Origin of the sequence: Nitrospira sp., assembly GCA_029194675.1 — a bacterium.
GTDB lineage: Bacteria > Nitrospirota > Nitrospiria > Nitrospirales > Nitrospiraceae > Nitrospira_D.
Genome location: JARFXP010000002.1, coordinates 115,343 through 172,675 on the forward strand (window position 1 = coordinate 115,343; position 57,333 = coordinate 172,675).

Here is a 57,333-nt window from a genome sequence, read left to right on the forward strand (position 1 = left end):
ACAATCGGCTCTTGCCGGCGGCGCGCGACCGAGATAGCCCAAGGTGGAAGGCGAAAAAGGAAGCTGGATGAGGGACCGGACCTCACGATGGGAGTGACAGCTTCAACGCTTCGAGGTTCTTTGTGACCATGGCGTCGCCGTTTTTTGTTGATACGTCGATGCCCGTGACACAAATGGTTCGGCATTCATCCAGGCGTCCCAGTTTTTGGAGTGACTGAGCGAGTGCGAGATAGGCGGCCGAATAGGTCGGTTTCACGGTCACGCACTGACGTAGGGATTTGGCGGCTTCCTCGAAAATGCCATCATCCATATAGGCTTTTCCCAAGCCGAACCAGGCCACATCATCATTCGGGTCCATGGCAAGAAGTTTCTTGAGCGGTTCAATTCGAGGGTTAGGCATTAGCACCTATCCGGATCACAGCATTGGAGTGACCGTAGCATGGGCTCGCCGACGTTGTCTATGGCGTTTTCTGCATGATAGTCTGACACGTCACAGGTGGTTGTGATGGGGAAAACTGGTCTCGTCTATCATTCAGCCTATCTTGAGCACGATATGGGACCCGGGCATCCGGAGTCTCCTCATCGACTGCGTGCGATCATGCAACGGTTGGAGCAGAGCGGGACTGTGGCTCGTCTGGTGAGAATTGAACCTCGAAGAGCCGAGGAGGAATGGATTACACAGGTCCATGCCCCCAACTATGTTGCGGCGCTCAATCGAGAAGCGCCGGCTACCGGCCGAGTGTCTCTTGATCCTGATACGTCGATGTCGCCCGGCACGCTGAACGCCGCTTACCTGGCGGCTGGGGGAACCTTGGCAGCGGTCGATGCCATCATGGGTCACCAAGTTGACCATGTGTTCTGTGCCGTTCGGCCTCCCGGCCACCATGCCGAAGCCGGGCGGGCGATGGGGTTTTGTTTCTTCAACAACGTGGCCATCGCCGCGCGCTATGTCCAAAAGAAATACGGGCTCAGCAGGGTATTGATCGTAGATTGGGACGTCCATCATGGGAATGGAACGCAGCACAGTTTCGAGGATGATCCCTCCGTGTGCTTTTTTAGCACACATCAGTATCCGCACTATCCCGGCACGGGCCGAGGAACCGAGCGAGGCAAGGGGGCGGGGGTAGGATTGACAGTCAACGTCCCGATGGAAGCAGGGGAGGGCGATGAGGAGTACCACGCGATCTTCCTCAAATCGCTTGTTCCAGTGGCCGACGCGTTTAAGCCCGAGTTCGTCATCATCTCAGCGGGATTCGATGCACACAAGGATGACCCGTTGGCCGGCATGGGTTTGACGGAGGCAGGATATGCCGATCTGACGGAAATCGTTGTCGGTATCGCCAAACGACATGCGAAAGGCCGCATCCTGTCTTCTCTCGAAGGCGGGTACAATCTGACTGCGTTGGCTCACTCAGTGGATGCGCACATCACCGCGTTATTAAATGCTTGAATCACGCTACGGTGAACTGTATAGAAAGAAGACATCATGCAGCATCCGTTATTGATCGATACCGAAACGCTTCAGCAGCAATTAGGCCGGCCCGACCTCGTCATCATCGACGTGCGCGGTAAGGCGGCGTACGAGTTCGGCGGACATATCCCCGGAGCCGTGCATTCGACATGGCATGAGTACAGTGATCCTAGCGCCGTGCCGAAGGGATTGCTCAACCCGGATCTCGGCCGGATCGAGCAAATCCTCCGTCGGTTGGGCATCAATGAAGAGAGCGACGTGGTCATCTACTCCAATCCATTCGACAATTGGGGCGATGAAGGGCGGATGTTTTGGATGTTGGAATATCTGGGCCACAAGCGTCTGCGCATTCTGGACGGGGGGTGGGTGAAGTGGACCGCCGAGAAGCGGCCGTTCGAACATGGACATGTGTCTCCTCCGATGGGAAATTTCAAGGCTCAACCGGTGCGGGCTCTGATAGCGTTGAAGGACGATTTGAAAGGCCTCGTCAAGGAGCCGCATCCTCAGACGGCCATTCTCGATGCACGCAGTGTTGAGGAATATCTTGGGAAAGAGGTGTCCGGTCTCCCACGGTCCGGTCACATTCCCTCAGCCATACATGTGGCGTGGAATGGCTTTCTGAACAAGGATGCGACCGTCAAGGATCTCTCCGTGATCAAGGAGATGTTGGAAGCAAAGGGGGTAGGGAGCGAGCAGGAAGTCATTTGCTACTGTACCGGCGGTGTGCGATCGGCTTGGCTCTATTTCATCCTCAAGCTTGTCGAGTACCCGAAGATCAGCAACTATCCGGGATCGTGGTGGGAGTGGAGTCGGGACTTCGCCTGCCCTGCCGAAACAGATCTTCATGCGCTCCAGAAAATCCTCGGGTTTAATCCGGCCTCCAAACCTGCTTGACAGCTTGATGAGCGCTGTGTAAATGTAAATTCACAAAATTTCTTCATGTGACCCTGCGAATCTTCAACCATCAAGGAGGCAGCCATGATGAGAAGAATTGTTCGTAGTGCGAGGTTGGTGCTCGGGCTTGGCGTGGCGTTGGTTGGCACTCCAATGCTGAACGGCATGGCTCTCGCCGGACATGTCACAGATTCGGTTGATCATGCAAAGGCCGCCGTGTCGCACGGCAAGGAAGGACACGCGGATGTCTGTGCCGAACATGCAGAAGCAGCGCTCAAGCATGCGCGGGGTGAGAAAGTGAAGAACCCGCATGTGGATGAAGGTATCAAGCACCTAACGGAAGCCGTACAGCATGGCAAGGCCGGACATGCCGATGCCTGTACCGAACATGCCGATGCGGCGGTCAAGCATCTGGCTGAAGTGAAGCAAACAGGTGGCCCTTGAGGATATCATGGCCTTATGCCGATGGGACGGCCAAGCATCTGGCTGAAGTGAAGTAGTCGACGAGAAGCAGCCACGGCTGCTGTAAGATGCCTTTGTTGAAGCGGGCAGGGACACAATCCCTGCCCGCTTTTGTATGAAACGGAGTCTACGGTGCGAGTCGGGTTTTACCAATTCGATCCACAGTTCGGGGAGGTGGCCAAGAATCTGGAGATGGTCACGGCCAAGCTGGACCAGGTGGACGCGGATCTTATCGTGCTGCCGGAGCTGTTCGCCTCCGGCTATCAGTTCCTCTCACAGGAGGAAGCGCAACAGCTCGCTGAGCCGGTTCCCGACGGCCCGACGGTACGTCGTCTGATCGACATCGCAAAACGCCGCAAGATGCATCTCGTGGCGGGACTCCCTGAACAGTCCAGGGGCCGCTGTTACAATTCCGCCGTGATGGTGGGCCCGTCTGGTTTTCTTGGGTGTTATCGGAAGACCCATCTCTTTGACGAAGAGACGCAGTGGTTCACTCCGGGTGACTCAGGATTTCTCGTGTGGGATATCGGGCCGGCGACGGTCGGTATCATGATTTGTTTCGATTGGTACTACCCGGAGGCCGCGCGCACCCTAGCGATGCAAGGGGCCGATATTATTTGCCATCCATCCAACCTGGTCTTGCCGAACTGTCCGGATTCCATGCCGGTCCGGTGCCTCGAAAATCGGGTATTCGCCGTGACGTGCAATCGCATCGGCAGCGAAGCGCGGGGCGGCAAGGAGCGCCTGACCTATATCGGCCAGAGCGAAGTGGTCACACCCAAAGGCGTCATTCAACATCGGGCGTCTCCTGACCGAGAAGAGCTGACCATCGTTGAGATCGATCCGGCGCAAGCCCGCAACAAAAGTTTGAATCGCTACAACGATCTGCTTCGCGACCGCCGCGCGTCGCTATACAAGATGTAATCCCGGGCACACATCCTGGTAACGCCCAGTGCTTGCGCAAGTTGCATGAGCAGAGTAGGATTTTGTTCATGAACGTCGAACTCCGTAAAGGCATTTTTCTGATCGCTGCCCCGAGCCTGCGTGATCCGAACTTTCGCCAGACCGTCGTCTTGCTGTGTGAGCACGGGTCTGAAGGAGCGCTCGGCGTCATCGTGAATCGTCCCACTGCTATGTCCATCTCCGAAGCTCTCCCACAGGTTCCGGTGATCGAGGGATCAGGCCATGTGCTCTATGCCGGTGGCCCTGTGCAGACGAATCAAGTGATGCTGCTCTACCGGGGCGATCAGTTTCCGGACAATGCGCACCACGTGTTCGACGGCGTCTGTCTTGGCGGGGACGTCGGCATGGTCGAGCGCATTCTCACCGGTGCCGGGACGACAGAATTCTTTCGCGCCTATCTTGGGTATTCGGGATGGGGACCAGGCCAGCTGGAAAATGAGATGCAGACCGGATCGTGGATCACCTTGCCTGCGGACCCGCAGGCGGTGTTTGAAAAAGATCCGACGCGTGTCTGGGGGGATATCCTCCTCACGCTGGGCGACGCGTATCAGCCATATGCCGACATGCCTTTCGATCCCTCCTGCAACTGAATGTTTCGGGGAGTTTCTGCGGCAGAATCCACCACATCATCGTTGAAGCTTGCCGTGCCGAATGGTAGGGTTCACGGCTGATGCAATCCTTCCTCCCCCCCTGTTCTGTCCGGCTCCGGGAAGTTGCATTGGTCATCGCAGCCATGGCGCCGGCACTATTATTATCCGGCTGTGGCGTCGGTTATACGATCGTCAAATCAGAGGCGAAACTGGATCGATTGTCGGTTCCCATGACCAAAGCGCAGGTCCTGCAAGAAATCGGAAAACCGGATCGAATTATTCGTGACGATGGACGGTTGCTGGTCTGGGAATATTCGTTGACGACGAGGAAACAATGGCTGTACGAGATGGCTTATTGCCCGATTTCGGTATGGTTCGGCGGGTGCATCCTGTATCCCTTTACGAATTTCGCGTCGGATCAGCACGAGTCTCCGCACCATGTGGTCTTGGTGGATGATGAACTCTGTGCCTGGGGACCCCCGGCGGCTATCCTTCAGCGGCGGCGCGTCTGCGTCACCGCCGGCGGAATGACATCGACACGATATGGACGTGGGGTTCGGCCGGAACCGGTGGTGACCGGCAACGGGCCGATCAACCGCGACACGATCGACCAGTATCGTACGATGGCTGTCATGCTGTTCAAAGACGCCGACGGCGCTCCGGGAACCGGCTCACGCGTGGCGGGTATCGTGACAAATCTCATGCTGGATCTGGATGTGCATATAGTTGAACGGTCCAAACTGGACGACGTGTTGAAGGAACAGGTGATCCAACTGACCCATGCCGACGATGCGGATGCCCTTGAGGTGGGTAAATTGATCGGTGCTCAAGCCATTATTGTCGGAGAAGTGCAGCAGTGGGAACGGCGTGAGCAGGAACGGGCCCATAGTGTCTCGCTGACCTTGCGGATGATCGACGTCGAGACGGGCTTGTTGTTGTTCAGCGGTCAAGGACATCTGACCGATCCGACCACCGACAATCCTGAAGGCTCTGCTCGGCTGATTGTCCATAGGATGCTTGCCCGATTCGGTGCGCAGACCGGTTTGTTGGGATCCGGTCAGATCGGCGTGAGTTGGGAGCTGCAGGGGGACGATGTGAGTCGATTCTATGTCGTCAAAGAATTAGGGAGTGGGACGCCGGCGGACAAGGCCGGACTCAAGGTCGGTGATCGTGTCACCGCATGCAATGGAATTCGGCTGGTCGACGCCGAGACTGAGCGGGAAGCCAAACGATTCTGCCAGGTTGAGGCTGGACAGGTATTACAACTCAATGTGCGACGTGCCGATCAGTTGCTCGTGATTGCTGTCACGGCTGAGAAGCGGCCCGGCTTATAATAAACGCATCCCCACAACGTGTCATAAAGGAGGAACCGTGCATCAGTCGGATATCTCTGGGTCCGGGACTCAGACTTTCTTGAGAAAGTTGCATGAACGTCCGCATCAGCCGGTTGGGAGATGGTTGCGTGCGCCGGCCCATATGCACTACGAAGCGTTTCGGATGTCCGACCCGCCGACGCAACGTCCAGCCAGCCGGTCGGAATTCCAATCGCTATTGGAACATTTTAAGGTTCCCGCCGAGACGACTGATCTCCGGGAAAATTTCGGCTACGGTATCAAGGAATCCGAGGACGGCGATCGGCTCATTCTCATCTGGCAGGCGCATACGGAATACTATAACTACCAACTCTGGCATGTCCCGTCGCAAGCGAACGGAACAGTGACCTTCGGACCATTGAGGTTTCCGGATTACACGTTTCCTCTGGAGCCGCTTGGGTCGATGGTCTGCCGATTGGACATTCTTCTGACGACGGGCATGCTGCCACCGCGGAGCGAATTGCGTGGGCTGATGCCTGGCCCCGTCTTGTACGGAAGTCGAATCTTCAATGAAGAGACATGCGTCGCGACGAGCTTTACACCGGACGACCAAGGGCGAGAGCGGTACTGGGTCGGCGTCGGATCGTCGCAAGGCGATCCTTCACGTCTGAAAGACATCGTCGATGCCATTGTGCGGATCGAGACCTACTATCATTTGTTGTTGATGCAAAAGCCGCTGTCCTCCGCCGCCATCGACCAGGTCTATAAATTTGAGCAGGTTCACTTGAAGCAACGAGAAATCATTACGTCACACATCGCGCGCGCAAACTCGGAAATCTTGCAGCGCTGGCTGAATACCCTCACCCAGGATCTGTTGAAGACGAACCGTATGGCGGGAAAGCTGCACTTCGAGTTGTCCGCTTCGCTACCCTACGACAAGATCGTGCATACGACGCTGACGTCCATTGCCGAGCATCCAATGGACTCCTACCGTCCGATCTCCGATTATGTGTTGGGAGGCATTACGGGAGTTGCGGAAGGCTATCAGCAGCTCTTGCGTCGCATCGACACGCTCCGCGGCGGCTTCGAGGGCATCATCGCGATCATTCGGACCCGCATCGACTTGATCGTGGAATCGCAAAACCTCGCACTGCTCCAAAGCGTCGACAAAACGACCAAGAGTCAAGTGATCCTGCAACACACGGTTGAAGGCTTGTCCGTGATCGTGATTGCCTATTATCTGGCGGGGCTTGGCGGATATGTGTTCAAAGGGTTACAGGAAATGGGTTGGCTGAGGAGCGCCAACCTCGCCTTGGCGATTTTTGTTCCCATCGCCATCGGCCTGGCCTTTCTCGTCACGACGGTGAGCAAGAAATATCTGCAGAAGAAGCTGGCAGACGAGCAGCCGGCAATGAAACAGGACAGGTCCGACGAATAGCTCCCAGCCAGTGGTGACTCATTGTTGTACAATTGTCCGATCCCACATAATGGAGTCTACTTGTTGGAATAACGATCACCCGGACATCATGCTTCCAGGAGTGCCTCCTTTTCGAAGCCTCCCACGGAAGTATCGACCACTCGTATATTTTCTCATCCGAACTACGAAATGTACTGGACCTAAACCTGTCGTCTCCGCTGGGTGTACAGGGAGAACCATCATCTCCGGTTCGATCTGCCCGTTATCCGAGAGCACGAAGGCGTGATGAACCGTTCGCGTGGGGTATCAGATTTGATACACCCCCTGAATCTCATTCGATACATGTCCGAGTCATTTTGGGACGTGCACATCATGGCAGGAGAAAACTTCTCACAAATCCTACGGTGCTCAAAGTAAAGAGATACGACTGATCGCATCAAGCACGTCATCTTTTATTATCTCACTGGCACCCTACTTGCTGTAGGCAAAATGACGTCACACAAGAGAGCCTAGCAGTGATCGACTTCTGTCGGACTCAGTTAGAGCCCATGCAAGGTGGGTCACCCAAGAAAAGGAGGTAATGGTCTGCTGATCTGCAGGCGTATGAATCGTATGACTTGTTAAGGGGCTCACCATTCTCGCGGTAAGGATCGATATCCGCATCGATTGTTGCAAGGTTAATAATTACATGAATAGGAGTTATGACGATGGCGAAGGATCTTTGACCATTAACACAACTTGTCAGAACGTGGAAGAACGAACCGACCCTACCGGGTCATGGATTGCCTCCGGCTGTTGCCCGGGCCTTATCCAGTGGCCGGACGTCAGCATCAATCTGATGGAGAAGGTCGTCGAATAGATTGATCTTATCAACGGATTGCGGCGGAGGAGGACGTTCAATTCGCCGTGCCTCATGCTCTGAGAGATCTTAACCTCAGAGCGAATACCACTAGCTAATGGTACGGGTAATATGAATTCACCATGAAAGGATTTCACTATGGCATTGATTGACGATATGAAAGCCCTGTGCGATCGTCTGGCTCCCTTGGGCTGGCGTGACGTGCTGTTGAACGTGACTGGGGGGCAGCTCGATATTCTGAAGCCCACGAGTGCTGCACTGAAGACGGAACTCACGAAAACGCTCACGACTATTGATCGGACTGTAACGGGATTTACCGACTTCGCTCTTTCCGGAACCAGAGCAGTTACAGCAGGATCGCCCGCGAATAGTCTGTTGTATCACGCATTGGCGTCGCCGAACGTGACTACAGGTCTCAGTGGGTTTCCGACGCTCAAGGAACTCGAGACGGTAGAAAATCATGTTTTTGGCGTTCAACCACCGACGCTTGGGAGTTTGAAAGCCAGGGCTGGGCTGACCGGATCACAGCGCCTTTCGGTGGTGCTGTTTGCATACGAGTATCGGCCGGCGCGTGATACCTGTGCTCGCCGCCAAGCCGACATGGTGTTCTCGCGAACAGGCATTTCACGGGTGGGCACAAGGCCGGCTAGGTACGATGCGAAGAATCGTGGGTTTCAGGCGCAAGTTGCCGATGATCCGTTCGCATTCCATGTGTGTCCGACGAGGTTCGCGGCCTTTCTCGCTGTACAGAAGAAAGGGAGCGACATCACACTCATGCGTGCCGGGCCCGGCGACAATACCCGTGATTTCTGGGTGCCGATCCATAAACTCTTCAACGGAACGGAATGTATTGCTGGTCTCGATCTGCAGGTTGAACTGTCTGCTTTCCATTATAACGATAAGATCAGACGGACCCGTACCGTTACCTTACGAATGACGAGAGTTCCCACCACTGCGCCGTTTCAATTTTCAACGGGAATTGCGGAACTGTCTACCGACGCCTCGTTTGGCACTGGAATCGTCATACCGGTACCCCATCCACGGCTAGTGGAACCGGCTATGGTGAATGGCCGGTTATTGACCTATAGGGTTCCGCCGGGGCAGAAAGCGTTTGCCGCACTGGAGCCTGGAGCTGCTCAGGGCGCCGATGGATCAGAAATACGTCCCGCACCAGCCTATGTGCATGCCCGAACGCAGGTGCGTAACGGTGCGTTGATCGATCTGAATAATGATCCCAACAGGCCCGATGTGAACGCCACTGTTTCCACCGGAAATTATCGAGCGCTCCACTACGTGGATTTCACCGGGGACGGTCAGGTCAGTGCGAGTGTGCCTGCGCTGACAGGAAAGCCTGAGGTGGCTGCGACTGTGGTACCATGCTATTCGTTGGTTGCGGCGCCTGATTTTTTCACATCAGCTGGCCAGCGGGAATTATTTGAGAGCGTACCTGATGACTTCTGGGGGGTGCCGCCGGTGCCATTATGCGATACACGCCTTCCAGCCAATCTCCAGATGCCCGGGAACCGGTTTAGCGCTGCGGAGAAGACCATCTCTGCGGTGGTACCACTCTTAGCTCCAGCACCGACCGGGGTCACGATTCCCCAGTCTTTGGATGCCGATCGCTATTCGTGTTTGCCGGATGATTGTGCCGGGGTCTTCGCGCCGGGGTGGGATGTCAGCACCGATCGCACTCGTGTCTCCGGTGCCCAAGTGCAGCACCTGGCAGCCTACGGCCTTGGCAGCCCGTTCCCGGAGGATGCCAAGCTATGCGCGGCGCTCAGTACATTCTGGCCGGCGGTGGCGCCGGATGCATCCAGAGCGATGTCGCCGAACACGGGGAATCCGGGTCTACGTGCAACAGTGGCACCGCTTACCGACGAGGAGATCGGGCAAGTGGGCGCACTTCCTTGGGATGGTGTCGTCGGCCCGAAGATCAGCACGTTCGGCGGCGTTGAGTTTCTCGATTGCGAGAAGTTTTTACATGTGGACTACGTGAAAAACGCCTTGGAAGGACGCTTCACGCCGCGACTTACGACCCAAGTCTCGAGTGAAGAATATCGTCTGCGGATGCAGGCGATCGCGAGATGCTACAGCATTGTGGGCGACGATCGGAACCTGCGCTTTGTGGTCTCCTTCCGTAAGGTCAGTGCCGGTGATCCAGAATTGCAGCGCGCGCAATTGGATACGTCGACGGTTTTGATCGGAGATGTCTATCGAATCGACATGATCTTAGGCGGGGAGGATACGGAACAGCCGCATCCGAGCGACTTCCGCCGTAGCCTGCTCCCGATCCAAGATCGGCAAATATTTCTGGTCGGTCCACGGACCGATACGGCGCTTCGCAAGCGGGCTGATCAAGCTGTGTGGTCGCGCGTGTGATGCGTGTCGTGATTATAGGCGGCGGCCCCTCAGGAGCCGCCGCCGCGCTCACGCTCCTGGATGCGCAGATTCCTGTCACCATCGTTGAGCAGAAATCATTTCCGCGATATCGTCCGGGCGAGACGTTGCATCCGGGTATTGAGCCGCTGCTCGACCGGTTAGGGGTTGCCGACCATCTGCATGAGGCTGGATATGTCAGGCATACAGGGATATGGTCTGGATGGGGCGGCGTGACGCAATTCGTGCCATATGGCGGAGATACGAGCGGGCCGTGGAGAGGCTATCAGGCGATTCGTGCGGACTTTGATCAGCGATTGCTTGAATGCGCCGGTGCGCGTGGTGCGACATTACTGACAGGCAAAGTGTCAGGGGTGTTGTTCAATACGTCCGAGGAGGTTGCCGGCGCGATAACTTCCGAGGGGCCGGTGCAGGCAACGTACGTGATCGATTGCAGCGGCGGCGCTCATACACTTGCACGGCAGCTTCGCATTCCCATCGTGCGGTATACACCCCAATTGATCGCACGCTTCGGCTATGTCAATGGGTGTTTCGATCACCCATTGCCGTCGATTCGTTCAGATCAAGAGGGGTGGACATGGATCGCCGAAGTCGAGCCGCATCGGTTTCAGTGGACTCGCGTGACTGAAATGCATAATCGACCTGATCGAACGTGGATTCCACATTGCCTTCGAGATCTTGAAGCCGAACCGTCTCGCAGTGCGGACGTCACATGGCGTATGGCGAAAACTGTGGCCGGCCCGGGCTATTTCCTCGCCGGCGATTCGGCCGCGGTGCTTGACCCATCATCATCACACGGTGTTCTACGCGCCATCATGTCGGGAATGATGGCGGCGCATTTGGTGGTTCGACATTTGTGCAATGGGACCGGTGCGCAGATATGCGCTTCGACGTATCAAGCGTGGCTGACCAGATGGTTTCAGCATGATGTGGAAGAAATGAGTCGCGCCTACCGCACGGCGAACTTGTTCGGCTTTAACGGCTGAAGTAATACAATCCGATTCGATTGAAGTTGGTCGGTGACCTTAAGCTTAGCGAAACAAGTCAGGAACCATTGTTGGAGGAAATTGGTCTGAGGGTCTTTGCGAGGAACCTGCCCGTATGTGACGAGGCCACTTTGGCCACCTGTTCCGGCCTTCCTTCGGCGACGATCTGTCCACCCGCTGCCCCGCCTTCGGGGCCGAGGTCAATGATCCAGTCGGCCGCCTTGATGATGTCCAGATTGTGTTCGACGACCACCAGCGTGTTGCCGGCGTTGACGAGTTTGTGAAGGACCGAGAGGAGCTTCTTGATGTCCTCAAAATGGAGCCCGGTGGTCGGTTCGTCCATGATATAGAGCATGTCTTTGGTGGAGGAGGCCTTTAACTCGGCGGCGATTTTCAATCGTTGGGCTTCTCCGCCGGACAGTGTGGTGGCGGATTGGCCGAGTCGCAAATAGCCGAGGCCGATGGAAGTAAGGAGATGCAGACGTTCTTGCAGTTTCGGTGTCCCGGTGAAAAACGATAGCGCCTCCTCCATTGTCATGTTGAGCACCTCAGCAATAGTTTTGCTGCGGTAACGAATCTTTAAAATCTCTGGTTTGAAGCGTCTGCCTTCGCAGATTTCACAGGGCGCGTAAATATCCTCGAAAAAGTACATTTCTAACTTTTCCACTCCGCTGCCTTCGCAGCGTTCACAGCGGCCACCGACGGCATTGAACGAAAAGTGGCCGGGAGTGAGTCCCTGATGAAGCGCCGCTCGTTCGGACGCAAACAGCCGCCGAATCTCGTCGAACGCTTTCAGGTACGTGATCGGATTGGATCGAGGGGTGCGTCCAATCGGTTGTTGGTCGATCAAGCGGATACCTTTGAGGTGCTCGATGCCTTTGATCGCTTTGAAACGCCCCATAGGAAGGGACGCAACGCGGAAGGCCCGGGCGACGGATCGGTAGAGGGTATCTTCAACCAGCGTACTCTTTCCTGATCCTGACACGCCGGTCACGCAGATGAGCATGCCGAGGGGGATACGAACGAACAGATCTTTCAGATTGTGTTCGGTCGCGCCGGCGATCACCAACATCTTGCCGTTTCCGGAGCGCCGTTTGGTGGGCAGGGGAATCTGTTCTTCGCCACGCAAGTACCTGGCGGTGGTCGACAGACGGTCCTGGATGAATTCCTGCGTGGATGCCGCACAGACGATCTCGCCCCCTTTTTCGCCGGAGTGAGGGCCGAGTTCGACAAGGTAGTCGGCCGATTCAATCATGCGGCGGTCATGTTCGACGACGACCACCGTATTTCCGGTGTCGGCCAGATCGTGGAGGATGCCGGCCAAGAGGTCCGTATCCCTTGCATGAAGGCCGATGGTCGGTTCATCGAGGACGTACAAGGTGCCGACCAACTGAGATCCCAGCTGGTTGGCAAGCGCGACCCGCTGTGCCTCGCCGCCGGAGAGGGTCTTGGTTCGCCGATTGAGCGTCAGATACCCAAGGCCGACACGCCGGAGAAATCCCAGTTTTGCCCGGAGCTGTCGGAGAATATCAGTCGCGATCTCCTGCTCGGACTGACGCAGAGGCAGGGTGTCCACCCATCCTGCAAGACTCTCTACCGTTCGCTCTGTTGTCTGATGGATATCGTGCCCGGCGATCTTGACGAACAGCGCATCCGGCTTCAGTCGGCTGCCATGGCAACCGGGACAATCGAAGGGGGTGCGGTAGCGGCTGAGGAAGACGCGGACATGGAGTTTGTAGCGCTTTCTTTCGAGATATTCGAAGAAGTCGTTAATGCCGTCGAACGACTTGTCGCCTTCCCACAACAACCGTTGCGTCTCTTTGGGTAGAGACTTGAACGGAGCCTCGATATCAACTCCGTGCCGTTTCATCGCGAGCAACATCTGTTTCTGCCACCAGGCGCAGCTGGGTTTGCTCCAGGGCTCGACGACCCCTTGGGCAAGCGACTTGGTTGGGTCGGGAATGACCAGTTCCGGGTCATACCGGAGCACGTTGCCGAATCCTTTACATTCAGGACAGGCGCCGAGCGGATGGTTGAACGAAAAGAGAATCGGCTTCAGGGGTTCGAAGGTCCGTCCGCAACTCTGGCAGAGAAATTTCGTGCTGTAGGATTGGCGTCCATGGTCAATGAGGTCGATCGAACAGCGCCCCTCTCCTTCACGAAAGGCCGTTTCGATTGCTTCCACGAGCCGAGTCCGGTTGTCCTCCCGGATCACCAGACGATCAAGAACGATGAAGAGCGAAGGGAATGTATGGAGTGAGGGTGGTTCGACGTCGTGCAAATCGAGCACATCATCATTGGTCTTAATCCTGGTGAATCCGCGAGTGAGCAGCGATTGGACAAACGCCGTCTCTTCTTTGGCCGAGGGAGTGGCGATGGGAACCAGCACCATCGCGCGTGCATCGGGCCATCGTTTGAGGAGGTCATCGGCCACGGTGTCAGGTTGAAACGAACGGGCTTCTTGCCGACAGTCCGGACAGGTGGGTTTACCGATCTTGGCGAAGAGCAGGCGGAGGAGATCGGCGATTTCGGTCGCCGTCCCGACCGTTGAGCGGGCCGTCCGCACCTGATTCTTCTGTTCGATGGCGATGGCGGGCCGCACGTTGAGGAGACGATCCACATCCGGACGGGCCACTTTGTCAAGAAACATGCGGGCGTAGGTCGACAAGGATTCAACATATCGCCATTGGCCTTCGGCGAAAATTGTGTCAAAGGCGAGTGAAGACTTTCCGGACCCAGACACACCGGTAATGGCCGTCACCTGGTTGTGGGGAATCTGCAGCGAGACGTTCTTGAGATTGTTCTGTCGCGCACCTTCAATGATGAGGTGATTGGTCGAGAGACTATGGTTTAGAGGGTTGGGCACAGCAGTCGCACCTGCATCGGGATGACCGGCCATGGTAGCAACTGGCGGTGGCTGGTTCAATGAAGGAACAGGTGGTGATGCGGGGCTAGTGTAATTCCTCAGAAATTCTTGTCAGGATCCGTTCGCCCTGAGCTCGTCGAAGGGCGTCTGGGTTCAGGCAGTTCCGTTCATGGTTCGACAGGCTCACCACGAACGTATGTGGAGATGCAGCACGAGCAATTTGGGTTCTTGCCTTTATCTGACGAAGCGGTAGAATGCGTCCCTACGTAGCCACCCTGGCTTAGCGTGGTATTTCCATGGCCACGATCTATTTATCCTCCACATACAACGACCTTAAAGCCTATCGGGAAGAGGCCTACAGGGCTCTGCGGCAAAGTCGCCAGGAGGTTATCGCAATGGAGGACTATGTGGCCTCCGATCTGCGACCTGTCGATCTCTGTCTTCGGGACGTAGAAAAGGCTGATATTTATGTGGGGCTGTTTGCCTTCCGCTACGGCTATGTCCCACTTCCTGAACATAACAATCCTCATCGGCTATCCATTACCGAAATAGAATTCCGGCATGCGAGGGCCAACAACAAGCCATGCCTCATTTTTTTGTTGGTGGAGGAAAAGAAGAAGAACTGGCCTGCTGAATTCATTGATGCTCATACTGGAGACGACAAGGGGAAGCGAATTGACGCTCTGCGGGCTAATCTTTCTACCCAACAAGTAGTCAGTTTTTTCTCCACACCTGAGAAGTTGGCCACACAAGTCCTCGCGGCCCTGATGAGCAATGAAGTCACTAAGGGGTTGATTGCTTCACGCGCTTTAGACCACGACCTACCCCCGATCGTAACTTGGGACATTGCCACACAAGGTCCTCCATATCCCGGGTTGCTCTCTTTTTCCAGGAAGTACGCTCCCGTATTTTTTGGCCGGGAGCTGGAAGTGCGTGCCCTCCTCGATCGACTACATGACCCGGAAGGCCGGTTTCTCATTGTGAGTGGAGATTCGGGAGTGGGCAAATCGTCACTGGTTGAGGCCGGCGTGATCCCCAAGCTCGAAGCCGGAAGGCTGCCCGGCTGGCAAACCGGCCTGTGCGTTCGCATGCCAGCCAGTCAAGGCGACCGGCCGTTTCCTGCCCTGATGAAGTTGGTACAGCCCATTGCGCAACAAAGTGGGTTGATGCCCCAAGAAATTGAAGAGATCACGAGAGAATTAGAAAGGTCACCGCAATCCCTCAGTGGCCATCTTCGGACCCTGACGAAAAGGGGCACTGACGGAAAAGCGCTCGTGCTCTTCCTTGATCAATTAGAGGAATGGTTTCCGAAAGACGAGCCCACCCAACCTTTTGCATTCCAGGATTTCTTATCGGCCGTGTATCAAGCAGCCCAAGAAGGGGTTCTCTGGGTTTTGGCCACGATCCGAAGCGATCACCTGCATCGGTGCCATCACCATTCCGCCATGCGAACTCTGCTAGGAGGAAGGAGTCACTATCTCCTTGGTCCCATTCAGCGGTATATGCTTCGGGACATGATCAGGAAACCGGCCAACTGTGCCGGCTTAACCATCACCGACCAGCTGGTGAGTATCCTCAGCGACGAGATGATGAATAATCCTGGGAGCTTACCGCTTCTGGCTTTTGTCCTCCAGGAGCTGTGTGAGCAACGGACACCGAAGGGGGAATTGAGTGAGGCCGTCTATGAGAAGTTTAACAGACTCACCGGCGCAATTGCCAAGCATGCCGCTAAGGTGGAAGCAAAGGTTCAGCAGCAACTCGGTAGAAACGCGACGGCCCTGTGGCCGACACTCTTTCGATCGTTAGTGGTCGTGGATGCGGATGGGCTGCCGACACGACGGAGACTCCCTCAAACTGACTTGAACCTAGAACAGGCAAAGCTGGTGAAGGTGCTGATCGACGAACGGCTGCTCTATAGCGAAAAGGAAGGAGGCACAGTTTCCCTCAGCCATGAAAAACTATTGGAAGCTTGGCCAGCGCTACAACGATACGTCACGACGAACAAGAAGCAGCTCTTGGATCATACCTTACTGAAGGTGCGGGCCCAACAGTGGGAGACTGCGGGCAAATCGCGGCTCAGAGGATTGGCATCGGCGCGGGAAGCCAAGGATTTTCAACGTGCGGAAGTGACGCGCACCCCAATGACGGACGAATATCTCCAAGTCAGTCACCAGTTCAGGACATGGAGGAATTGGATCGTAGGGCTTCTGGGTTTTATTTGCACTATCCTGGGTGGGTATGCGTCCCTTGATCAATGGGTGCAGGCTCAAGGGCATGAAGGATTGGAATCTGGGATGGTGGCCAAGTTCCTATTGACCCGTGTAGGCCATAGGGTAGGGATCGATCTACTCTCCCCCCCGATGGTTCGTATTGAGACTGGCAGTGCCTTTATCATGGGAAATGCTAGAAGGGAAGCTGATGAGCATGAGCAGCCAGCGCATCCGGTCAAGTTTTCAAGATTATTCGCAATTGGACAGTATGAGGTGACCTTTCGAGAGTACGACCTCTTTACCTGGGTCACGGGGAAAACCAAAGATAAAAAGTTCGCCAGTGATGAAGACGGGGGCCGAGGCCAACGTTCTGTGATCAATGTCAGTTGGGAAGATGCAACGGCTTATGCGCAGTGGTTATCACAACAAACTGGTAAGGGATACCGGCTTCCCACAGAATCGGAATGGGAATACGCGGCGCGAAGTGCAGGAAAAAATCCGAGCTGGGCAGGGGCCAAAGACGAAGGCCAATTGAAGTATTATGCGGTGTATGACAAGGAGCATACAGAGGTAGTTGGCAGCAAGAAACCCAACGGTCTCGATCTCTATGACATGGGCGGGAATGTCTTGGAATGGCTGGAAGATTGCTGGCACGAGAATTATGAGGGCGCTCCTGAGGATGGTTCGGCCTGGCTAGAGGCGAAGAGAGGTGACTGCGGCCGGCGCGTGGTCCGCGATGGTTACTGTTACGATAGACCGGAGTTCTTGCGTCCGTCGCACCGGTGCGGGGCCGACGCCGGCAACCGGAACTCCCTCACCGGCTTCCGTCTTGCCCAGGACATTGAGCCGTAACCCTGTGCCCTTTGTTCTTTTACCCTTTACGCGACAAGTGTCAACACATCGCTGACACATGAATTGGTCTTCATGCGCGACAAGACATCGCTGACTGTACCCAGTTGACCCTCCGGCACTCGTGCGGAAGTCACCGGACGACGCATGACTTCAGAGCAAAGGAGTGCTGGCCTTTTCACGGAGGCGATAGGCTCGATGCACAATCCGTTTGAGGCGCCCCTGTTGGGACGCAGTCCAGTACACCGAAAGAGTTTGCGGGCCGGTCCGAATGACCACGCGGACAAACTCATGGGCATAGCGCGGGGGGAGCCGAATCGTTTCGTTGAACACCTGGATGTGGCCGTTTTCATCGATTCTCCTGATCACCCAGATCTGTCCGCGACAGAGTGGCAACGGGTGGGGCATACGGAAGGGCACGGGCAACGGGCACCGAGGGCCGTTCAAGCGCGCGTACTGCCCCTGATGGATCAGCCTGCGTGTGAGATAGGTGTTGTAGGCCACCTGAAAGGCGTGCGACCGAGCCCGCAGGTGCCGCAGGGTGCGGAAGCGATACCGCTGCCAGACCTTCTCCTGCCAGAGGCCGTTGTAGCGTTCGACGCGGGCGTTGGCGGCGGGTTGCCGCTCGGGCGTAAAGACCGGGATGACTCGACAGGCCAAGCAGAATCGGATCAGTTGCCCCAGACTGCGAGGATAGAACCGGCCGCCCGTCAAGCTCATGTCGTTGTCCATTTGGACAAACCGAGGCCGGCCATGACGGTGCCAGTCCCGCGTCAGAAACGCCAGCACGCGCTGGACTCGTCGGTCGGGTTCCTCGGTCCCGCCGACCAGCCCCGTGGCTATGTCCTTGCGGTTCAAGATGACGACGGGCCGCCGAGCTCCCAGATAATGCCCGACAATGAAGTCGAGTTGGTGCACGTCGTTCTGGCGCCGGGCCGGAGGAGTGGGCAAGCTGGGACCGCGCCGAGATCGGTCCCGTCGCCTGCGCGTGACCAGCTGGTGCCGGGCCAAGATTCGGTGAATGGTGCGGATACTGTGCACGGGGGACACCCCCACATCGGCCAACTCGTGTGCGATCGCTTCCGCGCCGTAAAACCCAAGCGGATTGCGCGGACTGGTGAGCCGAGCATGCGTTCGGATGACCGCCTGCTCGAACGTGGCCGACACACGCCGGGCTATCTGGTGCGGTCGTCGGGATCGCTCCAAAAACCACGTCGGGCCTCCTTGGCGATACCGCCGGATCCATTTGTGCCCCCACTCCCGACTTCGTCGCAGTCGTCGGGCAATCCAACTGATCGACCGCTGTTGCAGCCACCAGCCGACACATCGCTTGCGTTCCTCGATCAGCTCCGCACTTTTTTTGACTCATATCCTTCCCCCCTGATGGACTGGAGGGTCCTTCTATCCGTTTTATCGGTGTCGGCCAAGTGTCATCGATGTCGTGTCAGTTTGGGTGTCAACGATGTGTTGTCATGTGACCTTTACGTCCGATTCCGAAGGGCGAATGGAGTCTTCGATAGGTTGAGGAGTTGAGTGATGCCTGCCACGGTTCCCCAGGCGGTGCAATCGTGTCATGAGCTGCTGCTGTGGCTGATTCCGCAGCTCGACAAGTTCCCGCGCGTGCGCCGCTTCACATTGGGCGAGCGCATCGAAGGCGGTCGAGTAGACTACGGAAACATTTTCGTTCACCCTTCGACCTGCTCAGGGCGAACGGAAATGATCCTGAAAGCATTAATTTTTGTCGTTCGTGCTGAGCTTGTCGAAGCATGAGCCGGTCGAAGTACGGGCATCCTCGTTCCTGGCAAGACAAGTTCCATGACTTTCTGGGTCTATATTCTTCGCTGTGCAGACGGGTCCTATTACACTGGGCACACCGATAACCTCGAAAAGCGTGTCGCGGAACACCAAGTGGGAGAGTTGCATGGCTATACCTTCTCAAGGCGTCCATTAACCGTGGTGTATACCGAAGCGTTTAGGACCCGGGAAGAGGCATTGGCCTGTGAGCGTCGGATAAAGGGTTGGAGCCGACAGAAGAAGGAAGCAATGATTCGCGGTGACTGGGCGGAAGTGGGAAGGTTGGCGAAAGGAGGGCGTCCAGTTCGATAAACTCACCGCAGGCTTCGACAGGCTCAGGACGAATGGACTCATGAGTCGGCATGATAATAATACAAGTTCGGACTCATGGATGCACCGCTCTTGCACTTGCTGGACCGCCTCATCGCAGCAGATCATGGTAAGCGTTACGCGGCGGGTTGTACCAAATGCCAAGTGCTTTAGCGTTTGGTGCGACTAAACGCAAGTCTTCTACTGATATTGTGAACCGTTGCCCAGCAGGGGCTATGAGAGGAAGTTCGTCAAGGGAAGATTTAGTACAGCGTGCCGGGTGGGATCATCACCCTGCTCGAGATCGTGGTATTCAGTTCGTACTGAATGAGCGGATGAGGATGCTTAGAGAGGAGGGCGCATGATTCTTACGACGACGAACAACATCGATGGCAAGAAAACGGTCAAGTATCTCGGCTTGGTGTCCGGGGATGCGATTCTCGGCGCGAACATCTTTCGGGATTTTTTTGCGTCGATCCGGGATATCGTCGGTGGTCGCTCGGCGGCCTATGAAAAGGAACTCCGAAAAGCGAAGAATATTGCGCTGGAAGAAATGGAGGAGCAAGCCAAGAACCTGGGCGCCAATGCGATCGTCGGCATCGATATCGATTATGAGACGATCGGCACCAACAGCAGTATGTTGATGGTCAGTGCGAACGGGACTGCCGTGGTGATTGAGTAAGAAGCTCGGTGGGGTTGGCGAATCTACCGGAACATCATCTTTACCAGCCCAATACATCCCAGATACAAGACGAGCGATCCGGCCATCGCGGGCCAGAAGCCGAGACGGGGGATGCCCATGATCATGGCAATGACATAGACGGTCCAGGGTGGGACGAACCACAACAAGTTCTTGGCGTAGTCAACCGTTGTTGTCCCACCACCGCTCGCATAGAGTAGGATGAATGTGACCCCGGTGATGGCGGGAAAGGTACTGGCCATGGCGGCGAGGAACGACTTGCCTTGCGAGCCAAGATAGGTGGAGAAGGTTACGATGCTGCCGCCTAAGAGAAAGTACACCGCGTATTTCACAAGATCAGTCACGAAAATCCCCCTCCTTATGCTCCCTGAAACGCCTCCATCGCTTCCCTCTCCAGCGCCTCGCCCTGGCCGGTATAACGCGGCGAAAAGTGAAACACGATGAGGTCGTGGACCTGCGCCTTGCGTGCCATGAGCCCGGCTTGCCTGGCCGTCAAATGATACCGGTCGTACGCTTTTTCTGCGTCACAATCCAGATAGGGCGATTCACAATAGAAGATGTCTGCTCCGCGTGCGAGCTGGATGATCTTGGCTTCATTTTCCTCGTCGTACCGCGCGTCGACGAGATAGGTGATCTTTTGCCCTCGTGAGATCGTAAGAAACCGTTCCTTCACTTCTCCCAGCATAAATTCCTGCACCTCGCGTCGATGCTCGTCGTAGAGCGCCAGGGTGAAGCGGAAATCGTCCGGCTTGCCTTGCCAGATATGCTGCTTCACGTCTTTGAGCCAAGCGCCGACCCTTAGCCCTGCCTCATGCAATTTCTGTTTATTGACGTTGATGTGAAATTGCTCTTCGAGCGAGTACGCGAATGAGGGGATGCGATGGTTCAATGCCACGGCTTTGGTCGTGAACATCGGATCTTCCAGCACAGTGAAGAGCGGACCGTCGCGGTGTGGCGTTGGAGAGGACCCTTGCTCGGACGGCTGAAATCCGTCACTCGCTCGAAACACAGTCCGTCGAATCTCCTGTTTGTGGAACTCCCGAACTTCGATCGTGAGCGGGTAGCCGTCCACAAGATTCCAGGTATAGCCGCGCAGTTTGCCATGGACATTGTCGATCAGGCCAGGAGGGCCGAACAGTTTAAGAGTCTTCCCCCGTCCAAGCGCGACTCGAAGAACAGCATCAAATCCGATGAAATGGTCCATGTGTGTATGAGAGATGAAGATTTCTCCTGCCCTGAGCAATCTGGTCGGCCCCAGGTTGCCGTTGTGCCCGAGATCAAAGAGCAACGCTCGCTTCGACCAGCGAACTTCTACGTAGACGCCCGGGTCGCCGAAGACATCGTTAACCAGATAACTGGAGAAGGAAGGGTTCATGAGCGAATCATTCAGCGATCTGTTGATCTGTCAAATTGGATTCCAATCAACAGATCGTCAAATTCTCATCCTATCGCCGCTTTGACTGCACTGTACATCACGATCACTTCGACCGCGTGAGCCATAATCGTAATCCAGAGGTTGCGCGTTCTGAGCCAGATGCTTCCCCAGATGAGCCCGTCCCAGAGGGCGATCCAGTGAAGGTATTGAAAAGTATTCACCATGAACGGGTCGAATGCAAATGTGAGCGTGCTGGCCGTGAGGGCTAGGGGAGACAGGCGTCGGCTGGAATTAGAATCCCGCCAGTGCGATTCGAGCTCGGCCAGGCGTCCTAAGAGAAATCCGCGAAAGTTAAGTTCCACGAACAGCGCGATGCCGCAGATGAGCCATGGTACCATGAGGAGGACGGGGAGACGACCGTGAGGCGTCTGCTTCAAGAACGTGATGTCGTAACCAAGGAATGGATAGGCGACCAGAATCACGAACGTATTGAGAACGCCGAGCAACAATCCCGTCAACACTCCCCACTGGAGCCCGCTCCGCACCTTTCCCCTTTCCAACCCGAGTTGAGCCGGTACCTGCGAGACGCGCACAGCCCAGAAACTGAGCCCCACATAGGCGAGAAACTGGGGTACGAATTGGAGGAGCAGTTGTTCTTTGAGAGAAGCGGGAAGCGCGTAGTAGCCGAATGTTGCTCCAATCGGGAGCAGCGACAGTGCTGCTCCCGCAGATGAAGCTTGGCTTGGAGCCGGACGATTGGGCTCGGACGCCATCGGAGCGCTACGAAAGTTCGAGATGATAGCGGTCCAATGTGGTCGCCTTATGGCGAGAAAGGTTGGACAGCGACTTGTTGTAATCGACGATGGCCCGCAGCTCGTTGCCCTGGGCAGTGGCCAGGTCGCGCTGGAAATCGAGCACGAAGCGAGTCGTGCTGAGCCCGACCTTCAACCGTTCCTGTTCGGCCTGTAGCTGTTTCTCTGCCATGATGCGAGCCGATCTGGTGGTTTCGATACGCTTAAAGTCGGTCTGTACCCGGCGCACTGCTTCCCGCACGCCGACGATGATTTGTTGCCGCACACTGGCGAGCGAATCCTCGGCATTTCGGGCCTCCAGCTTTCGTTTGTTGTACGTGTTGATGGCGGCCCGGTTGCCGAGCGGATAACTGAGCACCAGCCCCGCTCCATAGTTGTAAAAATCGCCGCTGAAGTTTCTCGCAGCGGATTCGACGTAGTCCCCCCCAAGCCCGGCAAGACCGACGGTGCCTTGAAATGAGAGAGTCGGCAACAACTGATTACGGGCGAATTGTTTATTCAGTTCACCCGATTCGACATTTTTCTTTGCCTGCACGATTTCCGGCCGCTGTTCGATCGCCGTATCGATGGCCTCCTGGAGGCTGAGGGGTTCAAGGACCGTGACGGGGATATCCGCGGGGGTGAGGCGGACGTCTTGGCGCAGGTCTTCTTCGCCCGGATTCAAGAGGCGTCGTAGCTGATCTTCCTGATCCCGAATGGCTTTCTCGGCAATCAACACCTGCTCCACTCTGGATGAGGCTGCTGCTTCGGCCTGAAGCACGTCGACGATCGACATGACGCCTGCTTTCGCCTTGGCGCGGTTGGTCGCTAAGAGTTCTTCGGCGGCCTTCATGGCGGCTTGCGCCACTTTCAAATTATCATTCGCAAACACCAGCTCCCAATAGGTTTGTTCCACCGTGGTGATGACGGTCAGCACTCGGTCTCGAAAGACATGCTGTTCGACCTCGGCATTATTCTGGGCGACCTTGATGAAGGTCTTATTGATCCCGATCCCCGCGTTCCTGAGCAACGGCTGAGTCAATGTGAAGGCCAGGCCGCCTGTCCAGGCAGGATTGAAGAGGAATCCTTGGGCGACGTTCGGGTTCACGCCGGTTCGGGCGGGGCTATAATTGACGTCGAAATTGCCGCCTGTAATGAGGTTGGTCTGCGCATCCAAGGTCACGGAACTGTTGCGCTGGTCGAAAATCGTAATCTGATTAAGGATCGGTGTCGTTCCGCCGAACACGGGTCGATTGAGCGGGTTCACTGTCCGATTAAATTGGCCGTTGACGCTGAGGTTGGGATCGAACTTGGATTGTTCGATGATGATGTCCGCCAACCGGCTTTCTTTGTTGTGACGGCTGATACTGATGTCGAGATTATTCTGCAGCGCGCGCAGCGCCGCATCCGCGAGCGACACGCTTTCACGTCGCTCCGCTGGAAGAGGTTGTGTCACATCCAAGCACCAACTGTCGAGTGGTGATATGATGGACCACAAACCGGCGATCACGATGGTTGCAAGACGGTGATGACTTGAGGATCTGCAATTCATAACTTTCTCCTTGATTCACGATCCGCGCGAGCTCATACTATAATCTGCCTTACAATCTCTGTCATGAACATTAAGATCGCGCACACTCCTGTTGCTGGAACAGCCACTCGCCCTCGATCGTGGAGTCTGCTCGTCGTTCTGATATATCTGCTCGCAGTCGCGGCATTCAGCACGAGCCAATCTGCCTTGGCACAGAATGTGTCGGCAGGGTCTACTGCCTCTGCTGTACGGTCGTTTGATGGAGGGCTCGGTACTCTGTTTCGATTCGCCGGTGGGAGCCTGTACATAGACCGCCAGGGTACACAGGGGTTTCTCTACTTTCCTGGACAATACTTCCAAACGTACAACTTTCGAAACCCCACCACGGGTCAGGCTTGGAGTGGGGCCGTCATGACCTTCGGCCCACAATTGTCCATTGGGCTTATCCAAGGCGCGAATCAAGCCGGATCCGGAATCGTCCTTCCTGGGCCGCCACCTCAAACGGCTCCCTTGCCTCCGATCGAGTCGGGCATCCTCGACGAGATTCCCTAATTCACCGAGTGGAACGGCTCGTCGCTTGCGTTCTTGTCTTCTGTAGAGCCTCGATGTCCTGAAACAGTCTATTCCGTTCACCCGCTCGCAATGTTTCATGGTTGGTAGGCGAGTTGCCACGTCACCGCCAGCACATACCGGGCCACGGTGTTTAGGATTTCTGGATCGATGGTGTCGGCGGTATCCGATGGTTGATGAAAGTGCGGATGCACACCGCCACTCACGACAGTGACCGTCGGTACACCGGCTTCTTTAAATGGCACGTGGTCGCCTCCGGGGAAAAAGCCATAAAGATCCAGTTTCTCGTGAACGCCGGCCGCTCTCCCGACCTCTCGAAGGATCTCCTTCTCTAATCCTGTCACGCCTACCGTGAGCCGTCCATTGCCAACGCCGGCGTGGTCGATGTTGATCATGGCTTTTGTAGAATTGAGTGGAGTGATGGGTCGTGACGTATACAGTCGTGAACCAAGCAGATCGCGCTCTTCGCCGCTGAAGGAGACGAAGAAGATGGTCCGGGAGGGACGCAGCTCGGCTTTTGTGAGGGCTCGCGCTACTTCCAAGATGACTGCTGTTCCGGAGGCATTGTCATCCGCGCCGGGGAACAGAACACCTCCTGGACGACCGAAGTGGTCTCGATGGGCTCCGATGATCACAGACTCTGTTCCGGTTCCAGGAATCATCCCTACCGCATTGACTAGAATTCCGTCCGCCATCGTCGTCTTCCACTCAAGCGATGCAAAATGGTTTGTCCGGATGGCTTGTGGTTGTGATGGGGGTGCTTGGTTCAGGTGTTCTTGAAGGACACGCAGACGATCGGGAATGTCCTCCTTCGATTCCGAGAGAATCTCTTGGGCCACCGCCGTACTGAGCCAGGCTCCAGGAATGGCGTGATCAGGAGGTACTTGACCGTAGAAGGCACTGGGACTCCCTGTAATGCCACGGCGGACCTCATAGGGGGAAAGCAGTGGCCCGGTCGCCATCAAGTAGCCGATCGCGCCTCGTTCCCGTGCAAATCGAACTTTGGCGGCGTGGCTGACTGGTCGTGGGTAGTGGTCCGGCTTGCCTCGCAGAAACAGAACGATGCAATTATTCACGTCGATGCCCGCATAGTCGTCGATGCCTTGCGCAGGATCGACAATACCGTATCCGACAAAGATGATGTGGGCGTGGAGGTCTGCGGAGGGCGAATCGAAAACGGGAAAATAGTCTGAGCCGAGAGTTTTGGTGGCTAAATGATCTACCGGACCGACTCGTACTATTGGATCCGGTGCTATCAGGGGAGTGGATAGCATGGAGGCCATGATCCCGGATGAAGTACCATCCTTTCCCGTCAAGAACGGTACAATCAGTGAGCCATTGGGAACGAGTGGTAAACGCAAACCTGCCGAAAGAAACTCTTGTGCGATCCACCGAGCTGATTCGAGATCTGCTTTCGTACCGCTTTGCCGTCCATTGAACGCAGGTCCGCTGAGTGTTCGAATGTCGGCCTTCATCCGTTCTGCGGAGAGCGAATCGATGGCTGTCTGAAGGTCTGTCTCGGGCGATTGAGCCAGGCTTGGCTTGGGTGAGAGAAGAAGGCAGACGGCCGCGAGGACCACGATGCAGCGGGCTCTGGAATCGGATGCCAAACAGGCAAGGTTCATCGTGATACCCTGATCATGTCAGGTTGCATGCAGATGTGGGATCATAGCATGAGGGAACGCAGGTTGCAGAGTCGCACTGAGCCCAGGTACTATTCGACGGGTAGCCGTAGGGGACCTGGAATATCGGACAAGGTTAGGAGCGGCTGAACCGTTTCTGAAGTTAAGGGGATGGGTATGGCAGGTGGTGAATCGGGAAAGGGATTGTACGATCATCTGTATCGGCGGTTTTTTGAGCAGCGCGATACTCATGACGGGTATTCGTTCCAACAGGCCCCTGGCGGCAGTGCCCCGATGCCTGCGGTGACGTTCAGCGAAAAACTGCGTTGGTGGACTTGGGATCGATGGCAACGACGGAGGAAGATCCTCGCCGAGAGGGACCGTCTGCAGCGAGAGATTCTTCAAATTCAGAAATCGGATAGCTCATCGTAGTGCGCGTATCGTCTTTGAAATCTCGAACCGGTCCCGTCATCAGGCGAGCATGGCAAGGGTACTTCGCTCTCTTAGTGGCTGGCCTGGGTCTCGTCATGGGGTATACCCCTAGTTACGGAGTTCAGAAGGAAACATCGGAAGAAAAGGCCGTTAATCTGAAGAAACAAGCGGCGGGTGGGCTTTTCCAAAGGTGGACCTTCGATCAAGATCAATCCAATACGCTGCCTGGCGGTTTCGTAAGGGGTAATTCCAGTGACGAGCCACTTGCAAATTGGATTGTCCAGGGGCATGCAACTGCACCTTCTCCACCCAACATTCTCGCTGGTTCATCGAATTGTACGCAGCCCTGTTATCAGGCGCTCCTGGCCGATGGATTGGAGTATGAGTATCCGGATCTCAGCGTTCGCTTTCATGCGCAGCAAGGAACGTCCGGGCTCGGAGGCATAGCGTTTGGTGTGCGCGACACGCGCAATTTTTACGTGGCGGTCGTCGATTCGATCGGTCAAAAGGTGCAGCTCGTTCGCTTGTCGAATGGACGCGAATTGCCCCTCGCGCAGGCGTCGATTAGTCTGAAAAACATTGACTGGCATTCACTCAGGGTTCAACGAAACACCATCATCAGCAAAGATTTTATGGAAGTGTTTGTAGACGGAGTGCTTGCCCTTTCCGTTGAAGACCAAGCCTTGGGCTTGGGGCAAATTGGCCTAGTCGTTCTTGGAACATCTACCGTGTTGTTCGACAGCTTCCATGCAGTTCCTCTCTTTTCCCACCGACCGCTTTCCCCGCCTCCGGCCTATTGACGTGGGTTCATCAGCGGGCCGATTTGGCCTCAAACTTGCCATTTTTTGTCGGTCTGGAGTATCATAACTCTGTCGGTTTGCGAAAGGCCTGGCAGGACCGACGCCGAAAGTGACAAGGCCTGAGATGGATGTTGTGTTGGGTCAGCCCGGGAATTTGATCGGAAGCCAGAGCTAAGCCGCCGCTGTGTTGACGCCTTCGGCCCATTCCTTCCCCGTTGTTTTCTCGAGTCCAAGACAACATCATTGTGTCAAAGGAGGAATCAGATGGGTGCGAAGATCTATGTTGGTGGATTGCCCTATTCAACGACTGAGCAGCAGCTAAGCGATCTGTTTGCGGCGCATGGTGCGGTGGCCTCGGCGCGGATTATTACGGACAAGTTCACCGGGCAGTCTCGAGGGTTTGGATTTGTCGAAATGTCCTCCGATGGCGAAGCGCAAGCGGCGATTACCGCCTTGAACGGCACACAACTTGGGGGGCGTACGTTGACGGTGAACGAAGCTCGTCCTCAAGAGCCCCGCTCCGGCGGCGGAGGTCGTGGAGGGTTCGGAGGCGGTCGCGGTTAACCTCGGGTCTGTTCCGCTGCGATAAGGGCTGCCGGAATTTCCGGCAGCCCTTTTTACGTTGTGGGTTGCGATATCAAAAGTCACCAATGTCCATCTGGATTTCCTTCACCCGCCTACGCAGGAAGCCATGCTTCGGAGAGGTGTCGCCGAAGAACCACTAGGAATCGCAGCTATCAACCCGTGAGGCTCCACATTGTTTCACCGGGAGGGAGACCGTGCCACCCTTTAAGTTAGAGGCTCCTTTTAAAGCTTGCGGAGACCAACCGGAAGCCATCGGGAGGTTGACCGCTGGGGTGCAGTCCGGGAAGAAACATCAAGTGTTGCTCGGAGTCACGGGGTCCGGCAAGACTTTCACGATGGCGAACCTTATCGAGCGCGTCCAGAAGCCGACGCTCGTCCTGGTCCACAACAAAACGTTGGCCGGTCAACTCTATCAGGAGTTCAAGCAGTTTTTCCCCCATAACGCCGTCGAGTATTTCGTGAGCTATTACGATTACTATCAACCGGAGGCCTATATCCCTCAGAGTGATACGTATATCGCGAAGGATGCCTCGATTAACGATACCATTGATCAGATGCGCCACTCCGCCACGACCGAGCTGTTGCAACGAAACGACGTGCTGATCGTATCCTCGGTGTCCTGCATCTATGGGCTGGGGTCACCAGAGGTCTACCATGACATGCTGATTTATTTGGAGGAAGGCGTCGAAACGAGGCGAGAAAAGATATTATCGAAACTGGTGGAGATTCAATACGAGCGCAATGATGTGGATTTTCATCGCGGGACGTTCCGGGCACGTGGGGACGTGATCGAGATTTTTCCTGCCTCGTCGGAAGCCAAGTCGGTGCGGATCGAGCTGTTCGGAGACGTTGTGGATGCCATTCATGAGATCGATCCACTCACCGGGAAATCATTGAACAAGCTTCCCAAGATCGCGATTTATCCGAACACCCATTATCTCATCGCTCCGGATCGCTATGAGAGGGCCATCACCGGTATCGAGGAAGAATTGGAAGACCGCTTGGTCTTGTTCAGGAAGACGGGTCGGTTGCTGGAGGCCCAACGGCTTGAGCAACGCACCAAGTTTGATCTGGAGATGATTCGAGCCATGGGGTATTGCCACGGGATTGAAAACTACTCGCGCCATCTCAGCGGGCGGGGGCCTGGTGAGCCGCCTCCCACATTGTTGGACTATTTCCCAAAGGATTTTCTATTGATCGTCGATGAGTCTCACGCGACGGTTCCCCAAGTCGGCGGGATGTATGAGGGAGATTACTCCAGAAAACGGACGTTGGTGGAATACGGATTTCGACTCCAGTCGGCGGTCGACAACCGTCCATTGAAGTTTTCTGAGTTCGAGAGTTGTCTCAATCAGGTGGTGTATGTGTCCGCGACACCCGGCAGCTACGAGCTGGAGCATGCCGGCCGCGATGTGGTTGAGCAGATCGTTCGCCCGACCGGTCTGATGGATCCACGCATCGATGTCGTGCCGGCCAAGGGGCAGGTGGACCATCTCCTCGGGCAGGTCCGCTCGGAGGTTGCCAAGGGTGGCAGGGTGCTCGTGACGACCTTAACGAAGCGGATGGCGGAGGATTTGACTGAGTATTACCACGACTTGGGAATCAAAGTGCGCTATCTGCATTCCGACATTAAAACCCTTGAGCGAGCCGAGATCATCCGCGACCTCCGGTGCGGGACGTTTGACGTGCTGGTCGGGATCAATTTACTGCGCGAAGGTCTCGATCTCCCCGAAGTGAGCCTGGTAGCGATTCTTGACGCCGATAAGGAAGGCTATCTGCGCTCGTACCGTGCGTTGATTCAAACGGCCGGCCGAGCCGCACGCAATCTCGAAGGCCGAGTCATTTTTTACGGAGATGTAGTGACGGATTCGATGAAACAGGCGATCGAGGAAACGAACCGACGTCGCTGGATTCAAGCCGAGTACAACCGGATTCATGGGATTACTCCGGTCGGTATTACGAAAGGTATTCCTTCCCTTGAGTATGCCGTGGCCGACATGGATTATATCCGGTTGGATCTTGCAGCTGAATCGATCGAGCCATACGAGAACTCAGAATCAACGGATCAACTCATCGAACGGCTGGAGTCGGAAATGAAAGCGGCCGCCAAAGAACTTGCCTTTGAGCGGGCCGCAGAGTTGCGCAATCAAATTCGATCGCTCCGGCTTCAAGCGCTGAACGCGAACTCTTAGACGTGCTTGTAAAGGTAGATACCGATGAACATCCCAAGGATGCTCAGAATGTTAACCTTAATGTTGAATCCTAGGACGAGTTTGATCAGGACAAGGTCGATGGTGAGCGGTGGATTGATCCCGGGATTATAGTGCGTCGCGAAAATGTTTTGAATGGTGCCTTGAGGTGCCATGACGTGGAGAATCTCCCCGAGTATCCCGCCAAGGAGCCCTCCGATCAGCACGAAAATGAGCAAAACCCAGGGCGATTTTCTCACGCGGCCGCTCTTCTTTCTTTATGAGTTTCCGTACAGTGGTTTTTGGGTGGCTGAAGGGCACCATATCCGAAGGGTTTCGGCATGTCAATAAAACTACTGGCTCGTGATGACCTTGACTTGCCCTGCTTGGTCCGATAGACTCCTCGATACTCTTTTCCCAAGATTTTCGAGGCGATCGGAGGTCTGGTGCAAGGCTTCGATGGCCTCTTTCTTTGTGGTGATACGGCGTCATGCTCGATGCGCTGAGCGATAAGTTCGAAAAAATTTTGAAGAAACTCCGAGGGCAGGGTGTGCTCACGGAGCAGAACATTACGGAAGCATTGAAAGATGTGCGGTTTGCGCTTCTTGAAGCAGACGTCAACTTTAAGATCGTCAAAGAGTTCATCGATCGCGTCCGTCAAAAGGCTGTCGGTCAGGAAGTCCTGCAGAGTCTGACTCCCGGACATCAGGTCGTCAAAGTCGTCTGGGATGAGCTCCGGGCGATGATGGGGAATGAGCGGGCGGGACTTGCCCTGAGCTCACAGCCCCCGACTATCTTGATGATGGTCGGATTACAAGGGGCGGGAAAGACCACGGCCAGCGGCAAACTTGCGCGTCTGTTTAAGAATCAAGGCAAGCGAGTGCTTTTGGTGGCTGCCGATCCGCGTCGTCCTGCGGCCGGTGAGCAACTGAGCGCCCTTGGTCAGGATCTCGGAGTTGAGGTTCACCGTGCGGATCACGTTCAGGCTTCTCAATCGGATGTGGTCCATATCTGCCGTGCTGGGGTCGAGCGAGGGCGCGATCAGGGTTTTGATCTCATCATCCTTGATACCGGAGGCCGATTGCATATCGACGACGAGTTAATGAACGAACTTGTCGCCGTGAAAACGGCCGTGTCTCCTCATGAGGTTTTGTTGGTTGCCGACGCGATGACCGGGCAGGATGCGGTCACCATGGCCGGCCAGTTCGATCAAAAGGTCGGGTTGACCGGTATTATTCTGACCAAGGTCGAAGGGGACGCACGCGGAGGCGCGGTCTTATCGATTCGGGCCGCAACCGGAAAGCCCATCAAGTTTCTTGGTGTCGGGGAAAAGCTGGATGCCTTAGAGCCGTTTCATCCGGACCGGATGGCTTCCCGTATTCTTGGGATGGGCGACGTGCTGTCGCTCATTGAGAAAGCCCAGGAAAGCATCACTCGTGAGCAGGCTGAGGAAGCTCAGAAGCGGCTCACCAGCAATACTTTCACCCTGGAAGATTTTCGGACTCAGCTCGGCCAGATGAACCGCATGGGGTCATTCGAGCAGATTCTCGGCATGCTCCCGGGTGGGCAAAAACTCAAGCAAGCGATCGAAGGCGACAAGCCGGAGCGAGAGATCGGCCGTGTGGTCGCAGTGATCGATTCGATGACCCCACGGGAACGCCGCGATCATACGATCATCAATGGAAGCCGAAAGAAGCGGATCGCCCGTGGCAGCGGCACGACGGTACAGGATGTGAATCGCCTCATCAAGCAGTTCTTATCGGCTAAGAAGTTGGCAAAGGCGATGACCGGTGCGGGGGGGCGTCGACAGCTCGCCCAACTCATGAGATCTCGATAAGCGATCATGACCGAAAGTGCGAATTCAGCGTAAAGGAGGACAGTTGTGGCTGTACATTTGAGACTGGCTCGAACGGGAAGACACAAACGACCGATGTATCGTGTGGTGGCCGCTGATTCACGAAAAGCGCGCGACGGACGGTTCCTGGAGATCCTTGGAATTTTTGATCCGTTGAAAGAAGCCGGTGTGCCGGAGTTGAAGCAGGAACGTGTGCTGAACTGGCTGAGGCACGGCGCTCAACCCACGGTGACCGTGCGGACGTTGTTGCGCAGGGCAGGGGTCTGGAAGCAGTTTGAGGCTGAAAAAGCTGCGCAGAAACAAGCGCCCGCAAAATCCTGATTCGTGTGATGGTGACTCCATCGGAAACCGTGACGGTGGGACGGATCGAGCGACCCTTTGGCGTCAAGGGGGAAGTGAAGGTTCTGCCACTATCCGATGTTCCAGGTCGATTTGAAGGGTTGGGGACCGTGAGTCTCCTGGCAAGGAACGGACAGACTCTTGAGACCAGCGTCACCCACGTGAGGCGCGTGGGAGCTGGGTTTGTTCTTGGATTGACCGGTTTGACCAACCCGGAGGACGCGAGTCTCTGGCGAGGCGGGTTCATTCAGACAATTCGCGGGTCCGTGCCCAGGCTGCCGGATGGGCAGTACTATGAGTGTGATCTGGTCGGTCTTGCTGTCTCCACCGAAGAGGGGCAGCCGATCGGTGTGCTGGAGGAGATTTGGGACCTGCCGGGAAATCCCCTGTTCGTTGTTCGCCGGGAGGCCAAAGAGATCTTGATCCCCGCAGCGAAAGAACTGGTTCGTACCGTCGATCTGACGGCTCGAAAAATGACTGTCCGGTTGATCGACGGATTGGGTGATTAGCATGTTGCGGTTCGAGGTTCTGACACTGTTCCCCGGGATGTTCGCCCCGGTCTTGGCTCACAGCATGCTCAAACGAGGCCAGGAAAAAGGGCTTCTCACCGTGAAGGTGCACAATTTGCGCGACTTCACGACGGATCGCCACAAAGTAGTCGATGATATGCCGTATGGAGGTGGAGCCGGCATGGTCATGAAGGCTGAGCCGATCCTTCTTGCGGTGGCTGCGCTTCGAAATGAAGCGCGGGCAAACGATGAAGACATTCGACTGATGTTTCCAACTCCTCACGGGCGGCCTTTTACGCAAGACCATGCAGAACAGTTGGCGAGCGAGCGTCGCCGAATCGTCATTCTGTGCGGGCACTATGAGGGAGTGGATGAGCGCGTCCGTATGACATTAGCTCCGGAGGAAGTCTCACTCGGAGATTATGTGTTGACCGGAGGTGAATTGCCGGCGCTTGTACTGATCGATGCAGCGGCCAGACTCGTTCCCGGCGTCTTGGGCGACCCAAGTTCCGTTTTGGAAGAGTCGTTTGCGGACTCATTGCTGGAGTACCCGCAGTACACGAGGCCGGCAGAAATCGGCGGAATCGGTGTGCCCGATGTCTTGCTTTCGGGCCATCATGAGGCCATTCGGTTGTGGCGTCGGAAGGAAGCGTTGCGCGGCACGTATGTGCGACGCCCCGATCTCTTGAAAGATCGGATGTTCACGAAGGAAGATCAACAGTTGTTGGATGAATTGATGAGCGAAGGTCTTTTGACGACCCCGACATCACGCCGGGAGGAGGGTTAAGTCCATGAATCAGTTGGAGCGAATTCAGCGGTCGTTGACGAAGAAATCAGTGCCGAGATTTGAGATCGGGGATACCGTCAGGGTCCACGTCAAAGTCGTCGAAGGCGAGAAGGAGCGCATTCAGGTCTATGAAGGAACCGTGATCGCGCGCAAGGGGAGTTTGAATACCGAAACGTTTACAGTCAGAAAACTTTCATACGGGGTCGGGGTCGAACGAATTTTTCCGGTGCATTCTCCGATCGTCTCCAAAGTGGATGTGGTTCGGCAGGGGCGCGTTCGGCGTGCGAAGCTCTACTATCTGCGAGGCAAGAAGGGGAGGTTTGCGAAGGTCGAAGAGCGCGAGTTTGTCGGAGAGGGCAAGTCGTCGGCGCAACCGACGGCCTCTGAGGAAGAGACTGTGACGGCTTAGACTGCTTCCGCGTATGTGTTCCCTCACGGTAATGCTATTGCGTGATCGGTGAAGGGATGTGTGGTGGGCCCAACGAAGAGTTCGAGCGGGCGGCCCGACTGTGTGGGTATCGTCGTATTGCCGGTATCGATGAGGCCGGACGTGGCCCGTTAGCCGGTCCCGTCGTCGCCGCTGCCGTCGTCCTACCGACTCGATGTCGACTCTCAGGGGTCGATGATTCCAAGCAACTTTCTGAAGGGCAGCGAGACCGATTATATGCCGCGATTGTTGAGCAAGCCGTGGGGATGGGAATCGGATCGGCGGACGTCGGAGAGATCGATCGGCTGAATATTCTCGAAGCGACCAGGCTAGCGATGCGGCGAGCCATCGATCAGCTGGCTCCTCCTCCTGATTATCTACTCATTGATGCCGTGACTCTTCCGGGAATCAGAATCTCAGTACGGCCCATCATCAAGGGAGACTCCCTCTCTCTCTCGATTGCGGCCGCCTCCATTATCGCCAAAGTCACGAGAGATCGTCTTATGGCGAAGTACCATGCAATGTTCCCTGAATACGATTTTCTCTCGCATAAGGGGTATGGCACGACCGGACATCTGCAGCGATTGGCACGCCATGGTCCGTGCTCCATTCATCGTCGAACGTTCATGCCGGTGCAGGACATGATCGTCGCTGCCAAGAGGAAGTCGCACAGACGGATGCTTTCCACATTGTTCGAGCAGTAAGCGATGGCCACTTCCGACTCGCGCCATCAGTTCGGCCAAGCCAGCGAAATGCAGGCCGAACAGTTCTTGCTGGCCAAGGGTTACCGAATTCTCGATCGCAACGTACGGACTCCTCTCGGCGAATTGGACCTCGTGGCGGAAGACCAAGGTGTCGTGGTCTTTGTCGAGGTCAAGGGCAGGACCACGGAAGCCTTCGGCGGTGCTCTGCTGGCGGTGGATCATCGCAAGCGTGTAAAGCTGACGAAACTGGCTGCCCTATATTTAGCGCAACGGCATTGGTCCGATAAGGTTTGCCGATTCGATGTGGTGTTGGTCCAGGGGAGACCTTCCGACCAGGGACAGATCGAACATCTCCAGAACGCGTTTGACGTCGGCGAACGCGGAAGGTTCTAGCCGTTCTCCAAAGGGTTTCCATGGATGCCATCATTCAACTCATCCACGTGTCCAAATGGCATGATCGAAAAGCCGCGCTGTCCGATGTCACGCTCGAGATTGAAAAGGGAGAGTTTATCCTTCTCATGGGATCGAGCGGGTCGGGGAAGTCTACGCTGCTGCGCATGCTGTTCGGTGAGGAGCAGCCGGACGAAGGACAGATTTTCGTTCACGGCAGGAATGTGACGAAGCTCAGACCAACCGAGATTCCCTATCTTCGACGGAAGGTCGGCGCGGTCTTTCAAGACTTTCGTCTCTTGCCGAAGAAATCCGTCTTCGACAATGTGGCGCTTCCGTTGCTCGTTCAAGGTGTGCCCGAGAAAGATATCCGTCGTAAAGTCACGGAGGCGTTGCGCGCGGTTGATGTCGATCACAACAAAGATCAGTTGCCGAACAGTCTCTCCACGGGAGAGCAGCAGCGTGTGTGCATTGCACGGGCGATCGTCAACGGGCCGGTGGTGCTCCTGGCCGACGAACCAACGGGCAATCTCGATCCGGAACGCACAAGAGAGATCATGGAGCTGTTCAAATTGATCAATGCCCGAGGGACGACCGTGATCGTCGCGACGCACGATCCTCATGTCCTGAATCACGTGAATCGTCGGGTGATTACCTTGGTGCAAGGGGTATTGCTGTCGGAGCGGCGGGTCAGGCAAGGAGTCGGCCTATGAGACGACTATTTTATCTCGTTCGCGAAGCGTGGGCGAACATGCGGACTAATCGGACGACTACGATCGTCGCCGTTCTGACCACGGCGTTTACCTTGGCCTGTGTGGGTATCTTTCTGTTGCTCTATGTGAATTTGCGGCACGCAGCGGGATCTCTCCAGGAAGATGTCAAGCTCATGGTCTATTTGGAGGATCGACTTCGGGGCGAAAGAGTGCAGGAACTGGAGCGAAAACTCAAGGCTGATCGCATGGTTGCCGAGGTGCTTTTTATTTCGAAAGAACAAGCCTTAGGAGAATTTCGAGTCCAATTCCCCGGTGAGTCCCACTTACTTGAAGGGCTTGGCGAGAATCCGCTCCCGGCTTCGTTCGTGGTGACGCTTGCGCCGAGCTTTCGGTCTCCTGACGCCATGAGAGGCTGGGTTGAACGAGTGCAAACAATGGCAGGTGTCGCCAAGGTCGACTATAATCAGGAATGGCTCAGTTTGCTGGCCGAACTGATCGGATATATCGAGCTGGTTGCGATCGGCGTCGGGATCCTCCTCTCCGCGGCCGCAGTGACGATCATCGGGAATACGATCAGGCTTGCTCTGTTGGCTAGACGGGAGGAGATTGAAATTCTTCGTTCGATTGGGGCTACGCGCACGTTCATCCGTATCCCATATTTCCTCGAAGGAGCCGTGCTCGGAGCTTGTGGCAGCGCACTATCGTTAGGAATTCTTAAGGTCGCGTTTGAACTGTTCCGGCAGCAGATCCAATTGACAGGCCGTTTCAGCGGGATCGAAGGCATGATCTCGTTTTTTCCCCTCTCGGTGTGTCTGGCGCTCGTCATGGCGGGGATGGGGCTTGGTTTTGCCGGGAGCGTTGTGTCGCTTCTTCGAGTCGGGGAAGGGCGGGCATGAGCATCTCCTTCGCCATCCTACTCTGGTGTCTTGCGGTGGGAGGAGGGTGGACATCTGCAGCTGGTGCGGCGAATGATCCGATCTCTGAAAAAATTGAGCGAGAGCGGAGGACTCTTGATCAGCTGAAGGACAAGATCGAAGAGAAGCGGAAACGAGCGGAGGAAGCAGAAAAGAAACGAGAATCGGTTCTGCAGGGCATCCAATCCCTCGATGAACGACTGGTGCATCATCGGCAAGATCATCATGAGATCAGCAAGCAACTGAGACGGAAGGATCGGGAGCTCGAAGAGATTACGGACCGGCTTGGGGCGATGCGAACCAGCATTGATGCACGACGTGAGGCCATTCTTGCCCGGCTCCGCGTGCAGTACATGGAAGGACGGTTCGGTCGTGTGAGGGTGCTCTTAACGGCGGACTCATACGGTAATTTTCAACGTCGCGGACAATACCTCTCTGCCGTTTCACACAAGGACTACGAATTGCTGAAGACGTTCCGAGCCGATATGGAGCGGATGGAGCAGGCGGAGCATCAGCGCACCGAGGCCAGAGCCGGACTGATCGCCTTCAAGCTGAACATCGAGAAGAAACTGGTCGATATCCGAGCGCTTCAGAGGGAGAAAAAGGTCTATCTGGCGAAGATCACGCACGAAAAGGATTCCTACAACCGCACAGTCGAAGAACTGCAGCGTTCCGCCTCGCGAGTGGATGCCCTGTTGCATGATTTGGAAACGCGCCGACGTGCCATGGCCCTGCACCCTCCGACGGCTTCACCCTTGGCGCATGGAGTGAGAGGCACGCTACCTTGGCCGGCCGAGGGCAAAGTCGTGTCGTTTTTCGGGCGTCAGAAACACCCGACGTTCAATACCTATGTCCAGCGCAAAGGCATCGAAATCCGAACCGAGGAGGGAAGCTTCATCCATGCCGTCATGACCGGAAACGTCGTCTATGCGGACTGGTTGAAAGGATACGGACTCGTTATAATCTTAGATCACGCCAACGGGTTTTTCTCACTGTATGCGCACGCGTCCAAGATTCTGGCCAAAGCGGGTGAACAGGTTGCCGAAGGTCAGCCTATCGGGGAGACCGGGGACACGGGCGTGATTGGAGAAAATACTTTATACTTCGAGCTACGTGAAGGGGCCGAGCCGGTCGATCCGCTCCACTGGCTGGCAAGACGATAAAATGTGCATGGTCGGCGTCGATCCGGTCGAAGTGTCCGAAAACGTATGAAAGAAGGGATGTGAAGATTATGGAACAGCAGCTGCGGCGGAAGTCTTGGGTGGTCGGACCGATGATCGCGCTCGCCCTGCTCTGCGGAGTTGTCATCGGGAAAGGCTGGGAGCGAACCGGTCACGCCGGTGAAACCTATGAGGAGCTCAAAACCTTCTCCGAGGTCTTGAATCAGGTTCAAAAGCATTATGTCGACGAGACGAAGCCGAAGGATCTGATCCAAGGGGCCATTCGCGGCATGCTGTCGACGCTCGATCCCCACTCAGCGTATATGACTCCGGAAATGTATAAGGAGATGCAGGTCGAAACCAGGGGAGAATTCGGTGGAGTCGGCATTCAAATCGGTGTGAAGGACAACCGGCTGGCCGTGATCGCGCCGATCGAAGGCACGCCCGCGCATCGAGCTGGGATCAAAGCAGGCGATTTCATCATTAAAGTCAACGACGACACCACGAAGGATCTGACGTTGATGGATGCTGTCCAGAAGATGCGAGGGCCGAAAGGCAGTAAGGTCAACCTCACCATTCAACGGGATGGGACGGCGGATCCCTTGGTGTTCACTCTCGTCCGGGACACCATCAAAATTGAAAGCGTGAAGTCGAAAGTCATCGACAACCTCGGCTATGTCCGGCTCACTCAATTTCAGGAAGCGACCGGTCGAGACCTTTCGAAAGCGATCAGACAGTTCAAGGATCAGAAGGTCCATGGAACCATTCTCGATCTCCGAAACAATCCCGGCGGTTTGCTGACCGCGGCCGTCGATGTGTCCGAGCAATTTCTTCCCAGCGGGAAGCTGGTGGTGTACACCAAAAGCCGGGAAGGGAAAAAGGACGAATGGTTCGCGAAATCCAAGGATCAACTTGAAGACCTACCGGTCATCGTGCTCGTCAACGAGGGTTCGGCGAGTGCGTCGGAGATCGTAGCCGGGGCGCTGCAAGATTGGGGGCGGGCCGTCGTAGTCGGGACGACCTCGTTCGGAAAAGGGTCGGTGCAGACGATCTTGGCGTTAGGCGATGGTTCGGGGCTTCGCCTCACGACCGCGAAGTACTATACGCCGAAAGGTCGGTCGATCCAGTCGACCGGGATTATTCCGGATATTGTGGTGAAACTGCCGCTGCCGGTGCTTGCCAAGGTGCCTGATGGGAAGTCGGCTGAAAAGGACCAGGAGGTGAAGGCAGTCAAACCACCGACAGGAAAAGATGCATCACCACCGACTGGGAAGTCTCCCGATGAGGCAAGTCCGAAGAACGGCACGGGTCAACAGTCGTTGCCGGCCGAAGCGGGAGGGGAACTCTCGCTTGAGCAGGATGTCCAGCTCCAGAAGGCGGTGGAATTGCTGAAGAGCTGGAAGATTTTCAAGGAACTCAAGAGTTCCTAACAGGATGCTGAAAAAGTCCGCCAGCGGTGTTCTCGCATCACTCAGAGGCTCAACGTACCGAAGCGTACGCCTCACCTCTTCGCTTGCTGCGGCCTTGCTGGACGGTCTTTTTGAGCATCCTGAAGTTATTCCGGTGGTAACCTGCTAAAGCTCATTATTTTGTATACGTTGTCGGACAGCCTGCAGCAAATGCTCCTCTGATCCGGAGAAACTCGGCAGGGTTCGAAGCAGGTGAGATTGAATGAGCTGATCGAGGTCAAGCAGCGTCCTGATGCCGAGTCGGAAGTACAAATAGGCCACGAGTGATTCGGAGAGACCAGGAAGAGTTGCCCAATCTCTGACCTCCGTCGGGAGCGGGGTCTGAAGCTCCTCGTAGGCGCGGATGGTTCCAGTCTCAAGAAACTCTTCGATCTTTTTTGCCAGATCGGTTCCGATCCCGTCGATAGCTTCCAGATCCTGCCGTTCCGCCACGGCTGCCACATCTTCATCGATGGCAAGCAGAGCATCCGCAGCCCGCCGATAGGCCCGCACTCGATAAGGGTTCGCCCGTTGGGATGACAGGAGATCAGCCATCGAGCGGAAGATAATGGCAAGTTGCTGGTTGTGGTGCGGGATGGAGTTCATAGACCGTGATGGCGTTATTCTGACCTGAGCAGGGATGGAGGCGCAAGATACGAGGTATGCGCACGGCTTGTGAGTCGTTGCATCAGTTCTGAATCTTCTGTGGAGAGTAGAGTGGATACTGCCAGCCTGAAGTTCTTGAAAATTGAGGTAGTGTCGGGGGAATTGAGGCTTGATGACGGCCTCGGTCCAAGGGCAAAGCATCATTCGACGTTGCAGCGGGTATCAAAGTCTGAACGGTTGGATGTAAAGATCGGGGGTGCTCGCCGGAACGGGCTCATCGCGCGTGTGATCGTGATGGTCGATCGGAATGTTAGGCGACGGCTTTCAAGCCTCGCTGTTGCACCAGGTGTAATAGCTTGAGGGCGGTGCCTGTGGGGCGCTTCTGACCAATCTCCCACTTTTGCACTGTGGACACACTGGTATTCAGCAGCGCGGCAAAGACCGCTTGACTGACTCGTGACGCCTCGCGAATTTCTTTGATTTGTTTCGGCTTCAGCGGCGCGATGGGCGGCACGTACAGTTGGTCGAATTCGCGCAGCGTGATCCGATCCATCACGCCGGCTTTGTGTAGGCCTGTTGCTGTGGTGTGGACCGCTTCAAGAATGGCGGATGTTGCTTTCTTCATCGCAATGCACCTCCATCAATTCCCCGGCACGTTGTGCTTTCCTGAGCGCCTGCGTCGTCAATGACAGCAAATGGGAGGCCAGCTTCTTTAAGGCGGTTTCTTCGTCCTTGTCGATGGTGCTGCGCTCGTTTTTTGAGAAACCGAACACGAAGATCCAGCGGGTTCCCTTGTTGGTCGCGACTAGCGTGCGAAAGCCACCACGCTTTCCCTGTCCAGGTCGCGCCATCCGCTTTTTCAGCAGCCCGCCACCGAGATCCGCGTCATACAGTCCTGCCGTCATTTCCCGCACAGCCGCGCACAGGCTCGTTGTGGTGAGCCCTTCTTTGCGCGCCCAACGATCAAACCAGCGGGTCTGATATACCGCCATCCCGTGTCTCCGTCCACGCATTGTATATAGCACTTAGTGCTATGGTATGCAATTGTATATTGCCCAACCTTGAGAATAGAAATGGCCGGTTGTGACAGTCCTAGCCCAAGGGCATGGATCTGTCAGGTTAGACACAGTGCAAACCGAACACTATGGCCTATTACCTGAACGCGCGCGCACGAAAATGTTTCGACTTTGCCATGTCGTTGGAGGTCGATGCACAACTGCGCCATTATTCACCTGTTACATTTGGGACATGAAACCGCCAAGTATTTACAATAGCAGACTGTTTTGGTACCTTCCGATCGCTTGCTTCGTCTGTCCACAAGGAGTCACCTGGCATGAGTGGCATCCAGGTCCAGACCCTCTCAGTGATTGCCCAACCAGAGCTCCGTGATCCCTCTCCACGATGGGGCTACAACTCATGTTGTATGGTGTCATCTGTTCACCGACTGAGGTAACCTCGAAAAAGTGGACGCCTTCAACCTAGAATCAGAGGTCTGGAGGTGTGCGATGGAACGAGTCCCACGACAGAAGTATACGAAGGAGTTTCGGGAGCAAGCGGTGCAGCTTGTGCTCGAACAGGACTTGACGACTCTGGAGGCGGCGAGACGACTCGCCATTTCAGACAAGACGCTCGGGAACTGGGTGTGTCGAGCCCGGCGCGGTCAGCTCGCGACGCTGGGGGAGAGCCGACGGCCCGTGACAGAGCTGGAGGCCGAGGTCTCTCGGCTGAAGCGCGACCTGGCCGAGGCGCGGATGGAGCGCGACATCCTAAAAAAAGCCACCGCGTACTTTGCGAAGGCGCAGCTGCCCGGTACGCGCTGATGAGGACGCTGCGGCCCCACTATCCCCTGAGTCTGTGGTGTCGGGTACTGGAGGTGTCCCGAAGCGGGTACCATGCCTGGCAGAACCGCCGCCCCTCGAAGCGCGCCCAGGAGAACGCACGGCTGGAAGTGGCGATTCAGGCGGCCCATGTGCGCACCCGCCAGACCTATGGACCGGAACGCCTCCAGGCGGAATTGCGTGAGGATGGTTTTCCAGCCGGGATTGGGCGCATCAAGCGGCTGCGGAAGAAGTTGGGCTTACGCTGCACACAGGTGCGCCGGTTCACGATCACCACGGATTCGGCGCATCAATGGCCTGTGGCGGACAATCTCCTGGCTCAAACGTTCCCCGCAACGCGCCCGAATGAGACCTGGGTCACCGACATCACCTATGTCCCCACGGGAGAAGGGTGGTTGTATCTGGCCGGGCTCAAAGATCTGTATACGTGTGAGGTGGTCGGACATGCGATGGGAGCTCGGATGACGACGGACTTGGTGCGTCACGCCTTGGTGAGAGCAGTGTGGGGGAAACGCCCACGCCCAGGCTTGATTCACCACTCCGATCGCGGATCCCAATATTGTGCCCAGGACTATCAAGAGCAGTTGCGGCAGTTCGGCCTGACCCCGTCCATGAGTCGGAAGGGCAACTGCTATGACAACGCGCCGATGGAGAGCTTCTGGGGAACGCTCAAGAATGAGCTGATCCATCACCGGCGTTATGCCACGCGGGAGCAGGCCCGGCGGGAGATCACGGAGTACATCGAGCTCTTCTATAACCGTCAACGGCGGCATTCCCGGCTCGGGAATTGCTCGCCCGCTGCATTTGCCCAGCGATGGGCCCGTCAACAGCCGGCGGCATGAGGCTGCAATTCATGGCGTCCACTATTGACAACCGAGGTCAAGCTGGCGGGGAATCGCTATTACGCCTTCGCCGTGAGAACCGCCAAGCTCATAGTGGATACGGAGCAGGCCGTGACTGTTGATCGCACTGATTTCGCGAAGCCGGAGGAATGGGGGATTAAGTCCGCCGGCACTGATGATCAATATGCAGCGCCATTGTTGCAGGATTTTAGACCAGTGGCCTTGAAATCTGGCCTCCCACCCGACATGTAATAGGCTCTCGTGCTGGAGCCGTGGATTCGCACCGATCTCGACAGTTGAATCTTCAACTGTCCCTAGCTCCCGCACGTTCTGCTTGCCCTCTCAGCGCTCCACCCGCAGTGACCATCTTTCTCGAATGCGCAGTAGCTTGCTCTCTGCCTGGCCGAAGCAGCTATGCTAGCGCAATTGGCAATTAGTGGGCGCTTCGTTGACTTTGGTAATTCCGGTCCCATAGGATGACAGGCGTGCAGGATGCAATCCACATCCACGTGAACGGGCAAGCACGAAGCTGGCGCAGTGGTGCATCGGTCGCCGATTTGCTGCAAGACCTGGATATTCAAACGGAGCGGGTGGCCGTGGAGCTGAATCTCGAAATCCTCGATCGGGCGGCATTTGGTCAACGCCGGCTCCAAAACGGGGATCGGGTCGAGATTCTCGGGTTCATCGGCGGCGGCGCTGCGGCAAAGGATTGAGGCGGTTCGCTCATCTTCTTTAGGGAGCCTCGGTTGGTGGCTCTGGGCAATATGTTCCGGAGAGGATCACGATGACGGACGATCGACTGGTGATTGCGGGACGCGAATTCAAGTCTCGGTTATGGGTCGGAACGGGAAAATATAAAGACTTTGTCGAGACGCAAAAGGCGATTGAAGTGTCCGGCGCCGATGTGGTGACGGTCGCAGTGCGGCGAGTGAACATCACCGATCGATCGAAAGACAATCTGCTCGATTACATCGACCCGAAGAAATACACGATTCTGCCCAACACGGCCGGATGCTACACCGTGGAAGATGCCGTTCGATACTCGCGCTTGGCCCGGGCGGCCGGAGTCTCCGACTTGGTGAAGTTGGAAGTGCTGGGTGACGAGAGGACGTTGTTCCCCGATACGGCCGGTTTGATCGAGGCAGCCAAGATCCTCATTAAGGAAGGATTTATCGTCCTTCCATACACGAACGATGACCCGATTGTCGCGAAGAAGCTCGTGGATATCGGATGTCCGGCGGTCATGCCTCTAGCTGCGCCCATCGGATCCGGGCTCGGGATTCGTAATCCGTACAACCTGAAAATCATCATGGAAACCGTCAAGGTGCCGATTATCGTCGATGCCGGTGTCGGAACCGCGTCGGACGCAGCCTTGGCGATGGAATACGGCGCCGATGCGGTGCTCATGAATACGGCCATTGCCGGTGCACAGGATCCGCTTGCCATGGCGGAAGCGATGAAGTATGCGGTTCATGCTGGTCGTCTGGCTTACAAGGCCGGTCGCATTCCCAGGAAACTCTATGCGACGGCCAGCAGCCCGATCGAAGGGATGCTCTAAGAACAGTGCTGAGTGCTGGATGTTGAGTCCTGGGTGCTGGGTGAGGTCAGCGGGAGAAAAATGAGTCAGAACAGAGGTGGAGCATTATTCTCAATCGACTCAGCACCCAGGACTATGATCTCAGCCCTTCAGTGATGCCTCCAGTAAATTTTCGTCTGCTTCTTGTTACTGACCGACACCTGGTTCAAAGCCAATCTCTTTCAACGGTACTCACTGAGGCGATCATGGCCGGCGTACCGGCTATTCAGCTAAGGGAACGTGATCTGTGCACTAGCGACTTACTGTCGTTGACACAAGAAATCCAAACGCTGGCAACGCCTAGATCTGTATCGTTGATCGTCAACGATCGCGTCGATCTGATGATGGCGCTGAATTTGGACGGCGTGCATCTTCGCTCCGACAGTTTGCCTCCCCTCCCAGTGCGTCAGCTGATCGGACCACGTCGATTAATGGGGGTGTCCACACATTCGGTCGAGGATGTGCGACGTGCGAATCAGAGCGGTGCCGACTACGTCGTGTTTGGTCCCATTTTTGAGACTCCGTCGAAGCGTTCGTTCGGGCCTCCGCTTGGGCTCAATCTGCTGGCCGATGTCTGCTGCCGATCGTCCATCCCCGTTCTTGCCATTGGAGGGATTACCTGCGAACGAGTGCGCGATGTTCGTCGAGTCGGTGCTCACGGAGTTGCCGTGATCGGAGCGCTGTTGACTCGTGACGACATCGGCGAAGCCGTCCGAGAGTTCACACATGCTCTGGAGACGTGATACGGCGTGGCACAGCGGGGACAAGTCTCGCGCGAGATCGTCCGTTGGAGTTGACCACCCCTAGGTCGGATGTTAGAATCCGACCATCAGAATTATTCGCGTTTTCGCTCGATGCGGCGAGCTGTTCGTGTCGTCCCGATATGGCGGAAAGCAAGGGCCAGCCAAATCGACTCAGGTCCCTCCGAGATTCTGTCAAGAAGATTACGAAGCGGCTGTCCGAGGGGAATGGGGAGATGATTCATAAAAACGACGAACACGCCCGCGAGACCGAAAAGCTTCGCGTTCAGATTCAGTCGATGGAGGAAGAGATCCGTCGACTCTACCAATCGCGCTACCAACTCGATCAAGCCAATAAGCAGAACGAAAAACTTGTGGCCACGCTGCAGGAAGCGAAGGCGCAGATCGAGGCGCTGCGTAGCGAGGTGGAAAAACTGACGGCGCCGCCGTCGGCGTATGCCATATTTTCCAGTATGAATGCGGACGGAACCGGAAACGTCTATGTATCGGGGCGGAAAATGAAGGTCAACCTTCATCCTTCGATCAAGCGCAATGAGTTGCGGAAGGGGCAAGAAGTCGTCCTGAACGAAGCGCTCAACGTGATCGAGGTCAAAGGATTCGACAGTCAGGGAGAGGTGGTTCGACTCAAAGACGTGCTGGAAGGCGCGCGGGCATTGGTCACGCTCCATTTCGATGAGGAGAAGGTGGCCGAGCTCGGCGACCCGCTGCTCGCTGAGCGGCTGAGTGTGGGGGATCACCTGTTGTATGATCCTCGTTCCGGGTATGTCATTGAGAAGTTGCCGAAGTCCGAAGCGGAAGAACTCGTGTTGGAAGAGGTCCCGGATGTCGACTATGAGCACATCGGAGGTCTCCAGAAAGAATTGGAGCAGGTACGTGATGCCGTCGAACTTCCTTTCCTGCATCCACAGGTATTCTCCGAATATAAGCTCAGCGCACCGAAAGGGGTTTTACTGTATGGTCCACCCGGCTGCGGAAAGACGCTGATCGCCAAAGCCGTCGCCAATTCGATCGCCAAGAAATTAGGCCATCGGGCGGGCAAAGAAATTCGGAGCTATTTTCTTCATGTAAAGGGCCCTGAACTGCTCAATAAGTACGTCGGGGAGTCGGAGCGTCAGGTACGTGAAGTGTTTAAGAAGGCGAAAGAACGGGCGGACGACGGTCATCCGGTGATCGTGTTTTTCGATGAGATGGATGCACTCTTCAGGACCCGTGGGACAGGCGTGTCCTCGGATATTGAATCGACGATCGTTCCGCAGTTTCTCTCTGAGATTGATGGGGTGGAGCGATTGCGCAACGTCATCGTCATTGGGGCCAGCAACCGCCAGGATTTGATCGATCCCGCGGTGCTTCGCGCCGGTCGATTGGACGTCAAGGTCAAAGTGGGGCGACCGGATGCCACGGCTGCCCGTGACATTTTCTCGAAATATATCTCAACGGACCTTCCTTTTGCCGCCGAGGATTTGGAACGACATAGAGGCGACCGACAGGCCTTGGTCAATCAATTGACATCCCTGACGGTCGAAACCATGTATGCAGCCAGCGAGGAAAATAAGTTCATCGAAGTGACCTACGCCAACGGCGAAAAGGAAGTTCTGTACTTCCGGGACTTTGCCAGCGGAGCCCTGATCGAAGGGATTGTTTCGCGCGCGAAAAAATTTGCCGTGAAGCGCGTGATCGCGAAAGAGGGAGCTGGCCTGTGCTCGGACGACTTGATCCGCGCCATCCGTGAGGAGTTCAAGGAACACGAGGATCTTCCCAATACGACCAATCCGGACGATTGGGCAAAAGTTGCCGGAAAGAAGGGGGAGAAGATCGTTCATATCCGGACCATCAGCGGTGGGCCTGCCGAGCATCGTCAGATTGAAACCATCAGTACCGGCCACTATCTCTAACGATCCTATGCCAGACCACACATCCACGAATCGCATGCGTGTGCTTGGGACTGAAACCGAGTTCGGCATCGCGACAAAAGATCCATCCGCGATGGACCCTGTGTCGGGCTCATTCGCCGTGATCGGACATTACCCGAGACTTCCGGTTCCGGGGGCGCTCTGGGATTACGAAAACGAAAATCCACTTTTGGATGCCCGGGGATTTGAAGTTGACGGCGAGCGAGAACGTCCCAATCCGGACTATAACCGGCAGCTGAATAAGGTGTTGGCGAACGGCGGACGGTTATATGTCGATGGAGCTCATCCGGAATACTCGACGCCGGAGTGTTCGAACGCTAGAGAGATCGTGGCGTTCGAACGGGTCGGAGAGCGCATTCTCTCGGCATGCCTTCAGGAAATGGCTCGGGTGAGAGGAAGTGAGCAGTATGTCTTATACAAGAACAATTCCGACGGCAAGGGCAACAGTTACGGATACCACGAAAACTATTTAGTCTCAAGGTCCGTGCCGTTTGACAGGATCGCCCGGGTGTTGACGCCGTTTCTGGTCACCAGACCGATCTTCGCTGGAGCGGGAAAAGTCGGTGCTGAAAATCAGACCAGTCCGACGGAATATCAAATCTCGCAGCGCGCCGACTTTTTCGAATGTCTCATGGACCTCAACACGATGGTCAAACGGCCGATCATCAACACGCGCGATGAACCGCATGCCGATGCGGCAAGGTTTCGGAGGCTCCATGTCATCACTGGCGACGCCAATATGGCGGAACTCTCCACTTATCTGAAGGTAGGAACGTTGGACATCGTCTTGGATTTGCTTGAGTCAGGAGCCGATTTGCCTCAGTTCGAACTGGACGAGCCGATTCGGGCATTCAAACAGGTGTCCCGCGACCTGGATGTGAAGGACACCCTGAAATTGTCGGGAGGAAGGCCGACCACGGCGCTTGCTGTCCAGCGGGCGTACCTGAGCGCCGCCAAGACGTTTTATGCTTCGCAGGATCACAGTCCTACGACGCACGATGTGTTGTTTCGTTGGGAGGATGTGTTGAACCAGCTCGATCGCGATCCGCGATTGTTGGTGAATGCGTTGGATTGGGTCGCCAAACGACATCTGATCGAGTCCTATATGGAGCGTAAAGGGTGCGGATGGGATGATCCTCGAATAAAACTGATGGATCTCCAATATCATGATGTCCGCCCGGACAAAGGATTGTTCTACAGGCTAGAGCGTAGTCGCCTCATCGAGCGGATCGTTGAGGAAAATGAGATTCAACGGGCGGAGCTCAATCCGCCGACAGGTACGAGAGCGTACTTTCGTGGGCGTTGTGTCAGTAAGTTTGCGAAGGCCCTGTACGGGGCCAGTTGGACGTCGGTGCTGTTCGACGTCGGCAATACGACGATCAAGAAGGTGCCTCTGATGGACCCTCATCGAGGGACGCAGGCCTTGACACAAGAGCTGCTCGATACGACCGATTCAGCCGATGCCCTGATCGAAAAACTCAAGGTGTGACGAACCGTGGTTCCAAGACCGCAATGAAGTTGCCCTATCTTCCCGACCACGACGGCTCCAGTTTTTTTGATTTCGTCTCCACACATCATCCCGAGCTGGCATTACGAAACCATGGAATGGCGGCGGGTCCCGACCAGGTGCGCACCATGGGACCGATCGCTGTGCCTTCCGCCACAACCGTACTGGCCCTCAAGTATCAGCAGGGTATCGTGATTGCCGGGGACCGCCGAGCCACGGAAGGGTTTCAGATTGCGGACCGCCGAATCGAAAAAGTTTTCAAGATCGACGACTGGTCGGCCATGGCGATCGCTGGAGCGGCCGGTCCATGCATCGAGATGGCCAAGTTATTTCAGACCGAGTTGGAGCATTACGAAAAGCTGGAAGGCATGCCGCTCTCCTGTGAGGGGAAGGCCAATAAACTTGGCCAGATGGTCAAGGCCAATCTTCCGATGGTATTTCAGGGACTGGTCGTCATGCCGTTGTACGTCGGGTATGACTTGAAACGCGGCGAGGGCCGCATCTTCAAGTACGACATCACCGGCGGGCGGTACGAAGAGTCCGATTACCATGCGATCGGTTCCGGTGGGAAAGATGCCCGCAACACCATGCGGGAACATTTTCAGCGGCATCTCCCCGAGGGGGATGCGATCAAATTAGCCTTGCTCGCGCTCTACAATGCCGCAGACGACGACGTCGGGACCGGCGGGCCGGATCTCGTGCGAGGCATTTACCCCACGGCGAAGGTCGTCACCGCCCAAGGCATCATCGACGTATCGGACGACACACTACGTGCTGTGTGTAACGATGTGATGGCGGCACGTCGTTCAAGGGAGACGTAATCATGCCGATGCCCTATTACGTGTCCCCTGAACAGATGATGCAGGATAAGGCTGAGTATGCCAGGAAGGGAATCGCCAAAGGCCGCTCGATCATCGCGATAGAGTATAGCGACGGCATTTTGCTGACGGCAGACAATCCGAGCGCCTCGCTGCACAAGGTGTCGGAAATCTACGACAACATCGCGTTTGCGGGAGCTGGCAAGTATAGCGAGTTCGAGAACCTTCGAAAGGCGGGCATCCGCCACGCCGATCTCAGAGGATTCATGTATAGCCGGGAAGATGTGACCGGCCGCTCGCTCGCAAACGGGTATTCGCAAAGCCTGGGGACCGTGTTCAGCCAGGAAATGAAGCCGCTTGAGGTGGAGATCCTCGTGGTGCAAGCCGGTGGTAACGATCGTCCGAACGAGATCTATCGTATCTCATTTGACGGCAGCATCATCGATGAGAAGAACTTTGCTGTGATCGGCGGACGATCTGAAGTGGTCCACACCGTGCTGAAAGAAAAAAGTCCCGGCCAGGTTCCGCCCTTAGACGCTGCGTTGAACCTGTGTGTCGCGGCGCTGGAGCAAACGGCCAATCAAAAGCTGCAGCCGGAAGGGTTGGAAGTCGCGGTCTTGGACCGAACCCGTACCGGCCGCAAGTTTCGCCGCTTATCGATTACCGACGTTCGACACATCCTCTCTCCCTGACCTCTGTCCTTCGTAAGGGCTTCCTTTGTTGAAGATCCGACAATCGGCGTGTAATCTGTTTCTAGTAGTTACGAAGCTATTTCGATTGATCGAGAATGTAGGGCAATTAACGCCTCGAACCAAATCACGGGAGCCCGCAGGATGGTCAAAAAGGCCATTCGGCAAGGCCTCAGCGAGCGAAGCGGTGAGGCGTACGTTTCGGTACGTTGAGCCTCTGAGCGATGCGAGAACGAAACCGGTGGCCTTTTTCAACATCCTGCTAGGCCATTCATGATGTCTGCAGGACCTATGAAACAACGGATATTCGGTCTCGAAAACGAATACGGCCTCATTTTTTCCCCCAACGGTCGTATCTATCTCCCCATGGAAAAAGTTCTGGGGTACATCTTTGAAGGACTGATTCCGAACAGCTGGCCGTCGAACGCCTTCTTGGTCAACGGAGCGCGGTTCTATCAAGACACCGGCTGTCACCCCGAATACTCGACTCCAGAGTGCGATAACATCCTTGAACTCGTGGTCCACGATAAGGCGGGCGAGCGTTTGTTGGAAGCCTGTCTGCCTGCAGCGGAGGAACGGCTTCGAGAAGAAGGATTGTCCGGAGAAATCTATATTTTCAAGAATAACACGGATTCCCTGGGGAATACCTACGGATGCCACGAAAACTTCCTTATGCGGCGTGATGTCGATTTCTGGAAAGTCACCGAACAATTGATTCCCTTTTTCGTGACCAGGCAGGTGTTCAGCGGGGCCGGAAAAGTCCTGAAAGTGTCGGGGAAGCCGCAATATTTCATCTCCCAGCGCGCGCAACATATTCACGAGAAGACATCATCGTCGACGACGTCTTCCCGAAGCATCATCAATACCCGCGACGAGCCCCATTCGGACGCCGAACGGTATCGGCGTCTCCATATCATCGTCGGGGATTCCAACATGTCGGAGTATGCCACCTACCTCAAAGTGGGGACAGCCGCGCTTGTCTTGTCGATGATCGAAGAGGGGTACACGGTGCATGGGTTGGAACTCGAGGATCCTGTCAAGGCGATCCGAGAGGTCTCGCGGGATCCGACGCTGAAGAAGAAAGTGAAACTCGATGACGGCCGGCAGATGACCGCCATTGAAATTCAACTGGCCTATCTCAAGCGGGCTGGAGAATATCTGAATCAACAGGCGCATGAACCCATCCTCGACGATGTGTGGGAGAAGTGGGAACGGATGCTTCAGCAGCTGGAAGAAGATCCGATGCAACTCATCCATCAGGTCGATTGGGTCACAAAGAAACATTTGATCCAATCCTACGTGGATAAGAAGAATTGCGGGTGGGACGACCCAAGGGTGTTCCTTCTGGATTTGCAGTTCCATGACGTGAAGCGGACGAGAGGGTTGTATTACTTGATGGAGTCTCGGGGGCTCATCGAACGGGTCGTCGAAGAGGAGGCGGTCCAGCGGGCGATGTCCACCCCGCCTCAGACGACCAGAGCCAAGGTCCGTGGGGATTTCATTCGATTCGCTCGCGCCAAGAATCGATCCTATACGGTGGATTGGACGTATCTGAAGTTGAACGGGTATTGGGAGGAAACCATCCTCTGCATGGACCCCTTCAGCGCGGTCAATCGGCGGGTCGAGGAACTGATTTCTCAAGTGTCCGGAGGGCGGTTTTATCGATGAAGCCGACGCTGGATCCGCATTATTCACGACGTGCCATGCCGGCGCGGTGCCTACTGGGTATCGTCGTTCTCCTCACCGGTTATCTGCTCACTGGCTTCGTTCCTGGTTCCGTACCGACTGCTCAAGGTGCCGATGGTCGGTATACTGGAAAACAGGGTCAGATTATCGTCGTCAAAGTCCCGGTCGATGATTCAGCCGCTCGCGTGCAGGGGAAATTCTTGGGACGCTCCATTAGCTTCTTCCCTGACACGCGACTCGAAGAGCCGAAAGGATTTATCGGATTGCTGGGGATAGATTTACAAGACGACCCGGGAACTCATGAATTAACCGTCGAGGTGAAGACGGATGAGCAGACTCGCATGCTCCGCTACAGCATATCTGTCGTCAAAGGGAAATTTCACGTTGAGCATCTCACGTTGCCCAAAGACAAGGTTGATCTCGATGAAAAAAGCTTGGCACGCTGGAAGACCGAGCAGGAACAAGTGAAAGAAGCGCTCGCTACGGAGTCCCAGAGCAAGCTCTGGCAACCGGGTTTCGTGGAGCCGGTGAGCGGCAAGCGAACCGGGATTTTTGGTAGTGTCAGAGTCATGAATGGTCAGGCGCGAAACCCGCACAACGGTGAAGACATCGGGGCTCCGCTTGGAACCGCCGTCGCCGCGACGAACGATGGGGTGGTGCGTCTCACCGTCGATCATATTTTCTCCGGGAAGGGTGTGTTTCTGGACCACGGGTTGGGCTTCTATTCGATGTACTTCCATCTGTCCGAAGTCCTGGTCAAGGACGGCGAGCAGGTGAAAGCCGGGCAGATTGTCGGGAAAGTAGGAGCCACCGGTCGTGCCACCGGCCCTCATCTCCATTGGGGCGTGAAACTCAACGGCGCGCGCGTGAATCCCTATGCCTTGTTGGATCTGCCGTTTAAAGGCGCAGTACAGTCAGCAGCTCCTGTGTCTGTCACGGATCCTGCTTCCAGCGCTGGTTCTCCGGCCCCATAATGTTCCGCTTCAAATCCGTTCGTGGTGAGCTTGTCGAACCATGAACGGAACTGTCTGAAATGAAACGCCCTTCGACATGCTCAGGGCGAACGGATGGTTTTGAAATAACTTCAGTTTTCCGCATGATTTCTGGTTGACCTCGTCCCACCGCGAGAATACCATTTTAGGATGAGGCATCGGACATGAGAATTTTCTTGTTCCTTTGTTCGGCGCTCTCTCTTCTGCTCGCCGCGCACCGATTCGCGATTGCCGAAGGGACAGGGCAGTTCAAGGGAGGGCTCTTCTTTCTCCTCATCGGCATCCAGCTGCTGATTGCCGCAGCACTGATCAGCCACCATCGAGAAGAACGCACCACCAAGTCACCAACGTCGACCGAAAAGGAAGAAAGCAAAGGAGCCGAGCCGAGTGCCGGGGATGCCTCGGTGGAACAAGAGAAGAAGTCTTGAGGGCAATGGACTTCCTCGATTGGTCATCTGGATAGGATTGTGATTCTAGCCGTATACAATTTGGGTCTCTCAATATGGAAGGGAGAGCAATGACGGTTGCAAGTGTCCGGTACCTGAAGGTTTGCATAGTCGTAGCGGCCTGGGTCGGTGTTGTACTCGCGGCCACCCATTACTCGGATAAGCCGGTAGTGTTGGGCAGATATAGCGGGGGGTATGCCTATCTGCTCTGTCTGTTTGTTGGAATCGCCCTGATACTCACGCTCGCTAAGTCAGCATGGTACCTGACTCTGTATCAGGCCCGGACTGGTCTTGTCATCAGTGGTGTATCCCTGCTCCTGTCGCTTGGGGTGCTTGAGATAGCGGTTCGTATGGTTGATCCGCTCGGTATCTCTTACTATGAGTGGGTAGGGGAATATCTACGCGACATGCAGGCCGATGACGAGCTCGTCTACAGACACAAACCGGCGTGGGAAAAACGCTATGGTAACGTGCTCGTGACTTATAATGAACGGGGCTTGCGCGATCGACCCATTCTGCCCAAAGCAGAGGGTGAATACCGGATTCTGGCACTCGGAGACTCAGTGACTTTTGGGTTGGGGGTGGACCAGGACAAGACGTTTGCCGTCCGCCTCGAATCGTTGCTGCGGGGCCGTCTGCACCGGCCTGTGCGTGTGATCAACAGTGGGGTTGGGGGCTACAACACCGTCCAGGAGTTGAGCTATTTCAAGCAAGAAGGGGCCAACCTGCAGCCGGATCTGGTGCTGTTGACCTACGTGCCGAATGATATAGAAGAGAAAAGAAGACCTTATGATCCATGGAGTAAAAACTCTATGCGTGGGAAGCCATTTCCGGTCATGGTAGAGATTATGATGGGGAAACTATGGCTGTATCGATTGGCGCATCATACTTATCGCTATGCCGTACTCAAACCGCTGCAAGAGAAGTCTTTGGCCCGCTCACCAAACGGGCCGGGGTGGCGTGGGTCCATGTCAGCGTTAAGCGAATTGGTTGCGATTTGTCAAGAACGCAAGATCCCGCTCATACTGTTCTTTAAACGGGATGATCTGCACATGAAGAATTCGTTATTTACCGATGTGGTTCGGCATGCACACGGCGTCCCAGTCAGGGACATGGCACCATGGTATGCGGGGCTTGACATATCGTCACTCGAGAATTCGAAAGTCGATACCCACCCTAATGCGGAAGGCCATCGAGTGATCGCTGAGCACATGGCTGACGATGTTGTGAACTACCTGGATCAGTTAAAAACTCGGGCAAGTCCGGTCTGGCCAGACTTTGGTGTCGCTGTTGCCGGCCCATGAATTGATCGACGTTACCAAAGGCAATTTCCGCACAATGAATGATAGGGCCAGCATCCGGCTTGTTTGTCAACAGTGTTGAGGTATGGACACTAGCCGATGTATCACTTTAGTGGTCTGAAGATGACCCAGAATCTCGCGTGGCTCTCCTAGTACACAATTGGCGGGCGCTTGCCGTTGACGATCAACAGCAGCCGTTTAAATTGTAACGGCTTGTCGGGATCACGCGTATAGTGGGTGGGATCTTCTAAGACTTCGACCTCGCTGAGCGGAATCGACAGTTTCTGCCGGATATGCGGGATGTTGGTTTCCAGTTCCAGCTCGAGGTCCACTAATCGCTCGCTGCAGCCAGTCACAATTGTGTTGATATCGCCTTGATCGTCAAACTGCACCGTGACCCGTTCTTCGGGATTGATCCAAGGCGTGATGAGGGCCACCTTGTCCGCAGGACTCATGGCGAACGCGTTATCCATGTTTTTATCATACCTCTATTGGGTCCATCGACGTCACTAGGGTATTCCCGCAGTTAATCAGGCGAGATACCCAACCCTCCCATCAACGGCATCAAGCTCTCTTCCCCTGGTCCCTTTCCCTGCCTCGATGCGTCACTGATTTCTTCAAGGAGCTGGGCGGCTTCGGGGCTCAGCTGTTTCAACTTTTCTCCAAGTTGTCCGGACGTCAAGCCTTGTCGAATCTCGGCATCCGAGATTTTCCCGTCTTTGAGGTTTTGCTGGAGGATCTGTGCTAAAGACCGCACTTTTACCAGGACGTCGGGGGGCATGTTGTTCAGGATGCTGACCGCATCCTGCCGCCCACCCCCAAGTTGAGCATAGGCTGGAATGGCCAACGAAAGCCAAAGCCCGCAGTGAACGATCGCCAGTTTTCCTGTCAAGCCCATCATATCCTCCTTGCGTTATGCATCATGAGTGGAGTCTCCAACGAATTCGATTCCCTGCAGGATGCCTGCCAGTTCTTTCTCAGAAAGGAAATGATGTTGTAAAGAGAAGAAGGAAGGTCAAGTGCACGAAGGTATTAGCCGATACAGTCCCGTACCCATTTGAGATAACAGAGAATTCTTAGACGGCCTGTCTGAGAGTTGACGTAGTGTGTCATCCTGAACCCCAGTGTGGAGGCGAGTGCTGATGCTTGAAGGGTGGGAATCTCCTGACGCGACGGTCTATTTGGCGGCCATTCTTGGCCTTCTCGTTGTATGGCAATATTATCAGATGCAAATCATGGCCGGGCGCATCCTGGCCATCGATATCTTTGATCGTTCCGGCATTCGCATGTATATCTACGTGACGCCCAGTGACGACCATATCTGTGAGGTCTGTGCCGCATCGCATGGCCGCGTCTTCTTACCTTCCCAAGTGGCGAAGAAGAAGTTTTCACCGCATACGGGGAAATGTCAACGACCGACGCCCTGTATTGGAGTATTGGTCGGACTGTACGGAGCCTGGCTGGAAGCGAGAGGCCTGTTGGAACAACTTCGTAACAATGGCAAAAATGGCGGCATCCAGTTGTCTTCGGAAGAACTGCGGGCCGTGATGAACGGGCAGTGGGAACGGTGCATCAGCGCCGACACAGATCGTCTGGGGATCCATCTGATCGAGGCTTTCAGCTATGAACAGATCAATCCAGAGGTCTCGATCGAAGGTTATCGGTATGTGGTGAACGAGGTGAAAGAAGTGCGGCATCTGATGTTTCTTGTTCCCGCCTACCTCCGACTCATGCAGTTGTTGCTTCAGGCCGGAGAAGAGGCTGAAGCGCTTGAGACCATCGAGCGATTTGAGAGCCGGTTCCCACCGACAAAACGCGGCCCCCATTTCCCATCATATGAGCAGCGGGAGATCATGAAGTCGAAAAAGGCCCAACTACTGAACGACCTGCCTCTCCAAATGTCCGCCTAAGAACCATCAAGGGGCCAAGACTGTCCGTCCTCTGCAGTAGCCTGCTACGGTGGATGGATCAAGCGGTGAAGCTCCACGCCACGACGATTGACTCACTCATCGCTCAGTAGTTCGATTCGAGGCTGGTCGGTGTCTTGTTGAGGACGGTCGCGGCAGCCTGCGACAGGGCCACGTCGTGGTGGTGGTCGGGGGAATAGATTCGAAACTGAATGAGCCTCGTGGGCAGAAGGTCTAAGAATTCTTCCAGCGGCTCGGTCGAAATCTGACCCGTCCCAGGATCGTACACGTAGAGAGGATTTCCACGACTGTCCTTCGGGTCAGGACGTGGATCCAACAGGGCCATGTCTACGCGAAACGCCAGCCGTTTCAAGCCGGAGGGTAGCTCTTTGGCAATCTGCTGCTCAAAATGCCGATGACTGGGGAACGCCATGCCGCGTTCCTGTCCTTTTTCTTTCAGCGTCGTGCTATAGGCCATCTTCCATTTGACGTCTCGGCCTAAGATCCTGGCCCACTCCTGACCAAGCTGCCGGCGCGCTTTGTGGCGAGACTGTTTCCACCCTCGAACTTCTTCCAAGAGCGACCAATCGGTCAGGGTGCGATACCGCTCCATATTCTTGCGCGGATCGACGGGACAGAGCAGCTGCATCGTCTGACCGAAGATGTCCCGCAGGTGGATGTCGATCGCTCTGGTGGTGCGATGGAAATAGACGTTGGAGTAGAGGTACATTCTGGTGTTCAGGAACATTTGGAGGGACGGAAGCCCGGTTTTGTGAATGGTGAACCCTTTTTCCGTCACGATGGTGTAATGAATCAACCTCGTCAGATCGACCGGGCCTACGGCCACACCGCACATATATGAGTCCCTCAAGACGTAGTCCAGATTATCTCCGGTGTAACTCCCGGAGATCACAGGCTGAAGCATGTTCAGCCAACGAGGGAGGCGGGAATTGTCCTTGCCTTTCTCCTTGAGGATCAAATGGGCGATCTGGTCGGGATTCAGTTCTTCTCCTTTCGCGAAGAGTCCGGACGGGCTTCGGCGGATTTTCCTGATGAGGGTGGCCAAATGTTCTCGGATGATGATCTGGCCCAATCGTTCATGGGAGAGGCCATGGGCGTGGAGAAAATTGTCATCGAAGAAATGGCAAAACGGACCGTGCCCGATGTCATGAACCAAGGCCGTCACCCGCAAGAGTTCTTCAACAAAATTGACCGACGGCACATCTTTGACGG

The 57,333-nt window shown here is 55.6% G+C and carries 59 protein-coding genes (2 of these 59 only partly in view); 43 read left to right on the forward strand and 16 right to left on the reverse strand.

What is annotated here, in order from left to right; translation table 11 throughout:
• Both P0120_09545 and P0120_09550 read right to left on the reverse strand, forming a co-directional pair.
• A protein-coding gene (locus tag P0120_09545; GenBank protein ID MDF0674559.1) for a nucleoside deaminase crosses the window boundary here: on the reverse strand, positions 1 to 2 show a 2-nt sliver of it. It extends 502 nt beyond the left edge of the window; only 2 of the gene's 504 nt are visible here; the start codon is cut by the window's left edge — 2 of its three bases fall inside, at positions 1 to 2; its stop codon lies beyond the left edge, outside the window.
• A gap of 80 nt (positions 3 to 82) precedes the next feature.
• On the reverse strand, positions 83 to 400 hold the full coding sequence (locus tag P0120_09550) for a CDC27 family protein (protein MDF0674560.1): 318 nt from the start codon (positions 398 to 400) through the stop codon (positions 83 to 85).
• Positions 401 to 505: 105 nt separating this feature from the next.
• Between P0120_09550 and P0120_09555 the strand changes: the two genes are divergently transcribed.
• From P0120_09555 to P0120_09595, 9 genes are all read left to right on the forward strand, one after another.
• Complete coding sequence (locus P0120_09555) at positions 506 to 1,450, forward strand: histone deacetylase (protein ID MDF0674561.1); 945 nt, start codon at positions 506 to 508, stop codon at positions 1,448 to 1,450.
• 36 nt (positions 1,451 to 1,486) lie between these two features.
• Positions 1,487 to 2,365, forward strand: coding sequence for a sulfurtransferase (locus P0120_09560; GenBank protein ID MDF0674562.1), 879 nt, complete (start codon positions 1,487 to 1,489; stop codon positions 2,363 to 2,365).
• 84 nt (positions 2,366 to 2,449) lie between these two features.
• Entirely contained in the window at positions 2,450 to 2,809 is a 360-nt protein-coding gene (gene smbP / locus P0120_09565; GenBank protein ID MDF0674563.1) for a small metal-binding protein SmbP, read from the forward strand.
• 150 nt (positions 2,810 to 2,959) lie between these two features.
• Positions 2,960 to 3,751 carry an acyltransferase gene (locus P0120_09570; protein ID MDF0674564.1) on the forward strand — a complete coding sequence of 264 codons (792 nt, stop codon included), beginning with the start codon at positions 2,960 to 2,962 and terminating at the stop codon, positions 3,749 to 3,751.
• A gap of 68 nt (positions 3,752 to 3,819) precedes the next feature.
• On the forward strand, positions 3,820 to 4,380 hold the full coding sequence (locus P0120_09575) for a YqgE/AlgH family protein (protein ID MDF0674565.1): 561 nt from the start codon (positions 3,820 to 3,822) through the stop codon (positions 4,378 to 4,380).
• Between the two features lie 80 nt (positions 4,381 to 4,460).
• A complete protein-coding gene (locus P0120_09580; GenBank protein ID MDF0674566.1) occupies positions 4,461 to 5,714 on the forward strand; it encodes a PDZ domain-containing protein in 1,254 nt (417 codons plus the stop codon).
• 37 nt (positions 5,715 to 5,751) lie between these two features.
• Positions 5,752 to 7,131 carry a DUF3422 family protein gene (locus tag P0120_09585; GenBank protein MDF0674567.1) on the forward strand — a complete coding sequence of 460 codons (1,380 nt, stop codon included), beginning with the start codon at positions 5,752 to 5,754 and terminating at the stop codon, positions 7,129 to 7,131.
• 976 nt (positions 7,132 to 8,107) lie between these two features.
• A complete protein-coding gene (locus P0120_09590; protein ID MDF0674568.1) occupies positions 8,108 to 10,348 on the forward strand; it encodes a hypothetical protein in 2,241 nt (746 codons plus the stop codon).
• Entirely contained in the window at positions 10,348 to 11,352 is a 1,005-nt protein-coding gene (locus P0120_09595; GenBank protein MDF0674569.1) for a tryptophan 7-halogenase, read from the forward strand. Before P0120_09590 ends, P0120_09595 begins: the two co-directional genes overlap by 1 nt.
• A gap of 58 nt (positions 11,353 to 11,410) precedes the next feature.
• On the opposite strand, the gene uvrA is transcribed toward P0120_09595, so the two are convergent.
• Positions 11,411 to 14,218, reverse strand: coding sequence for an excinuclease ABC subunit UvrA (gene uvrA, locus P0120_09600; protein ID MDF0674570.1), 2,808 nt, complete (start codon positions 14,216 to 14,218; stop codon positions 11,411 to 11,413).
• A gap of 296 nt (positions 14,219 to 14,514) precedes the next feature.
• On the opposite strand from uvrA, the gene P0120_09605 reads away from it, so the two are divergent.
• Positions 14,515 to 17,280, forward strand: coding sequence for an SUMF1/EgtB/PvdO family nonheme iron enzyme (locus P0120_09605; protein ID MDF0674571.1), 2,766 nt, complete (start codon positions 14,515 to 14,517; stop codon positions 17,278 to 17,280).
• 150 nt (positions 17,281 to 17,430) lie between these two features.
• Here P0120_09605 and P0120_09610 read toward each other — a convergent pair whose 3' ends face one another.
• Positions 17,431 to 18,573, reverse strand: coding sequence for a leucine zipper domain-containing protein (locus P0120_09610; protein ID MDF0674572.1), 1,143 nt, complete (start codon positions 18,571 to 18,573; stop codon positions 17,431 to 17,433).
• 240 nt (positions 18,574 to 18,813) lie between these two features.
• Between P0120_09610 and P0120_09615 the strand changes: the two genes are divergently transcribed.
• From P0120_09615 to P0120_09625, 3 genes are all read left to right on the forward strand, one after another.
• Positions 18,814 to 19,047, forward strand: a complete 234-nt coding sequence (locus tag P0120_09615) for a hypothetical protein (GenBank protein ID MDF0674573.1) — start codon at positions 18,814 to 18,816, stop codon at positions 19,045 to 19,047.
• A 45-nt stretch (positions 19,048 to 19,092) separates the two neighbouring features.
• A complete protein-coding gene (locus tag P0120_09620) occupies positions 19,093 to 19,383 on the forward strand; it encodes a GIY-YIG nuclease family protein (protein ID MDF0674574.1) in 291 nt (96 codons plus the stop codon).
• A 358-nt stretch (positions 19,384 to 19,741) separates the two neighbouring features.
• Positions 19,742 to 20,062 (forward strand): heavy metal-binding domain-containing protein, encoded by a 321-nt coding sequence (locus P0120_09625; protein ID MDF0674575.1) that lies wholly within the window; start codon positions 19,742 to 19,744, stop codon positions 20,060 to 20,062.
• Positions 20,063 to 20,085: 23 nt separating this feature from the next.
• On the opposite strand, the gene P0120_09630 is transcribed toward P0120_09625, so the two are convergent.
• The 4 genes from P0120_09630 to P0120_09645 all read right to left on the reverse strand — a co-directional run bounded on the left by P0120_09630 (position 20,086) and on the right by P0120_09645 (position 23,798).
• The gene (locus P0120_09630) at positions 20,086 to 20,424 is read right to left on the reverse strand and encodes a DUF3147 domain-containing protein (protein ID MDF0674576.1); all 339 of its coding nucleotides are present in this window, start codon (positions 20,422 to 20,424) and stop codon (positions 20,086 to 20,088) included.
• 14 nt (positions 20,425 to 20,438) lie between these two features.
• Positions 20,439 to 21,455: a hypothetical protein gene (locus P0120_09635; GenBank protein MDF0674577.1), complete on the reverse strand. Its 1,017-nt coding sequence runs from the start codon at positions 21,453 to 21,455 to the stop codon at positions 20,439 to 20,441.
• 65 nt (positions 21,456 to 21,520) lie between these two features.
• Positions 21,521 to 22,228, reverse strand: a complete 708-nt coding sequence (locus P0120_09640; GenBank protein MDF0674578.1) for a CPBP family intramembrane metalloprotease — start codon at positions 22,226 to 22,228, stop codon at positions 21,521 to 21,523.
• Positions 22,229 to 22,235: 7 nt separating this feature from the next.
• Positions 22,236 to 23,798, reverse strand: coding sequence for a TolC family protein (locus tag P0120_09645; GenBank protein ID MDF0674579.1), 1,563 nt, complete (start codon positions 23,796 to 23,798; stop codon positions 22,236 to 22,238).
• Between the two features lie 63 nt (positions 23,799 to 23,861).
• On the opposite strand from P0120_09645, the gene P0120_09650 reads away from it, so the two are divergent.
• Positions 23,862 to 24,329: a hypothetical protein gene (locus P0120_09650; protein MDF0674580.1), complete on the forward strand. Its 468-nt coding sequence runs from the start codon at positions 23,862 to 23,864 to the stop codon at positions 24,327 to 24,329.
• 95 nt (positions 24,330 to 24,424) lie between these two features.
• Here P0120_09650 and P0120_09655 read toward each other — a convergent pair whose 3' ends face one another.
• Entirely contained in the window at positions 24,425 to 25,972 is a 1,548-nt protein-coding gene (locus P0120_09655; GenBank protein ID MDF0674581.1) for a M28 family peptidase, read from the reverse strand.
• 168 nt (positions 25,973 to 26,140) lie between these two features.
• Between P0120_09655 and P0120_09660 the strand changes: the two genes are divergently transcribed.
• The 4 genes from P0120_09660 to uvrB all read left to right on the forward strand — a co-directional run bounded on the left by P0120_09660 (position 26,141) and on the right by uvrB (position 29,978).
• A complete protein-coding gene (locus P0120_09660; GenBank protein ID MDF0674582.1) occupies positions 26,141 to 26,401 on the forward strand; it encodes a hypothetical protein in 261 nt (86 codons plus the stop codon).
• Between the two features lie 95 nt (positions 26,402 to 26,496).
• Positions 26,497 to 27,201: a hypothetical protein gene (locus P0120_09665; protein ID MDF0674583.1), complete on the forward strand. Its 705-nt coding sequence runs from the start codon at positions 26,497 to 26,499 to the stop codon at positions 27,199 to 27,201.
• Between the two features lie 264 nt (positions 27,202 to 27,465).
• Entirely contained in the window at positions 27,466 to 27,765 is a 300-nt protein-coding gene (locus P0120_09670; GenBank protein ID MDF0674584.1) for an RNA-binding protein, read from the forward strand.
• Positions 27,766 to 27,980: 215 nt separating this feature from the next.
• Positions 27,981 to 29,978 (forward strand): excinuclease ABC subunit UvrB, encoded by a 1,998-nt coding sequence (gene uvrB / locus P0120_09675; GenBank protein ID MDF0674585.1) that lies wholly within the window; start codon positions 27,981 to 27,983, stop codon positions 29,976 to 29,978.
• Here uvrB and P0120_09680 read toward each other — a convergent pair.
• The gene (locus P0120_09680) at positions 29,975 to 30,235 is read right to left on the reverse strand and encodes a DUF4321 domain-containing protein (protein ID MDF0674586.1); all 261 of its coding nucleotides are present in this window, start codon (positions 30,233 to 30,235) and stop codon (positions 29,975 to 29,977) included. The genes uvrB and P0120_09680 overlap by 4 nt on opposite strands.
• 230 nt (positions 30,236 to 30,465) lie before the next feature.
• On the opposite strand from P0120_09680, the gene ffh reads away from it, so the two are divergent.
• From ffh to P0120_09735, 11 genes are all read left to right on the forward strand, one after another.
• Positions 30,466 to 31,812 carry a signal recognition particle protein gene (ffh, locus tag P0120_09685; GenBank protein MDF0674587.1) on the forward strand — a complete coding sequence of 449 codons (1,347 nt, stop codon included), beginning with the start codon at positions 30,466 to 30,468 and terminating at the stop codon, positions 31,810 to 31,812.
• Positions 31,813 to 31,857: 45 nt separating this feature from the next.
• Complete coding sequence (gene rpsP, locus P0120_09690; protein ID MDF0674588.1) at positions 31,858 to 32,151, forward strand: 30S ribosomal protein S16; 294 nt, start codon at positions 31,858 to 31,860, stop codon at positions 32,149 to 32,151.
• Positions 32,152 to 32,159: 8 nt separating this feature from the next.
• A complete protein-coding gene (rimM, locus tag P0120_09695; protein MDF0674589.1) occupies positions 32,160 to 32,678 on the forward strand; it encodes a ribosome maturation factor RimM in 519 nt (172 codons plus the stop codon).
• A gap of 1 nt (position 32,679) precedes the next feature.
• On the forward strand, positions 32,680 to 33,465 hold the full coding sequence (gene trmD / locus P0120_09700; protein ID MDF0674590.1) for a tRNA (guanosine(37)-N1)-methyltransferase TrmD: 786 nt from the start codon (positions 32,680 to 32,682) through the stop codon (positions 33,463 to 33,465).
• Positions 33,466 to 33,469: 4 nt separating this feature from the next.
• Positions 33,470 to 33,874, forward strand: a complete 405-nt coding sequence (gene rplS, locus P0120_09705; protein MDF0674591.1) for a 50S ribosomal protein L19 — start codon at positions 33,470 to 33,472, stop codon at positions 33,872 to 33,874.
• Positions 33,875 to 33,915: 41 nt separating this feature from the next.
• Positions 33,916 to 34,596 (forward strand): ribonuclease HII, encoded by a 681-nt coding sequence (locus P0120_09710; protein MDF0674592.1) that lies wholly within the window; start codon positions 33,916 to 33,918, stop codon positions 34,594 to 34,596.
• 3 nt (positions 34,597 to 34,599) lie between these two features.
• The gene (locus P0120_09715) at positions 34,600 to 34,989 is read left to right on the forward strand and encodes a YraN family protein (GenBank protein ID MDF0674593.1); all 390 of its coding nucleotides are present in this window, start codon (positions 34,600 to 34,602) and stop codon (positions 34,987 to 34,989) included.
• 20 nt (positions 34,990 to 35,009) lie between these two features.
• Positions 35,010 to 35,699 carry a cell division ATP-binding protein FtsE gene (gene ftsE / locus P0120_09720; protein MDF0674594.1) on the forward strand — a complete coding sequence of 230 codons (690 nt, stop codon included), beginning with the start codon at positions 35,010 to 35,012 and terminating at the stop codon, positions 35,697 to 35,699.
• Entirely contained in the window at positions 35,696 to 36,595 is a 900-nt protein-coding gene (locus tag P0120_09725) for a permease-like cell division protein FtsX (protein MDF0674595.1), read from the forward strand. The genes ftsE and P0120_09725 overlap by 4 nt, the downstream gene beginning before the upstream one ends.
• Positions 36,592 to 37,776, forward strand: a complete 1,185-nt coding sequence (locus P0120_09730) for a peptidoglycan DD-metalloendopeptidase family protein (protein MDF0674596.1) — start codon at positions 36,592 to 36,594, stop codon at positions 37,774 to 37,776. Before P0120_09725 ends, P0120_09730 begins: the two co-directional genes overlap by 4 nt.
• 68 nt (positions 37,777 to 37,844) lie before the next feature.
• Positions 37,845 to 39,203 (forward strand): S41 family peptidase, encoded by a 1,359-nt coding sequence (locus P0120_09735; protein MDF0674597.1) that lies wholly within the window; start codon positions 37,845 to 37,847, stop codon positions 39,201 to 39,203.
• Positions 39,204 to 39,347: 144 nt separating this feature from the next.
• Here P0120_09735 and P0120_09740 read toward each other — a convergent pair whose 3' ends face one another.
• The 3 genes from P0120_09740 to P0120_09750 form a co-directional block, all read right to left on the reverse strand.
• Positions 39,348 to 39,827: a histidinol-phosphatase gene (locus tag P0120_09740; GenBank protein ID MDF0674598.1), complete on the reverse strand. Its 480-nt coding sequence runs from the start codon at positions 39,825 to 39,827 to the stop codon at positions 39,348 to 39,350.
• 310 nt (positions 39,828 to 40,137) lie between these two features.
• The gene (locus P0120_09745; GenBank protein ID MDF0674599.1) at positions 40,138 to 40,452 is read right to left on the reverse strand and encodes a DNA-binding transcriptional regulator; all 315 of its coding nucleotides are present in this window, start codon (positions 40,450 to 40,452) and stop codon (positions 40,138 to 40,140) included.
• On the reverse strand, positions 40,424 to 40,819 hold the full coding sequence (locus P0120_09750; protein MDF0674600.1) for a type II toxin-antitoxin system RelE/ParE family toxin: 396 nt from the start codon (positions 40,817 to 40,819) through the stop codon (positions 40,424 to 40,426). Before P0120_09750 ends, P0120_09745 begins: the two co-directional genes overlap by 29 nt.
• 513 nt (positions 40,820 to 41,332) lie before the next feature.
• On the opposite strand from P0120_09750, the gene P0120_09755 reads away from it, so the two are divergent.
• From P0120_09755 to P0120_09815, 13 genes are all read left to right on the forward strand, one after another.
• A protein-coding gene (locus P0120_09755) for an IS3 family transposase (GenBank protein MDF0674601.1) occupies positions 41,333 to 42,507 on the forward strand; the annotation gives its coding sequence in 2 pieces (ribosomal slippage) (positions 41,333 to 41,618 and positions 41,618 to 42,507; 1,176 coding nt in all).
• A 24-nt stretch (positions 42,508 to 42,531) separates the two neighbouring features.
• Positions 42,532 to 42,759 (forward strand): hypothetical protein, encoded by a 228-nt coding sequence (locus P0120_09760; GenBank protein MDF0674602.1) that lies wholly within the window; start codon positions 42,532 to 42,534, stop codon positions 42,757 to 42,759.
• 233 nt (positions 42,760 to 42,992) lie between these two features.
• Entirely contained in the window at positions 42,993 to 43,220 is a 228-nt protein-coding gene (gene thiS / locus P0120_09765; protein ID MDF0674603.1) for a sulfur carrier protein ThiS, read from the forward strand.
• Between the two features lie 71 nt (positions 43,221 to 43,291).
• Complete coding sequence (locus P0120_09770) at positions 43,292 to 44,065, forward strand: thiazole synthase (GenBank protein MDF0674604.1); 774 nt, start codon at positions 43,292 to 43,294, stop codon at positions 44,063 to 44,065.
• 134 nt (positions 44,066 to 44,199) lie between these two features.
• Positions 44,200 to 44,826, forward strand: a complete 627-nt coding sequence (gene thiE, locus P0120_09775; GenBank protein MDF0674605.1) for a thiamine phosphate synthase — start codon at positions 44,200 to 44,202, stop codon at positions 44,824 to 44,826.
• A 233-nt stretch (positions 44,827 to 45,059) separates the two neighbouring features.
• A complete protein-coding gene (gene arc / locus P0120_09780; protein MDF0674606.1) occupies positions 45,060 to 46,736 on the forward strand; it encodes a proteasome ATPase in 1,677 nt (558 codons plus the stop codon).
• 7 nt (positions 46,737 to 46,743) lie between these two features.
• Positions 46,744 to 48,243: a depupylase/deamidase Dop gene (dop, locus tag P0120_09785; GenBank protein ID MDF0674607.1), complete on the forward strand. Its 1,500-nt coding sequence runs from the start codon at positions 46,744 to 46,746 to the stop codon at positions 48,241 to 48,243.
• Positions 48,244 to 48,266: 23 nt separating this feature from the next.
• Positions 48,267 to 49,082 (forward strand): proteasome subunit beta, encoded by an 816-nt coding sequence (prcB, locus tag P0120_09790; GenBank protein ID MDF0674608.1) that lies wholly within the window; start codon positions 48,267 to 48,269, stop codon positions 49,080 to 49,082.
• Positions 49,083 to 49,084: 2 nt separating this feature from the next.
• Positions 49,085 to 49,771 (forward strand): proteasome subunit alpha, encoded by a 687-nt coding sequence (gene prcA, locus P0120_09795; GenBank protein MDF0674609.1) that lies wholly within the window; start codon positions 49,085 to 49,087, stop codon positions 49,769 to 49,771.
• Between the two features lie 288 nt (positions 49,772 to 50,059).
• Positions 50,060 to 51,436: a Pup--protein ligase gene (gene pafA, locus P0120_09800; GenBank protein MDF0674610.1), complete on the forward strand. Its 1,377-nt coding sequence runs from the start codon at positions 50,060 to 50,062 to the stop codon at positions 51,434 to 51,436.
• The gene (locus P0120_09805) at positions 51,433 to 52,428 is read left to right on the forward strand and encodes a M23 family metallopeptidase (protein MDF0674611.1); all 996 of its coding nucleotides are present in this window, start codon (positions 51,433 to 51,435) and stop codon (positions 52,426 to 52,428) included. Before pafA ends, P0120_09805 begins: the two co-directional genes overlap by 4 nt.
• A 182-nt stretch (positions 52,429 to 52,610) precedes the next feature.
• On the forward strand, positions 52,611 to 52,874 hold the full coding sequence (locus tag P0120_09810) for a hypothetical protein (protein ID MDF0674612.1): 264 nt from the start codon (positions 52,611 to 52,613) through the stop codon (positions 52,872 to 52,874).
• A gap of 89 nt (positions 52,875 to 52,963) precedes the next feature.
• Entirely contained in the window at positions 52,964 to 54,196 is a 1,233-nt protein-coding gene (locus tag P0120_09815) for a GDSL-type esterase/lipase family protein (GenBank protein ID MDF0674613.1), read from the forward strand.
• A gap of 146 nt (positions 54,197 to 54,342) precedes the next feature.
• On the opposite strand, the gene P0120_09820 is transcribed toward P0120_09815, so the two are convergent.
• Complete coding sequence (locus P0120_09820) at positions 54,343 to 54,666, reverse strand: hypothetical protein (protein MDF0674614.1); 324 nt, start codon at positions 54,664 to 54,666, stop codon at positions 54,343 to 54,345.
• 53 nt (positions 54,667 to 54,719) lie between these two features.
• Positions 54,720 to 55,094: a hypothetical protein gene (locus P0120_09825; protein ID MDF0674615.1), complete on the reverse strand. Its 375-nt coding sequence runs from the start codon at positions 55,092 to 55,094 to the stop codon at positions 54,720 to 54,722.
• Between the two features lie 241 nt (positions 55,095 to 55,335).
• Here P0120_09825 and P0120_09830 point away from each other — a divergent pair, with 241 nt between their 5' ends.
• Positions 55,336 to 56,103: a hypothetical protein gene (locus tag P0120_09830; protein MDF0674616.1), complete on the forward strand. Its 768-nt coding sequence runs from the start codon at positions 55,336 to 55,338 to the stop codon at positions 56,101 to 56,103.
• Positions 56,104 to 56,206: 103 nt separating this feature from the next.
• Here the strand turns inward: P0120_09830 and P0120_09835 are convergent, their stop codons facing one another.
• Positions 56,207 to 57,333: the 3' portion of an HD domain-containing protein gene (locus P0120_09835; GenBank protein ID MDF0674617.1), read on the reverse strand. It continues 292 nt past the right edge of the window; the window shows 1,127 of its 1,419 coding nt (coding positions 293-1,419); its start codon lies beyond the right edge, outside the window — the gene reads right to left on this strand; it ends in the stop codon at positions 56,207 to 56,209.

Excerpts from the sequence above, each read along its gene's own strand:
- P0120_09550 (MDF0674560.1), bottom strand. The coding sequence starts at position 400 with ATGCCTAACCCTCGAATTGAACCGCTCAAGAAACTTCTTGCCATGGAC.
- P0120_09555 (MDF0674561.1), top strand. The coding sequence starts at position 506 with ATGGGGAAAACTGGTCTCGTCTATCATTCAGCCTATCTTGAGCACGAT.
- P0120_09560 (MDF0674562.1), top strand. The coding sequence starts at position 1,487 with ATGCAGCATCCGTTATTGATCGATACCGAAACGCTTCAGCAGCAATTA.
- smbP (MDF0674563.1), top strand. The coding sequence starts at position 2,450 with ATGATGAGAAGAATTGTTCGTAGTGCGAGGTTGGTGCTCGGGCTTGGC.
- P0120_09575 (MDF0674565.1), top strand. The coding sequence starts at position 3,820 with ATGAACGTCGAACTCCGTAAAGGCATTTTTCTGATCGCTGCCCCGAGC.
- P0120_09580 (MDF0674566.1), top strand. The coding sequence starts at position 4,461 with ATGCAATCCTTCCTCCCCCCCTGTTCTGTCCGGCTCCGGGAAGTTGCA.
- P0120_09590 (MDF0674568.1), top strand. The coding sequence starts at position 8,108 with ATGGCATTGATTGACGATATGAAAGCCCTGTGCGATCGTCTGGCTCCC.
- P0120_09595 (MDF0674569.1), top strand. The coding sequence starts at position 10,348 with ATGCGTGTCGTGATTATAGGCGGCGGCCCCTCAGGAGCCGCCGCCGCG.
- P0120_09605 (MDF0674571.1), top strand. The coding sequence starts at position 14,515 with ATGGCCACGATCTATTTATCCTCCACATACAACGACCTTAAAGCCTAT.
- P0120_09615 (MDF0674573.1), top strand. The coding sequence starts at position 18,814 with ATGCCTGCCACGGTTCCCCAGGCGGTGCAATCGTGTCATGAGCTGCTG.
- P0120_09620 (MDF0674574.1), top strand. The coding sequence starts at position 19,093 with ATGACTTTCTGGGTCTATATTCTTCGCTGTGCAGACGGGTCCTATTAC.
- P0120_09625 (MDF0674575.1), top strand. The coding sequence starts at position 19,742 with ATGATTCTTACGACGACGAACAACATCGATGGCAAGAAAACGGTCAAG.
- P0120_09635 (MDF0674577.1), bottom strand. The coding sequence starts at position 21,455 with ATGAACCCTTCCTTCTCCAGTTATCTGGTTAACGATGTCTTCGGCGAC.
- P0120_09640 (MDF0674578.1), bottom strand. The coding sequence starts at position 22,228 with ATGGCGTCCGAGCCCAATCGTCCGGCTCCAAGCCAAGCTTCATCTGCG.
- P0120_09645 (MDF0674579.1), bottom strand. The coding sequence starts at position 23,798 with ATGAATTGCAGATCCTCAAGTCATCACCGTCTTGCAACCATCGTGATC.
- P0120_09650 (MDF0674580.1), top strand. The coding sequence starts at position 23,862 with ATGAACATTAAGATCGCGCACACTCCTGTTGCTGGAACAGCCACTCGC.
- P0120_09655 (MDF0674581.1), bottom strand. The coding sequence starts at position 25,972 with ATGAACCTTGCCTGTTTGGCATCCGATTCCAGAGCCCGCTGCATCGTG.
- P0120_09660 (MDF0674582.1), top strand. The coding sequence starts at position 26,141 with ATGGGTATGGCAGGTGGTGAATCGGGAAAGGGATTGTACGATCATCTG.
- P0120_09665 (MDF0674583.1), top strand. The coding sequence starts at position 26,497 with ATGGGGTATACCCCTAGTTACGGAGTTCAGAAGGAAACATCGGAAGAA.
- P0120_09670 (MDF0674584.1), top strand. The coding sequence starts at position 27,466 with ATGGGTGCGAAGATCTATGTTGGTGGATTGCCCTATTCAACGACTGAG.
- ffh (MDF0674587.1), top strand. The coding sequence starts at position 30,466 with ATGCTCGATGCGCTGAGCGATAAGTTCGAAAAAATTTTGAAGAAACTC.
- rimM (MDF0674589.1), top strand. The coding sequence starts at position 32,160 with ATGGTGACTCCATCGGAAACCGTGACGGTGGGACGGATCGAGCGACCC.
- trmD (MDF0674590.1), top strand. The coding sequence starts at position 32,680 with ATGTTGCGGTTCGAGGTTCTGACACTGTTCCCCGGGATGTTCGCCCCG.
- rplS (MDF0674591.1), top strand. The coding sequence starts at position 33,470 with ATGAATCAGTTGGAGCGAATTCAGCGGTCGTTGACGAAGAAATCAGTG.
- P0120_09715 (MDF0674593.1), top strand. The coding sequence starts at position 34,600 with ATGGCCACTTCCGACTCGCGCCATCAGTTCGGCCAAGCCAGCGAAATG.
- ftsE (MDF0674594.1), top strand. The coding sequence starts at position 35,010 with ATGGATGCCATCATTCAACTCATCCACGTGTCCAAATGGCATGATCGA.
- P0120_09725 (MDF0674595.1), top strand. The coding sequence starts at position 35,696 with ATGAGACGACTATTTTATCTCGTTCGCGAAGCGTGGGCGAACATGCGG.
- P0120_09730 (MDF0674596.1), top strand. The coding sequence starts at position 36,592 with ATGAGCATCTCCTTCGCCATCCTACTCTGGTGTCTTGCGGTGGGAGGA.
- P0120_09735 (MDF0674597.1), top strand. The coding sequence starts at position 37,845 with ATGGAACAGCAGCTGCGGCGGAAGTCTTGGGTGGTCGGACCGATGATC.
- P0120_09740 (MDF0674598.1), bottom strand. The coding sequence starts at position 39,827 with ATGAACTCCATCCCGCACCACAACCAGCAACTTGCCATTATCTTCCGC.
- P0120_09745 (MDF0674599.1), bottom strand. The coding sequence starts at position 40,452 with ATGAAGAAAGCAACATCCGCCATTCTTGAAGCGGTCCACACCACAGCA.
- P0120_09750 (MDF0674600.1), bottom strand. The coding sequence starts at position 40,819 with ATGGCGGTATATCAGACCCGCTGGTTTGATCGTTGGGCGCGCAAAGAA.
- P0120_09770 (MDF0674604.1), top strand. The coding sequence starts at position 43,292 with ATGACGGACGATCGACTGGTGATTGCGGGACGCGAATTCAAGTCTCGG.
- thiE (MDF0674605.1), top strand. The coding sequence starts at position 44,200 with ATGCCTCCAGTAAATTTTCGTCTGCTTCTTGTTACTGACCGACACCTG.
- arc (MDF0674606.1), top strand. The coding sequence starts at position 45,060 with ATGATTCATAAAAACGACGAACACGCCCGCGAGACCGAAAAGCTTCGC.
- dop (MDF0674607.1), top strand. The coding sequence starts at position 46,744 with ATGCCAGACCACACATCCACGAATCGCATGCGTGTGCTTGGGACTGAA.
- prcB (MDF0674608.1), top strand. The coding sequence starts at position 48,267 with ATGAAGTTGCCCTATCTTCCCGACCACGACGGCTCCAGTTTTTTTGAT.
- prcA (MDF0674609.1), top strand. The coding sequence starts at position 49,085 with ATGCCGATGCCCTATTACGTGTCCCCTGAACAGATGATGCAGGATAAG.
- pafA (MDF0674610.1), top strand. The coding sequence starts at position 50,060 with ATGAAACAACGGATATTCGGTCTCGAAAACGAATACGGCCTCATTTTT.
- P0120_09805 (MDF0674611.1), top strand. The coding sequence starts at position 51,433 with ATGAAGCCGACGCTGGATCCGCATTATTCACGACGTGCCATGCCGGCG.
- P0120_09810 (MDF0674612.1), top strand. The coding sequence starts at position 52,611 with ATGAGAATTTTCTTGTTCCTTTGTTCGGCGCTCTCTCTTCTGCTCGCC.
- P0120_09815 (MDF0674613.1), top strand. The coding sequence starts at position 52,964 with ATGACGGTTGCAAGTGTCCGGTACCTGAAGGTTTGCATAGTCGTAGCG.
- P0120_09820 (MDF0674614.1), bottom strand. The coding sequence starts at position 54,666 with ATGGATAACGCGTTCGCCATGAGTCCTGCGGACAAGGTGGCCCTCATC.
- P0120_09825 (MDF0674615.1), bottom strand. The coding sequence starts at position 55,094 with ATGATGGGCTTGACAGGAAAACTGGCGATCGTTCACTGCGGGCTTTGG.
- P0120_09830 (MDF0674616.1), top strand. The coding sequence starts at position 55,336 with ATGCTTGAAGGGTGGGAATCTCCTGACGCGACGGTCTATTTGGCGGCC.